The 57,671-nt window shown below is 33.4% G+C and carries 63 protein-coding genes (2 of these 63 running past the window's edge); 45 read left to right on the plus strand and 18 right to left on the minus strand.

Annotated elements, in window-relative coordinates; translation table 11 throughout:
* The 5 genes from AC6CHR_RS19485 to ypmT form a co-directional block, all read left to right on the plus strand.
* Positions 1 to 727, plus strand: partial view of an SGNH/GDSL hydrolase family protein gene (locus AC6CHR_RS19485; protein ID WP_498250682.1) — the 3' portion only. Its footprint begins 80 nt before the window's first position; 727 of the gene's 807 nt are visible here — the last part of the coding sequence; the start codon falls outside the window, past its left edge; it ends in the stop codon at positions 725 to 727.
* A gap of 7 nt (positions 728 to 734) precedes the next feature.
* Positions 735 to 1,313 (plus strand): YpmS family protein, encoded by a 579-nt coding sequence (locus AC6CHR_RS19490; RefSeq protein ID WP_498250683.1) that lies wholly within the window; start codon positions 735 to 737, stop codon positions 1,311 to 1,313.
* Between the two features lie 225 nt (positions 1,314 to 1,538).
* Complete coding sequence (locus AC6CHR_RS19495) at positions 1,539 to 2,696, plus strand: FxLYD domain-containing protein (protein ID WP_498250684.1); 1,158 nt, start codon at positions 1,539 to 1,541, stop codon at positions 2,694 to 2,696.
* Positions 2,697 to 2,699: 3 nt separating this feature from the next.
* Positions 2,700 to 3,818 (plus strand): S1C family serine protease, encoded by a 1,119-nt coding sequence (locus tag AC6CHR_RS19500; RefSeq protein ID WP_498250685.1) that lies wholly within the window; start codon positions 2,700 to 2,702, stop codon positions 3,816 to 3,818.
* A gap of 68 nt (positions 3,819 to 3,886) precedes the next feature.
* A complete protein-coding gene (gene ypmT, locus AC6CHR_RS19505; RefSeq protein WP_498250686.1) occupies positions 3,887 to 4,111 on the plus strand; it encodes a protein YpmT in 225 nt (74 codons plus the stop codon).
* A gap of 82 nt (positions 4,112 to 4,193) precedes the next feature.
* On the opposite strand, the gene AC6CHR_RS19510 is transcribed toward ypmT, so the two are convergent.
* A complete protein-coding gene (locus AC6CHR_RS19510) occupies positions 4,194 to 4,388 on the minus strand; it encodes a hypothetical protein (RefSeq protein WP_498250687.1) in 195 nt (64 codons plus the stop codon).
* A 396-nt stretch (positions 4,389 to 4,784) separates the two neighbouring features.
* Between AC6CHR_RS19510 and AC6CHR_RS19515 the strand changes: the two genes are divergently transcribed.
* Positions 4,785 to 5,591, plus strand: coding sequence for an alpha/beta fold hydrolase (locus tag AC6CHR_RS19515; RefSeq protein WP_498250688.1), 807 nt, complete (start codon positions 4,785 to 4,787; stop codon positions 5,589 to 5,591).
* Between the two features lie 56 nt (positions 5,592 to 5,647).
* Here AC6CHR_RS19515 and AC6CHR_RS19520 read toward each other — a convergent pair whose 3' ends face one another.
* Entirely contained in the window at positions 5,648 to 5,896 is a 249-nt protein-coding gene (locus tag AC6CHR_RS19520; RefSeq protein ID WP_498250689.1) for a DNA alkylation repair protein, read from the minus strand.
* Between the two features lie 134 nt (positions 5,897 to 6,030).
* Entirely contained in the window at positions 6,031 to 6,465 is a 435-nt protein-coding gene (locus tag AC6CHR_RS19525; RefSeq protein ID WP_498250690.1) for a MarR family winged helix-turn-helix transcriptional regulator, read from the minus strand.
* Positions 6,466 to 6,995: 530 nt separating this feature from the next.
* Between AC6CHR_RS19525 and msrB the strand changes: the two genes are divergently transcribed.
* From msrB to yodN, 5 genes are all read left to right on the plus strand, one after another.
* Positions 6,996 to 7,952 (plus strand): peptide-methionine (R)-S-oxide reductase MsrB, encoded by a 957-nt coding sequence (gene msrB, locus AC6CHR_RS19530; protein WP_498250691.1) that lies wholly within the window; start codon positions 6,996 to 6,998, stop codon positions 7,950 to 7,952.
* Between the two features lie 69 nt (positions 7,953 to 8,021).
* Positions 8,022 to 8,399: a VOC family protein gene (locus AC6CHR_RS19535; protein WP_498250692.1), complete on the plus strand. Its 378-nt coding sequence runs from the start codon at positions 8,022 to 8,024 to the stop codon at positions 8,397 to 8,399.
* A gap of 240 nt (positions 8,400 to 8,639) precedes the next feature.
* Positions 8,640 to 9,638: a biotin synthase BioB gene (gene bioB / locus AC6CHR_RS19540; protein WP_498250693.1), complete on the plus strand. Its 999-nt coding sequence runs from the start codon at positions 8,640 to 8,642 to the stop codon at positions 9,636 to 9,638.
* Positions 9,639 to 10,003: 365 nt separating this feature from the next.
* Positions 10,004 to 10,231 (plus strand): YozE family protein, encoded by a 228-nt coding sequence (locus tag AC6CHR_RS19545; protein WP_498250694.1) that lies wholly within the window; start codon positions 10,004 to 10,006, stop codon positions 10,229 to 10,231.
* A 187-nt stretch (positions 10,232 to 10,418) separates the two neighbouring features.
* Complete coding sequence (gene yodN, locus AC6CHR_RS19550) at positions 10,419 to 11,096, plus strand: germination protein YodN (protein ID WP_498250695.1); 678 nt, start codon at positions 10,419 to 10,421, stop codon at positions 11,094 to 11,096.
* Between the two features lies 1 nt (position 11,097).
* Here yodN and AC6CHR_RS19555 read toward each other — a convergent pair whose 3' ends face one another.
* Positions 11,098 to 11,289: a hypothetical protein gene (locus AC6CHR_RS19555; RefSeq protein WP_498250696.1), complete on the minus strand. Its 192-nt coding sequence runs from the start codon at positions 11,287 to 11,289 to the stop codon at positions 11,098 to 11,100.
* Positions 11,290 to 11,583: 294 nt separating this feature from the next.
* Between AC6CHR_RS19555 and AC6CHR_RS19560 the strand changes: the two genes are divergently transcribed.
* Positions 11,584 to 11,766: a YozD family protein gene (locus tag AC6CHR_RS19560; protein ID WP_498250697.1), complete on the plus strand. Its 183-nt coding sequence runs from the start codon at positions 11,584 to 11,586 to the stop codon at positions 11,764 to 11,766.
* A gap of 229 nt (positions 11,767 to 11,995) precedes the next feature.
* Here AC6CHR_RS19560 and AC6CHR_RS19565 read toward each other — a convergent pair whose 3' ends face one another.
* On the minus strand, positions 11,996 to 13,108 hold the full coding sequence (locus tag AC6CHR_RS19565; RefSeq protein ID WP_498250698.1) for a DUF2515 family protein: 1,113 nt from the start codon (positions 13,106 to 13,108) through the stop codon (positions 11,996 to 11,998).
* A gap of 148 nt (positions 13,109 to 13,256) precedes the next feature.
* Here AC6CHR_RS19565 and AC6CHR_RS19570 point away from each other — a divergent pair, with 148 nt between their 5' ends.
* The 12 genes from AC6CHR_RS19570 to AC6CHR_RS19625 all read left to right on the plus strand — a co-directional run bounded on the left by AC6CHR_RS19570 (position 13,257) and on the right by AC6CHR_RS19625 (position 24,800).
* Complete coding sequence (locus AC6CHR_RS19570; RefSeq protein WP_498250699.1) at positions 13,257 to 13,436, plus strand: hypothetical protein; 180 nt, start codon at positions 13,257 to 13,259, stop codon at positions 13,434 to 13,436.
* On the plus strand, positions 13,436 to 14,236 hold the full coding sequence (locus AC6CHR_RS19575; RefSeq protein WP_498250700.1) for a serine/threonine protein kinase: 801 nt from the start codon (positions 13,436 to 13,438) through the stop codon (positions 14,234 to 14,236). The genes AC6CHR_RS19570 and AC6CHR_RS19575 overlap by 1 nt, the downstream gene beginning before the upstream one ends.
* The gene (locus AC6CHR_RS19580) at positions 14,233 to 15,012 is read left to right on the plus strand and encodes a sporulation protein (RefSeq protein WP_498250701.1); all 780 of its coding nucleotides are present in this window, start codon (positions 14,233 to 14,235) and stop codon (positions 15,010 to 15,012) included. Before AC6CHR_RS19575 ends, AC6CHR_RS19580 begins: the two co-directional genes overlap by 4 nt.
* A gap of 121 nt (positions 15,013 to 15,133) precedes the next feature.
* A complete protein-coding gene (locus AC6CHR_RS19585; protein ID WP_498250702.1) occupies positions 15,134 to 15,748 on the plus strand; it encodes a PH domain-containing protein in 615 nt (204 codons plus the stop codon).
* Between the two features lie 658 nt (positions 15,749 to 16,406).
* Positions 16,407 to 18,131: a thiol reductant ABC exporter subunit CydD gene (cydD, locus tag AC6CHR_RS19590; RefSeq protein WP_498250703.1), complete on the plus strand. Its 1,725-nt coding sequence runs from the start codon at positions 16,407 to 16,409 to the stop codon at positions 18,129 to 18,131.
* Between the two features lie 4 nt (positions 18,132 to 18,135).
* Positions 18,136 to 19,854: a thiol reductant ABC exporter subunit CydC gene (gene cydC, locus AC6CHR_RS19595; protein WP_498250704.1), complete on the plus strand. Its 1,719-nt coding sequence runs from the start codon at positions 18,136 to 18,138 to the stop codon at positions 19,852 to 19,854.
* Between the two features lie 297 nt (positions 19,855 to 20,151).
* Positions 20,152 to 21,009: a sulfite exporter TauE/SafE family protein gene (locus AC6CHR_RS19600; RefSeq protein ID WP_498250705.1), complete on the plus strand. Its 858-nt coding sequence runs from the start codon at positions 20,152 to 20,154 to the stop codon at positions 21,007 to 21,009.
* Positions 21,010 to 21,152: 143 nt separating this feature from the next.
* The gene (locus AC6CHR_RS19605) at positions 21,153 to 21,779 is read left to right on the plus strand and encodes a phosphatase PAP2 family protein (protein WP_498250707.1); all 627 of its coding nucleotides are present in this window, start codon (positions 21,153 to 21,155) and stop codon (positions 21,777 to 21,779) included.
* Between the two features lie 73 nt (positions 21,780 to 21,852).
* Positions 21,853 to 22,164 carry a YodL domain-containing protein gene (locus tag AC6CHR_RS19610; protein ID WP_498250708.1) on the plus strand — a complete coding sequence of 104 codons (312 nt, stop codon included), beginning with the start codon at positions 21,853 to 21,855 and terminating at the stop codon, positions 22,162 to 22,164.
* Positions 22,165 to 22,411: 247 nt separating this feature from the next.
* Entirely contained in the window at positions 22,412 to 23,119 is a 708-nt protein-coding gene (gene deoD / locus AC6CHR_RS19615) for a purine-nucleoside phosphorylase (RefSeq protein WP_498250709.1), read from the plus strand.
* 323 nt (positions 23,120 to 23,442) lie between these two features.
* A complete protein-coding gene (locus AC6CHR_RS19620) occupies positions 23,443 to 24,285 on the plus strand; it encodes a M15 family metallopeptidase (RefSeq protein ID WP_498250710.1) in 843 nt (280 codons plus the stop codon).
* Between the two features lie 11 nt (positions 24,286 to 24,296).
* On the plus strand, positions 24,297 to 24,800 hold the full coding sequence (locus AC6CHR_RS19625) for a mismatch-specific DNA-glycosylase (RefSeq protein ID WP_498250711.1): 504 nt from the start codon (positions 24,297 to 24,299) through the stop codon (positions 24,798 to 24,800).
* 36 nt (positions 24,801 to 24,836) lie between these two features.
* On the opposite strand, the gene AC6CHR_RS19630 is transcribed toward AC6CHR_RS19625, so the two are convergent.
* From AC6CHR_RS19630 to AC6CHR_RS19640, 3 genes are all read right to left on the minus strand, one after another.
* Positions 24,837 to 25,082: a hypothetical protein gene (locus AC6CHR_RS19630; RefSeq protein WP_498250712.1), complete on the minus strand. Its 246-nt coding sequence runs from the start codon at positions 25,080 to 25,082 to the stop codon at positions 24,837 to 24,839.
* 82 nt (positions 25,083 to 25,164) lie between these two features.
* Complete coding sequence (locus AC6CHR_RS19635; protein WP_498250714.1) at positions 25,165 to 25,887, minus strand: class I SAM-dependent methyltransferase; 723 nt, start codon at positions 25,885 to 25,887, stop codon at positions 25,165 to 25,167.
* A gap of 57 nt (positions 25,888 to 25,944) precedes the next feature.
* Entirely contained in the window at positions 25,945 to 26,217 is a 273-nt protein-coding gene (locus tag AC6CHR_RS19640) for a hypothetical protein (protein ID WP_498250715.1), read from the minus strand.
* A gap of 362 nt (positions 26,218 to 26,579) precedes the next feature.
* Between AC6CHR_RS19640 and AC6CHR_RS19645 the strand changes: the two genes are divergently transcribed.
* The 4 genes from AC6CHR_RS19645 (at position 26,580) to AC6CHR_RS19660 (ending at position 29,797) form a co-directional block, all read left to right on the plus strand.
* Positions 26,580 to 27,977 carry a S41 family peptidase gene (locus tag AC6CHR_RS19645; RefSeq protein ID WP_498250716.1) on the plus strand — a complete coding sequence of 466 codons (1,398 nt, stop codon included), beginning with the start codon at positions 26,580 to 26,582 and terminating at the stop codon, positions 27,975 to 27,977.
* 253 nt (positions 27,978 to 28,230) lie between these two features.
* Positions 28,231 to 28,560: a winged helix-turn-helix transcriptional regulator gene (locus AC6CHR_RS19650; protein WP_498250718.1), complete on the plus strand. Its 330-nt coding sequence runs from the start codon at positions 28,231 to 28,233 to the stop codon at positions 28,558 to 28,560.
* Positions 28,557 to 29,297, plus strand: a complete 741-nt coding sequence (locus tag AC6CHR_RS19655; RefSeq protein WP_498250719.1) for an SDR family oxidoreductase — start codon at positions 28,557 to 28,559, stop codon at positions 29,295 to 29,297. Before AC6CHR_RS19650 ends, AC6CHR_RS19655 begins: the two co-directional genes overlap by 4 nt.
* Positions 29,298 to 29,536: 239 nt before the next feature.
* Positions 29,537 to 29,797 carry a hypothetical protein gene (locus AC6CHR_RS19660; protein ID WP_498250720.1) on the plus strand — a complete coding sequence of 87 codons (261 nt, stop codon included), beginning with the start codon at positions 29,537 to 29,539 and terminating at the stop codon, positions 29,795 to 29,797.
* A gap of 311 nt (positions 29,798 to 30,108) precedes the next feature.
* On the opposite strand, the gene AC6CHR_RS19665 is transcribed toward AC6CHR_RS19660, so the two are convergent.
* Complete coding sequence (locus tag AC6CHR_RS19665) at positions 30,109 to 30,573, minus strand: Hsp20/alpha crystallin family protein (protein ID WP_498250721.1); 465 nt, start codon at positions 30,571 to 30,573, stop codon at positions 30,109 to 30,111.
* Positions 30,574 to 30,777: 204 nt separating this feature from the next.
* Here AC6CHR_RS19665 and rarD point away from each other — a divergent pair, with 204 nt between their 5' ends.
* The 4 genes from rarD to bshB2 all read left to right on the plus strand — a co-directional run bounded on the left by rarD (position 30,778) and on the right by bshB2 (position 33,106).
* Positions 30,778 to 31,719, plus strand: a complete 942-nt coding sequence (gene rarD / locus AC6CHR_RS19670; RefSeq protein ID WP_498250722.1) for an EamA family transporter RarD — start codon at positions 30,778 to 30,780, stop codon at positions 31,717 to 31,719.
* 25 nt (positions 31,720 to 31,744) lie between these two features.
* Positions 31,745 to 32,026: a protein YoyC gene (gene yoyC, locus AC6CHR_RS19675; RefSeq protein WP_498250723.1), complete on the plus strand. Its 282-nt coding sequence runs from the start codon at positions 31,745 to 31,747 to the stop codon at positions 32,024 to 32,026.
* A gap of 2 nt (positions 32,027 to 32,028) precedes the next feature.
* On the plus strand, positions 32,029 to 32,379 hold the full coding sequence (locus AC6CHR_RS19680) for a YojF family protein (RefSeq protein WP_498250724.1): 351 nt from the start codon (positions 32,029 to 32,031) through the stop codon (positions 32,377 to 32,379).
* Positions 32,380 to 32,440: 61 nt separating this feature from the next.
* Positions 32,441 to 33,106 (plus strand): bacillithiol biosynthesis deacetylase BshB2, encoded by a 666-nt coding sequence (gene bshB2 / locus AC6CHR_RS19685; RefSeq protein ID WP_498250725.1) that lies wholly within the window; start codon positions 32,441 to 32,443, stop codon positions 33,104 to 33,106.
* 107 nt (positions 33,107 to 33,213) lie between these two features.
* Here bshB2 and AC6CHR_RS19690 read toward each other — a convergent pair whose 3' ends face one another.
* The gene (locus AC6CHR_RS19690) at positions 33,214 to 34,578 is read right to left on the minus strand and encodes an MATE family efflux transporter (RefSeq protein WP_498250726.1); all 1,365 of its coding nucleotides are present in this window, start codon (positions 34,576 to 34,578) and stop codon (positions 33,214 to 33,216) included.
* An 813-nt stretch (positions 34,579 to 35,391) separates the two neighbouring features.
* Here AC6CHR_RS19690 and AC6CHR_RS19695 point away from each other — a divergent pair.
* From AC6CHR_RS19695 to AC6CHR_RS19720, 6 genes are all read left to right on the plus strand, one after another.
* Complete coding sequence (locus AC6CHR_RS19695) at positions 35,392 to 36,444, plus strand: C40 family peptidase (protein ID WP_498250727.1); 1,053 nt, start codon at positions 35,392 to 35,394, stop codon at positions 36,442 to 36,444.
* Between the two features lie 352 nt (positions 36,445 to 36,796).
* The gene (locus AC6CHR_RS19700) at positions 36,797 to 37,684 is read left to right on the plus strand and encodes an ATP-binding protein (protein ID WP_498250728.1); all 888 of its coding nucleotides are present in this window, start codon (positions 36,797 to 36,799) and stop codon (positions 37,682 to 37,684) included.
* 10 nt (positions 37,685 to 37,694) lie between these two features.
* Complete coding sequence (locus AC6CHR_RS19705; RefSeq protein ID WP_498250729.1) at positions 37,695 to 39,614, plus strand: vWA domain-containing protein; 1,920 nt, start codon at positions 37,695 to 37,697, stop codon at positions 39,612 to 39,614.
* Between the two features lie 444 nt (positions 39,615 to 40,058).
* On the plus strand, positions 40,059 to 42,893 hold the full coding sequence (sucA, locus tag AC6CHR_RS19710) for a 2-oxoglutarate dehydrogenase E1 component (RefSeq protein WP_498250730.1): 2,835 nt from the start codon (positions 40,059 to 40,061) through the stop codon (positions 42,891 to 42,893).
* 126 nt (positions 42,894 to 43,019) lie between these two features.
* The gene (gene odhB / locus AC6CHR_RS19715; RefSeq protein WP_498250731.1) at positions 43,020 to 44,273 is read left to right on the plus strand and encodes a 2-oxoglutarate dehydrogenase complex dihydrolipoyllysine-residue succinyltransferase; all 1,254 of its coding nucleotides are present in this window, start codon (positions 43,020 to 43,022) and stop codon (positions 44,271 to 44,273) included.
* A 393-nt stretch (positions 44,274 to 44,666) separates the two neighbouring features.
* The gene (locus tag AC6CHR_RS19720; protein ID WP_498250732.1) at positions 44,667 to 46,013 is read left to right on the plus strand and encodes a sodium-dependent transporter; all 1,347 of its coding nucleotides are present in this window, start codon (positions 44,667 to 44,669) and stop codon (positions 46,011 to 46,013) included.
* Positions 46,014 to 46,271: 258 nt separating this feature from the next.
* Here the strand turns inward: AC6CHR_RS19720 and AC6CHR_RS19725 are convergent, their stop codons facing one another.
* Positions 46,272 to 47,153, minus strand: a complete 882-nt coding sequence (locus AC6CHR_RS19725) for a superoxide dismutase (protein WP_498250755.1) — start codon at positions 47,151 to 47,153, stop codon at positions 46,272 to 46,274.
* 333 nt (positions 47,154 to 47,486) lie between these two features.
* On the opposite strand from AC6CHR_RS19725, the gene AC6CHR_RS19730 reads away from it, so the two are divergent.
* Together AC6CHR_RS19730 and AC6CHR_RS19735 are read left to right on the plus strand one after the other, a co-directional pair.
* Positions 47,487 to 47,897, plus strand: a complete 411-nt coding sequence (locus tag AC6CHR_RS19730) for a hypothetical protein (protein ID WP_498250734.1) — start codon at positions 47,487 to 47,489, stop codon at positions 47,895 to 47,897.
* A 95-nt stretch (positions 47,898 to 47,992) separates the two neighbouring features.
* On the plus strand, positions 47,993 to 48,325 hold the full coding sequence (locus AC6CHR_RS19735) for a hypothetical protein (RefSeq protein WP_498250735.1): 333 nt from the start codon (positions 47,993 to 47,995) through the stop codon (positions 48,323 to 48,325).
* 39 nt (positions 48,326 to 48,364) lie between these two features.
* Here AC6CHR_RS19735 and shc read toward each other — a convergent pair whose 3' ends face one another.
* On the minus strand, positions 48,365 to 50,248 hold the full coding sequence (gene shc, locus AC6CHR_RS19740; protein WP_498250736.1) for a squalene--hopene cyclase: 1,884 nt from the start codon (positions 50,246 to 50,248) through the stop codon (positions 48,365 to 48,367).
* 230 nt (positions 50,249 to 50,478) lie between these two features.
* Between shc and AC6CHR_RS19745 the strand changes: the two genes are divergently transcribed.
* From AC6CHR_RS19745 to AC6CHR_RS19755, 3 genes are all read left to right on the plus strand, one after another.
* A complete protein-coding gene (locus AC6CHR_RS19745; RefSeq protein ID WP_498250737.1) occupies positions 50,479 to 50,685 on the plus strand; it encodes a DUF6501 family protein in 207 nt (68 codons plus the stop codon).
* Between the two features lie 187 nt (positions 50,686 to 50,872).
* Positions 50,873 to 51,382, plus strand: coding sequence for a GNAT family N-acetyltransferase (locus AC6CHR_RS19750; RefSeq protein WP_498250738.1), 510 nt, complete (start codon positions 50,873 to 50,875; stop codon positions 51,380 to 51,382).
* 110 nt (positions 51,383 to 51,492) lie between these two features.
* Complete coding sequence (locus AC6CHR_RS19755) at positions 51,493 to 52,677, plus strand: DHH family phosphoesterase (RefSeq protein ID WP_498250739.1); 1,185 nt, start codon at positions 51,493 to 51,495, stop codon at positions 52,675 to 52,677.
* Between the two features lie 119 nt (positions 52,678 to 52,796).
* Here the strand turns inward: AC6CHR_RS19755 and AC6CHR_RS19760 are convergent, their stop codons facing one another.
* Together AC6CHR_RS19760 and AC6CHR_RS19765 are read right to left on the minus strand one after the other, a co-directional pair.
* Positions 52,797 to 52,943 carry a hypothetical protein gene (locus AC6CHR_RS19760; protein WP_498250740.1) on the minus strand — a complete coding sequence of 49 codons (147 nt, stop codon included), beginning with the start codon at positions 52,941 to 52,943 and terminating at the stop codon, positions 52,797 to 52,799.
* Positions 52,944 to 53,152: 209 nt separating this feature from the next.
* Positions 53,153 to 53,596: a cupredoxin domain-containing protein gene (locus tag AC6CHR_RS19765; protein ID WP_498250741.1), complete on the minus strand. Its 444-nt coding sequence runs from the start codon at positions 53,594 to 53,596 to the stop codon at positions 53,153 to 53,155.
* A gap of 231 nt (positions 53,597 to 53,827) precedes the next feature.
* Between AC6CHR_RS19765 and AC6CHR_RS19770 the strand changes: the two genes are divergently transcribed.
* Positions 53,828 to 53,983 (plus strand): stress-induced protein, KGG, repeat-containing protein, encoded by a 156-nt coding sequence (locus AC6CHR_RS19770; RefSeq protein ID WP_498250743.1) that lies wholly within the window; start codon positions 53,828 to 53,830, stop codon positions 53,981 to 53,983.
* 362 nt (positions 53,984 to 54,345) lie between these two features.
* Positions 54,346 to 55,158, plus strand: a complete 813-nt coding sequence (proC, locus tag AC6CHR_RS19775; RefSeq protein WP_498250744.1) for a pyrroline-5-carboxylate reductase — start codon at positions 54,346 to 54,348, stop codon at positions 55,156 to 55,158.
* A gap of 74 nt (positions 55,159 to 55,232) precedes the next feature.
* Here the strand turns inward: proC and AC6CHR_RS19780 are convergent, their stop codons facing one another.
* The 4 genes from AC6CHR_RS19780 to AC6CHR_RS19795 all read right to left on the minus strand — a co-directional run.
* Positions 55,233 to 55,889: a serine/threonine protein kinase gene (locus AC6CHR_RS19780; RefSeq protein WP_498250745.1), complete on the minus strand. Its 657-nt coding sequence runs from the start codon at positions 55,887 to 55,889 to the stop codon at positions 55,233 to 55,235.
* Positions 55,890 to 56,190: 301 nt separating this feature from the next.
* Positions 56,191 to 56,400, minus strand: coding sequence for a cold-inducible protein YdjO-related protein (locus AC6CHR_RS19785; RefSeq protein WP_498250746.1), 210 nt, complete (start codon positions 56,398 to 56,400; stop codon positions 56,191 to 56,193).
* A 486-nt stretch (positions 56,401 to 56,886) separates the two neighbouring features.
* Positions 56,887 to 57,066, minus strand: a complete 180-nt coding sequence (locus tag AC6CHR_RS19790; RefSeq protein WP_498250747.1) for a small, acid-soluble spore protein, H family — start codon at positions 57,064 to 57,066, stop codon at positions 56,887 to 56,889.
* Positions 57,067 to 57,117: 51 nt separating this feature from the next.
* Positions 57,118 to 57,671, minus strand: the final stretch of a protein-coding gene (locus tag AC6CHR_RS19795) for a DUF418 domain-containing protein (RefSeq protein ID WP_498250748.1). It continues 643 nt past the right edge of the window; the window shows 554 of its 1,197 coding nt (coding positions 644–1,197); its start codon lies off the right edge, out of view; the stop codon is at positions 57,118 to 57,120.

The following is a 57,671-nucleotide window of genomic DNA, read 5'->3' on the forward strand; positions in this document are numbered from 1 at the left end:
ATCTAAAACTGTCTCGTTGACAAAAAAAGCGGAACCATCCGAAGCGTTTGTCCCTTTAACGGTTAGAGTGGTTGGTATTGGGGATTCATTGACTAAAGGAGTTGGAGATGAATCTGAAAATGGGGGATATGTTGGTATTATTGAAGAGAAATTAGAACAACAAGAAAATATTAAAGAAGTAATAGTAGATAATTATGGAGTAAGGGGTCACAAGGCAACGAATTTACAAAAGAGACTCAAGGAAGAAGAAGTCGTCGCTAGTATAAAAGATGCAGATATTATTTTAATGACGATTGGTGGAAATGATATTATGAATGTTGTTCGTAGTAATATCTTTTCATTAGGATTTGAGCCTTTTCGAAAAGAACAAGAAAATTTTGAATCTAGGTTATCAGATATTTTCGAAACTATACGGATCCATAATAAAACGGCATCTATTATCTACATTGGTTTATATAATCCATTTAAATATATGTTACCTGATTTAACTGAATTTGATTCAGTAATCGAGGAATGGAATATGACATCAAACCAAATGATAAATAATGACCCAAATGCTTATTTTGTTCCAGTTGAGAAAATCTTTTCAACTAAATCAGATGAAAAACTTTTATACGAAGATCAGTTTCATCCGAACGAAAGAGGGTATTCATTAATAGCAGACAATGTGTATAAAGTAATGGGCGAAAATGAGGTAGTTGCAGATCTGAACGTTAGGAAAGAGTGAATGGAACTTGAACAAATGGAAAATATCATTTCTTATATTAGCAATTGCAAATCTATTAATTATTATTATCGTAGGAACACTTCTACTTTTACCGAGTCAAAAGTCAACTGGAAATTTGGAAAGAACGAAAAATGAAGAGGTAATGATACCATTTCTAATTAGTACGGAAAAAGACGATTTAACAGAATTAATTAATCATTACTTGGAAGAAGAGACGGTTAATAAGAACCTAGAATATCGTGTTGAGCTAGAGGACTATGTGAATGTTTACGGTTCAATTAAAGCATTCAATAAAGACATTGATATGATTTTGGTATTAGAACCAAAAGTGAATAAAGATGGTAATGTAAATTTATTAGTAAAAGAATTATCTATCGGTCAATTAAAGTTACCTGTATCCTATGTGTTGAAATATATGAATAAGTATTATGAACTGCCAAGCTATGTGAAAATAGACGCTGGTGAAAAAGTCATAGATATCAATCTTAATGAGCTAACACTGAGAAATGGTTTAAGTGCAAGGGCTGAAAAATTCAATTTAAAAAACAATGAAATAACCTTTACCCTATACGTGCCTTTACCCTAACAAAAGAGAGCCTAACATTTGAATTTGTTAGGCTCATTTTTTTCATAATTATTAAATATCTATGTTTAAAATAGCTCAATTTACCCTCTATTGTAGCCCTAGTAGGACGGATGCGAAACATGTATACTTATAGAATAGTATGTCGATTAAGATTAGAGTCGTTCTTAGGTAGTTTCATAGAAGTGGTGTCCGTCCTTTTTACTAGAGAAAAGAGGAGGTTGTTTCATGTTTTGTATAAACTGTGGAGCAAATCAAATAGAAGATTGTGCTAGTTACTGTTCACATTGTGGCAAGCGGCTCAATCAGACTAATGATACAACGACAAATAAAATGAATAGATTCCACTATCTCGTCCCTTTATCAAGTCTCATTGTTATCATGGTTATTCTATTTTCAATAAATCAGCATGAGAAAAAGATAAACGCTCTCGTTCTAGATTTGCAAAATAAAGCGGAGAAAGCAGCTTTATCAGGAGATTATAATCAAGCTTTAACCAATATAGAAACAGCTCTGTCATACCGTAAGAACTATAAAATATTACAAAAAGAAAAAGATATTATCTTATCGATTAATCAGATAAATGAAGATTTAAATAGCGTTAAAAAAATGATAATGAATGAACATTTTGATGGAGCTCAGAAAGAAATAAATTTATTGAAAAGGCAAATAGATATTAACCGTTCCTCATTGGATGTTAATCTCATCCATCATATTGAGCGAGCAGAGGTTAGTGTCAAAGTTGGTGAGATAAAAGAAGAAATGAATAAAATTAAGACTATTGATGAATTAGCTACTAAATTATCAACACTTTATACTCTAGAACTCCAAGAGGAATCCGAATTAAAACAACAAATATATACGAAAATGGTCATGATAAGTTCAAGTGAAGCAGAACGACATCTCGAAAATAAACACTTTAATCAAGCGGTTAGTGCTGTTGACGAGGCACTTCAATATGTTGTAAATAATGAAAAACTATTATCACTTAAAGATAGAATTATAGCTGAAAAAACTGCCTTTGAAAAAGCAGAACTTGCACGAATTGAGGAAGCAAGGATAGCTGCTAAAGTAGAAGAAGAACGGAATCTCACGAAAGCTGTGCAATTGACAGACTTAACCTTAAAAGTAGATAAATATGGCGATGCGTATATTAAGGGGAAAGTGAAAAATAGTGGAACAGAAACAGTCCATTCCATCTCAATTGTGTTTAAGATAATGGATGCTAGTGGGAAAGTAATAGAAGAAAATAAAACAAATGTTTTTCCTAATAAATTATTCCCTAATGAAACCGGGTCATTTGAGCATGTAACTTATGAAGCTAAAGAAAAGGCAAAAGTAGAAGTGAAAAATATATCCTGGGTTTTAGATGAAAAGAAAGGATAATTTATGAATAAAAAGCTAATTATTAGTATCATAATTACCGTTCTAATCTGGGTATGTGGTGGATTTGGTTACTTTTATATAAAAGAAAAAAACGCAGAAAGTTTATATTCAAATTCAAGAATCTTGAAGAAGGAAAATACGTCAGTTGAACAAGATGCACCTGATCTAAAGGAAATCATTAGAGAGTCACAAAAAAAAGTTGTTATGGTAGAACTAGACGATGGCTCAGTAGGGTCGGGCTTTTTGTATAATGAAAAAGGTGATATCATAACAAATGCACATGTTGTAAATGGATCTGAAGTTGTGAAAATTAGAACGACTGATGCAAAAGGTTTTGATGGAAAAGTAATCGGAATTAGTACAGAAACCGATGTTGCAGTTGTGAGAGTCGAAGGACTTAAGGACCATGAACCATTAGCTTTGGCTTCAAGTAAGAAGCTTGAAATGGGTGATGAAATCCTAGCATTAGGCAGTCCCTTAGGCTTTCAAAATACAGTAACAACGGGGATAATCAGTGGTATGGACAGAGAATTAGATGTTGAACCGTATACGTATGAAGATGTCTACCAAATTTCAGCACCGATAGCACCTGGAAACAGCGGAGGTCCATTAATTGACCGAAATACTGGGAAAGTAGTTGGAATAAATGCTGCACGGATAGAACAAGGTAATATGGGCTTTAGCATACCAATAGGCATTGTGCTACCACTAGTAAATAGTTGGTCTGAAACACCGATGAAAAGCCTTCCAGCTATATTAGCTATTGACGAAACAAGTGTAATAGACGAAAATAAAATTTTAGAGACATCTGATTATTTAATAAGTTATTTTATTGATAGCATTAATTTTCGTGATTTTGTCACAGCATATTCTCTTTTAGGGAGTGAATGGCAATCAAAAATCGATTATCATTCATTTCGCAAACAATATTTGAATACCGAATCTATTCACTTAGATGAACTAAAAACAAAAAAGAGTGATAGTTCTGTTGATGTTGAAACTTTTTTAACTGTAGTCGAGCGAAATGGTGCAGAAATGATAACGAAAACCTTAAAGGTAAACTATGAAGTTGCCTTTGAAAATGATCAAGCAAAAATAAAAGCAGAAAATAAAGTAGAATAAAATGATAGTAGCTCAGATAGCAATAACGATTGTTTTTTGATGATATGCTTGTTTTGTACCTTTATTGTATGTTTGTAATGAAGAAGTGGGGGAAACAAATGAAAAATAAATTTGTTCTATTTGGAGTAGTTGCTATATTAGTTTCAATGTTTTTTGGTGGACTAGCTTATCAACAATTAATTGCTGAAAATATGGATGAAGTTTATTTGAATATTGGATATTGTACGTTATTTTTAAGTATAGCTGTATATTTATGGCATGCTAAAGAAGAAAATCAAAAAGATAATAATTGATTTAGGTAAAATGATTTCCGCTTAAAAATACTTCATAAAAATGAGAGGCTAATGCCTCTCATTTTTATGAAGTTTTGGCTATCTATTCTGCTGCTTCTTCTTCTTCTTCAGTTCCATCATCAGTTGTAGTTTCATCATCAGTTGTAGTTTCTTCCTCAGTTTCAGTTTCTTCTGTGTTAGTGTCATCCTGTTCAGTTTCCTCAGCGTTGTTACATGCAGCCATTAAAAATACAGCAAGTAATGATGCACCGACTTTTAATAATAAGCTCTTGTTCATTGTTTTTTCCTCCCATGTAACGAATGATCACGATCGAACCAATTGGCTCAACTTAATAATAATTGAAAATGATCCAAGATATACTGTTTTTACACAAACCGAACAATTTCTTAAACTAGTTAAAATTCACTTAAAATTCTTTACTATTCTTTACAGTAAATTAGTATAGTACTGAATATACTAATAGTATGAATCTCTTTGGATTAGTTGGGAGCTGTTTTTCGGTAGAATAAAATTTTTTAGGACATACAATTTGTATCATTACAACAACTAAAACCCAAACGGACATTTAGTGAACTGACCAAATATTTCTTAAATTGTTTGAGTTCATTGTAAATGTTTGGTACGATTACCGTGAATTGATAAAAGTTTACAATAGAACTCGGAGGGTGAACGATGGAGCGATTTACTCAAAATGTGGGAGAAAATATGATTTCGTACATGGACCAAGGTGTTGGAGAATGTATCGTATTAATTCATGGTTTTTGTGGTAATCACAATTATTGGAAGTACATCGTTCCACATCTAATTAAAAAAAACAGAGTTCTTACAATCGATTTAAGAGGACATGGTGAATCTAGTACCCCTAAAGATTGCTGTGAAATAACGGATATGGCAGATGATGTTGCCCTACTTTTAAAATCTTTACAAATTGAACGTGCAACAGTAGTTGGTCATTCATTAGGTGGTTACATCAGCTTAGCCTTAGCAGAAGATTATCCTGAAACACTCTCGGGACTGGTACTGGTACACTCAACGGCTTATCCAGATTCAAACGAAGCTAAAGAGAATCGAGATAAGGGGATTGATAAAATAACCACAGAAGGTGTTTTACCTTTTGTTAATGAATTAATACCAAAGCTCTTTTCTGAAAAGGATTCCAAAGAATTGACAAATCAAATAGACTTCGCAAAAAAAATTGGTTATAAAACATCTGATTTTGGTGCAATTGGTGCCCTTAGAGCAATGAAAAATAGACGAGATCGAAATGATGTATTAGAAGGTTTAAATGTTCCAATCCTTTTGGTGGCTGGTAAAGAGGATCAAGTTATCCCTGTTGATCGAGTATTTTCAGTTAAAAAAGAGAATATAGATACGATTGTAATAGAAGACTGCGGACATATGTCAATGCTGGAGCAACCTGATCGATTAGTTGAGTGCTTACAAACATATTTGCAAAAAATAGAAGATAATAAACATTAATGATAAATAGTCCCCTTTAGATCATCTGTAGATAGTTTAAAGGGGACTGCTTGAGATTATTCATTTTTTAGTTGTGCACGTTTAATAAATGATAATTCATCCTCAATAAGACCACAAACCCCGCATTGTATTCGATAGTCTGGACCATTATATGCAACGTGAAAAGGGGTAAGCGAAAAGGGGTCTAGCTCCTCGACAATATCACCTGTTTGAGGATTGAGTTTAACAGATTTAATTTGTTGTTCAATAATATTAAATCGTGATCGATTTGTTTTGCAATTTGGACATAAATATGGTGAAGACATACAGATTACACCTCCAAGTATTTGTACCTATCGTGCACAAATCTGTTAAAAATATGTACATGTATATACAAAACTTCTAAAATGGAGATCCTCACTCTTATGTAATTTACCTTATTTTAATTAGTTAAAATTAATTAATCTTCATCATGTTCGTTTAGAATTTTATTAAATAAAGTAATGAAATTTTCGACATCAAGGTCGCTGAATGTATTGAACTTTTTTAATAAAAAGTCTGTCTTTCTTTTTTCTAATAATTTGAGCTTATTTTCCCCATCTTCTGTAATATGGAGATCCACAATTCGGCGATCTTTTACAGATCGTACTCGTTGTATCCAATGCTTTTCAATAAGAGAATCTGTAACAGCCGTAATGTGGGATGCTGATACATTTAACATCTTTGACAAATCTGAGGATTTTTGTGAACCTAGTTCGTAAAGGTTTTTTAGTATAAAGAACTCATTTCTAGACATTTCTTTATCGTATACTTGATTCATTTCCTGTCGAACTTTTTTATAAACAAGGCGCATTAGTGATTCCATTTCATACATTTTATCTTGACGACTTTTCAACCTAATTTCCTCCGAACTTACTAATACTTATTTATTGCTGTTTTTGCAAAGATTGTAATTTTTCGTAATAAGAACATCTACGTATTTAGCCTGTCTTCGTGTGCTCATTTCGATAAAATAAGCCATTTTCTTTTAATATAGCTTTTAATTATTCAGAAAAAATCCAATGACCGATATTACTAAGTTTGATAGAAACAAACTTTTAGAAAAGAGCCTTATTAGTTATATGGGAAATTAAGTAATGTTATTGATCATAGCTCTTAAATGTAATAAAGGTGTACGTTTGTACGACCAATGATGAAAACAGTATAGTGCTATTCTCTTAAGACTAAGGAATGTTAATGTAAGTGTCAAGCTATATACAAGAAATAAGCGATGGTAAAAAATCATACTCCAGTGTGTGAACTCAATAGAAGATGAAAAAGTCATTTTATACTCGTTAACGATTCTTTCATTGAAACAGTTTACTTTCATTGTTTTTGTTTCATGCTATATAATAAGTACATCTAAGAAGAGGGAGGCGTTACATATTGAGTAAGAACAAACTAGAACTTGCAACTTTTGCTGGAGGATGTTTTTGGTGTATGGTGCAGCCATTTGATGAACTACCTGGTATTATAAGTGTGATTTCAGGATATACCGGTGGAGAGCTAGAAAACCCAACATATGAAGAAGTATGTTCAAATTCAACAGGACATGTTGAGGCTGTTCAAATAACGTTTCAACCTGAAATTTTCCCCTATGAAAAACTATTAGAGTTATTTTGGCAACAGATCGATCCAACTGATGAAGGTGGACAATTTCATGACCGTGGAGAATCGTATAAAACAGCGATTTTCTATCACTCAGAACAACAAAAAGATCTAGCAGAAACGTCAAAACAACAATTACAAGATAGTGGAAAATTTTCTGCACCAATTGTGACGAAAATATTGAAAGCAAAACCATTTTATCCAGCAGAAGATTATCATCAAGACTTTTATAAAAAAAGTACAGCTAGATATAAACAATATCGGACTGGCTCTGGTAGAGACAATTTTATTGAGCAGAATTGGAGAGCGAATGATCATAAAGGTTTAAAAGAAAACCTTAGCCCAATACAGTTCGAGGTGACACAAAATAACGGAACAGAACCTCCATTCCGAAATGAATTTTGGAATCATGAAGAAGATGGAATATATGTAGATATTGTTTCAGGTAAACCTCTATTTAGTTCAAAAGATAAGTATGACGCTGGGTGTGGCTGGCCAAGTTTTACAAAACCAATTCAAGATCTTGAAGTAATCGAAAAAGTCGATAGGACTCATGGAATGATGCGTACAGAAGTGAGAAGTAAAACAGCTGATTCCCATCTAGGACATGTCTTTGACGATGGCCCAGGACCATCAGGATTAAGGTATTGCATTAACTCAGCAGCACTTAAATTTATTCCAAAAGAAAATCTTGAAGAAGAAGGATATGAAAAGTATATATCTTTGTTTAATTGATCAGTTTTTTGACATTCATTCGTTTTAGTAAATTACAGAAAATAAAATATAAAGTTTGGGGTAGATGGAATGGCTGTTTTAGGTTTTGAACATGTAGGAATACAAGTAGAAAATATCGAAAAATCAATAAAATTTTATCAAGAAGTCGTTGGGATTGAATTAATAGATCAATATTTACATCCTGATGGGGATAAAAAGCTTGCCTTTTTAGGTCTGAATAATGAAATTATTGTCGAATTTATTGAAGGCTATAACGCAAACCTTCCAGTCGAAGGTAAGGTTCATCACATTGCATTTAAAGTTAAAGATATAGAAAGTGAACAAGAGAGACTTGAAGATGCTGGTGTTGTGTGGATAAACAAAGAAATTACGATCCTGCCGACCGGGAGTAAGTATATGTTCTTTAGAGGTCCTGATCAAGAGTGGATAGAATTCTTTGAAAATTAAAGGACATAACCGAATAAAAGTACTGCTTAATAAGTGAAATTATATATTTGAAGGGACTGACATCTATTCTAGAGTCAGCCCCTTTTTTGTTTACCACTTAAAACGAGTCTATTTAGGTCAAGGGATACATAGATGACATTACCAACTTTAATAAATTGGAATAATTGTTAACTTAAATATTTTTAGGTTGACAATTAATTATTCATTCCTTACTATTAGTAAAAACAAGTAGAATGGGGAATGACGATGAATTGGGCTATACTTGCTGAAGAGGTTTTAAACGGGAAGGAAATCACTCGAGCTGAGGCAACAGCTATATTAAAAAGTCCTGATGAAGATTTACTATTACTGTTAAATGGAGCATATCAAATCAGAAAACATTATTTTGGAAACAAGGTAAAGTTGAACATGATAATAAATACGAAGTCAGGTTTTTGTCCGGAAGACTGCGGTTATTGTTCACAATCGATAGTCTCTAAAGCGCCAATTGAAAAATATAGAATGCTCGATAAAGAGACGATTTTAAAAGGTGCAGAGCAAGCACATCAATTAAAAGTGGGGACTTATTGCATTGTTGCTAGTGGCAGAGGCCCCACAAATAAAGAGGTTGATCATGTAGCTTCTGCAGTAGAAGAAATAAAAGTGAAGTATGGATTGAAAGTTTGTGCATGCTTAGGAATTCTCAAGCCAAAACAAGCAGAAACTTTACAGGCAGCAGGCGTGGACCGGTACAACCATAATTTAAATACCTCAAAAGAAAACCATACAAGGATCACAACCACACATACATATGAGGATAGAATTAATACCATTAATATTGTTAAAAGTAGAGGAATATCACCTTGTTCAGGTGTAATAATTGGTATGGGGGAATCAACTGATGATGTTATAAACATGGCACTAAGTTTAAGAGAATTGGATGCTGACTCAATCCCCATCAACTTTTTACATGCAATTGATGGAACACCGTTGGAAGGTACAAAGGATTTAAATCCACGATATTGCTTGAAGGTATTAGCATTATTCAGGTATATTAATCCATCGAAAGAGATAAGAATATCTGGAGGGCGTGAAGTGAATATGCGGTCAGTACAACCATTGGGTCTATATGCTGCTAATTCAATTTTTGTAGGAGATTATCTAACAACAAAGGGACAAGAAAGTACAGACGATCATAAAATGCTTGAAGATCTCGGCTTTGTGGTAGATGTCCAGGTTCCACAAGATTCTTTAAAATAAAGGTTGTTTTCTTAAAGATTGTAATTGTATGAACGAAGTAAATCTTTATTAATTTAGCCTAACTTCGTACTCATTTCGCATGATTATATTGTTGATTTTTTGAAGCTAGATTTCCTTCAGAAAGTAAAAATCTTAAAGCCGATTTTTACTTTTTTTTTCCGATACTTTTTTTAATTATGAATATTTTCTATATAAAATAGCTTCAGTTTCTACAAAAAAATCCAATGTGATACTTTTAAGATTGAAAGTAACAAACTTTTAGAAAAGAGTCAAATAAAAAATTTTGTTATGAATTATGCAAATGGGTTTCATTCTCCACATTTACAAGCTATAATAAAAAAATCTTGTCGGTGGGGGAATGAGAATTGAAATCCTTTTATCATTATTTGATGAAATACCGTCATCCAAAACCAAAAGATGACATGGCACATTTTGCAAATGAAGCATATCTAGATCATAGTTTCCCGAAAGATTCTGATAATTATCATCAGATAAGTTCGTATCTTGAAATGAACGTGGATTATTTAAAAAGTATGTCCGTATTTGATGAGGCATGGAATCATTATCAACATGAGATTCTAAAACGTATATAAAAATAGACATCAAAGACATAACTAGCTTTTTACAGCTGTTTATGTCTTTTTTCATGAGAAGCTACTCTGAAGTTTTTTAAGTTAGACTTCATCTCTTTAAATTTCTCTTAAAACTGTCAATGGCGAATTTAAAAATGTAACATATACTATCATATCCTTCATATTCACGACAAGGGAGAGATGGTTGATGAAAGGTAAAAATAGTCCAAAGTATAAAATAGGAGATATTGTCGTGATTATTATGTATGGTACAGTTGGTACAATCACTAAACTTCACCAGGTGGAGCAACATTTTGTCTATGAAGTAAATCATAGTGACGTGTTATTTTTTGAGAAAGCTCTTCAATTATTTTCAGATTATGAAGGAGCATTGATTGAAACAGAAAAAATCACAATAAATGTTCAATATCAAATTGGGGATATTGTGTTAGTAAAAGGGTACGGCGATTCTTTGTTTCGAATAGTTGGTGTTAGAACTGAAGTATGGAGATATGATAATGATGGTTGGGAAGAATTAACTTATGAGTTAACAAGTGTTGCGGCAGGTGAATGGCTAGAAGCAACTGAAGAAGAAATGAGCCTAATGATTAGTAATCAAGAGGCGGAGAGTTTTATACAGCAACTTCATATTAATCATACAATAATCGATGAAAATCTCTATTATTCATCTATGATTAGTAATCATATCAGTTCGGAATCAATATCAACAGCTAATGAGCTTCAGGATCAGAATAAAATGGTAGATGAATTACTAGATATTTATAATGATTATAAGACCTTGTATCAGATGTTCAATGAGCCTGAGTATAAAGAAATGATGATCATTATATTAAAAAGTCTCCATAGGTACAGAGATAACAGTTAAATTAAAAAATATAGGTAACCAACATGAAGAAGAAATAGGGTATGCAGAATAAGACTATCGCTGAATATAGGCCACGAAGTAAAAACTGCAATAAACCGTCATAGCCCGTACCATCTAAAAACTGAAGTAAGCGTTTATTTATGGTTTTACCTATATTTATCGAATTCTTCTTACCAGTAACCTCAATGATCATGTTTATCACTCCTTTAGTCAATATGCTTGTCCACTTAAATCTATCTATATGATTGCCCCTCATTTTTATTCCACCATTTACGTGGAAGTCTTTTGTTTTGATTGCAATAACAACAATCTTTCCAATCGATTTTTAATGAATATCACAAGCTATTTTAATTAAGGTCATACTATAAAAGTCAAAATATGTACGAGTAACAACAATTAATAATAAATTTGTATTCACTAAATTTTTTTACTATCGATGACATATGTCCTTTTATAAGGACATAAACAATAAGAGGGGGGCGATATTGTGAAGGAAATTGAAGTAATTATTGACACAGAGGAAATTGCTGAGTTCTTTTACAATGAGCTCACAAAAAGAGGGTATGTACCAGCTGAAAAAGAGCTTGAGGAACTAGCTGATATTACATTTGATTACCTTCTGAACAAATGTATTATTGACGAGGATTTGGATTTCGATAATGAGGAATAAAGCTAATGATTTGAGGTTGCCTATTATGATAGTGAATAGTAAGACTGTCAGGCGGAATTTAAATGGACTATTAGAAGTGATAATTATATAAAGAATATGAAATAAGTAAGCTCACAGATAAAGATAACCCTATTTGGTCTTTCGAAGCATCTAAAGATCATGCCGGTTACTAGTATCTTAGCTATGTTCATAAAAATTTGCCTCATTTATAGTATGAGCTTCGTTATCCTTATGAGATACTAGTTATCTCATTTTTTATTTTCCCAAGAGTTAACAACAGGGTCATGTCACGTTTTATACCTTTCGTTAGGTCAGTGTGTGATCCTGTTAGTTCGATTTCAAACCCATTTATTTGATTTATTTGTGTAAACCAATCTTGTCTTGAAGTAAAATGATGTGTTTCTTGATTCCATACATGAAGTAACGGTGGGCTAAAAACTTTTTCGTTTTCCCGTTTGTTATGAGTGAAAATATGAGGCCAATAATCACTTCTTGAGCCAGAATGACTGACCGTAAGAGCGAAATGGTAGATTGATCCGAAATGTGGCTTTGAAAATAGAATTGAATAAAGTTTTTTACCAATAATTATCCGCTCATTTACAGATGAAAATTCATGAATCTTAATTCCCGTTAATGAATAAGAACGTAAAAATGGATAACGTTTAAATGGGAAAGCCACATATGTTAAACCCATTCCCTCCTGTAAAATATAGGTTAACGTATGGAAGATAGATTCCTTTGTTGTTTTCTTGGACATCAATTGCTTTTCAACATAATGTTGTTCGTTTGTAATAAGCGCTAAAGTTAACATTTTTGAATTAAAATGAACAAGGAAATGTTCCCATATCGGTATCATAAATCTTGAAATCTGAAATGCTGGTAATAAGTGAAAGAAAGATTTATTTACTTTTCTGCTTTCCTCATATAATAAAAGCTGAGGATATGCATCTTGAAAAATTAGTGCATTAGCTCTTTCTAAGAAATGAAATAAGATTTTCCCCTTTTCATTATCAATTAGATCACCAATCAATGCTCCTTTTAAATCCGTCATATTGTATCCCCCATTTCGAGAGACCATATGAGCTAAGAATGCCCAATGAATTTCACGATGATTAATAAAAAAATCAAGATATGCTTTTGTCCGAGTAATATTATTAAGGTTGTGTCGAATTGTTTCTTTCTTGATTTTATTTATTAACATGTGCTCATCTTGTGAAGTAATAACTGGAGTATGCTCCTTTAATAAAGCATTTAACTGGTTATACAGGTTAACCTGTTCACTTTCTTTTATTGATGAATATCCCTTTTTATTTTGAAGAGATTGTTTGAGGAGTCCTAACATACATATCCATCCTTTTGATCATTTGCTTATAAGGTTTTGTCTAACCATCAATTTCTTAATTGGAGTTATACTAATAGTATGATTAAAGTGAAACTTTTGTTCTTCTGGGTCGTATATATAATTATTAAACCGAAAAGAGGGATTACATATGTTCAGAAAACTTCTAAAATCATTAATGTCAAATAAAAAGCAGCATTCACGACGTCATTACAGTTCAAGTGATTTTAAAAGACGAAATTCTGGATACAACCACCCATCTAAATATGGGCACCAACATTATAAGAAAAAACACAGATCAAGTGGTTTCTTTAGTTCCTATAGTAGTTAATGAATAAAATTTTTAAAAAACTAGTTGAATATAGTGAAAGACCATTAAGGACGAATGATGTTATTGGAGGAAAATACCTTATTGAAAGAATGTTAGGTAAGGGAAGTTATGGTCTTACTTATCTAGTGAAGGATAAAAACCAAAACGCTTTTGTTTTGAAGCAACTAAGAAAATATAAGATGTTAGATGAGACAGGTAAGAATGCTTTTATGCGTGAGGCAGAGGCACTAAAAGCATTTAATTACCGAGCATTTCCAACTCTTTTTGACCAATTTGAGGATGGAAATAAACAATTTATTATAATGGAATACAAGCGAGGGAGAACGTATGAAGAATTAATCTTTCATGATAAACGTTCATTTAGTGAACTTGAAGCGCTTGCGCAATTGAATCATCTTTTACAATTAGTAAAAATCATCCATGAGCAGGGATTTGTGCATAGAGATTTAAGAATACCTAATATTTTAAAAGATAAAAAAGAGTATTATATAATTGACTTTGGACTTTGTAGAAAAGTAACAGATAAAACTAATTCAGATGACATAGGGAATAATCCTGAAAAAAAATTCTATCGTGAAATTGCTTATAAAAGTGACTTTTACGCTTTAGGTCACTTTTTATTATTTTTACTTTATTCTTCCTACGAACCAACATCAAAAAAAAAGCAAGGATGGGAAGAAGAGCTTTCAATTTCACCAATAACAAAGAAAATACTACGTAAAATGCTACAATTAGATCAAGCGTATGATGATGTAAATCTCTTAATAGATGATGTGAGAGATTGTATTAGAGAGGAATGAGAACAATGTCATTTTTTAATAAAATCTTAGGTAGTATTGGTATTGGATCAGCTAGTGTTGATACGCTATTATCACATTCCGCTTTTAAAGTAGGAGAAACGATAAATGGAATCGTTGAAGTAAAAGGCGGAAACATTAAACAAAATATAGATGAAATCTACCTTACAATCAATACAAACTATGAAAAAGAAGAAGATGGTTTGATTACGAATAAATCAGTCGTCATATCAACATTAAAGATAAATGAACCGTTTGTTATTATGCCAGAGGAAATAAAAACAGTTCCATTTACTGTTCAAGTCCCATTAGATACACCTATAAGTACAGGTTCATCGAAAGTATGGATTCAAACAAGTGCAGATATTAAAGGTTCAAAGGATCCAACGGACAAAGATATGATTAAAATCTTACCGAATGATTTAGTAGAGAAATCAATTGAAGTATTTACACAACTAGGCTTTAAGCTACACCGAGTTAAGAATGAGGCAGCCTCTTATAAAGTACGGAAAAGACTTCCGTTTATCCAGGAGTATCAATTTATCCCAACTGGGGGATTGTTTTACCAAAAGATTGATGAAGTTGAAGTGGTATTCTTTCCAATAGAAGAAAATAAAATAGAAATGATATTCGAAGTTGATCGTCGTGGAAAGGGTTTATTTGGTTTATTTTCAGAAGCATTAGATATAGATGAAACAGTTGTTCGTCTAACACTTGATGCTACTGATCTTCCAACTATTCGCAAAGAGATAGAAGCAGTTATAGAGAAACACATTTAATCCAGCTCAGTTCGGGTAACCAATAATCAATGCAAAAAAGACCTTTGAAACAAAGTAGATAAATATGTAAAATAGAAATTGTTGAGAAACTAAATTTCAATAAAGAGGATGGGATGAGAGAATGTTCAAAAAGATTGCTGCAGATGCATTAGGATTATCAGATATCGGTATGATTATTGGGCCAACTGATTATGATAAAACGGATGCTGATGATTATGTTATGCATGAAGATAATGAAAAAATCTATTTTCTAATCAAAACAAAAGCTGATGAATATTGCTTTACAAATCTTGCAATTATCCATGTAGATGGAATGAGTGCTACATCTTCTAAAAGAACATTAAAACGTTACCCATATTCTCAACATAAAGTATCCGGAGTTGTGCTTGAAACAGCAGGTAAAATTGATATGGATGTAGAAATTAAATTTCAGATTGGCAATGTAACGATTGATGTTGATGTTCGTAAGGATCAAATTGAACAATTAAAGGACCTATATAAGGCACTACTACGTATATCAGAAATCAGTTATGAAAACGAGATCATTCACAGTATTGCAGCTCAAAGCTTGGATAAGGCAGTTGCTGTTCTGCAAAATTCTAGAACGGATGATAACAATCTTGCTGAAACATACAAAACGTTAACAGAAAATGGTTTCAACTGGTTGCTTTCAGCTCGTGAACAATACCATGAAAAAGACTTTGGTTCTGTATATGAAAAATATATTAATAACTAACAAGAATGATCATTGTAAAGTATGATCTAAATTCATGAGGAACAAGAAACGAATTGCAAACCTGATAGATTCAATTGTAAAAACTGGAAGTTTTATCCTTCTAGTTTTTTTTCAGTTGTTTTATAAAATACGTTGATAATATATATAAAAGATGAATATTAAAATTCAATAACTGAACATCTGAAGATTTGATTAGCACATATAGATCGATTAGTATGGGGATATAGGCAGACCAATATCGTATCAGCTTCTTTTTTATGTATAGGAGACTATTCTTGTACTCTAGATAAATGCTAAGATATCAACTACACCAGTCCGGCCTTGCAAAAGTTTTGATAGATATGGAAAAAATAAAGCCTATTTTTCTAGCAAAAAGTAAAATCCTTCTTGTAGGTGCTAGTCAATGCTCTTGCACTTTTTGGCATGTGTTTTGATTGTTTAATAGCCAATAGAATTTTTCGAGATTTGTATTAGAAATATCCCTTGGATGCTAGATGAATTTTTGATGGTAGTAGTGAATTGTCATACAATGTTCAATCTCAATAATAGTAGTTTAGTTAAGATTCCTATACAATAACTATATAACTATGTGAAATACTTCACTAATTTAGATTGTGACTAATTCATAATATACAAAGTTAGGAGTCTTGATTCAAATATGGATGAATTAAAAAACATGTCAAAGAACCATCGGGTAATAAGGCTTCTGTTAATTATTACATCTATTCTAATGGGAGTCACTGTCATTGCTCAGGCCTATCTTTTTGTAACAAGTGTGGACCGAGTTTTTCTACAAGGACAATCAGTTAGTGAAATCATCCCATTTTTAGTTGGGTTGCTCTTAGTATTAATTTTGAGGGCTATTCTTTCATTTGTAAGCGGTAAGGCTGGAATAAAGATGGCTTCAAGGGTAAAAAGTGATTTAAGGAATCGGCTATTATCAAAATTTTCCAGAAATGCTGTTTTAGATTCTATGGAAGGACAGTCAGGGCAAAAAGTAAGTGTGATGATGGATGCTGTTGATGAGATTGATAGCTATTTCAGTAAATATATTCCGCAGGTCATCCAAACTTCGATTATACCGGTTATGATTTTGGTTGTTGTATTTACAGAACATGTTTATTCGGGACTAATTATGGTGATTACTGCTCCCTTTATTCCAATTTTTATGGCTGTTGTTGGGATTAAAACGAAAAAAAAATCAGAAGAACAAATGGATAAACTTTCAGCATTTTCAGCAAGTTTTCTAGATATTTTACAGGGCTTAACAACGTTAAAACTATTCGGTCAGTCCGCCCAACAAAAAGGATTAATACAAAAGAGTAGTATAGGGTTTAGAGATGTCACGATGGAAGTGTTGAAAATCGCCTTTTTATCCTCTTTGATGTTGGAATTCATTTCCATGTTAAGTATTGGATTAATTGCCCTAGAAATCGGACTAAGAATGGTCGTTTTTAAAGGAATGAGCTTTTTCACAGGTTTCTTAATTCTAGTACTTGCACCAGAATTTTATTTGTCATTAAAAGAATTAGGAAGTGCCTTTCATGTCGGTAGGGGGAGTATGGGGGCTGCTAAAAAAGTATCAGATGCTTTAAATGAGAAAGAGGCGACTGCTCAGTGGGGTGAAAAGAGCTTGCAGAGTAACACACATCCACCGGCAATTGAACTAATTAACTTAGATTTCCAATATGGAGAAGGCGGATTTTCCTTACGGAATATTAACACAGAAATTTCACCATATAGTCAAATAGCGATTGTCGGAAGAAGTGGGTCTGGTAAAACAACCTTATTACATGTGATTGCAGGTTTGGTGGGTCAATTTGAAGGGGAGATCTTAATAAATGGTCAGACACGATCAAGCTATAGTGAAAAGGGGTGGTTGCAACAGTTAAGTTATATTTCACAAAACCCTTATCTTTTTTCTGGCTCACTTGCTGATAATATATCGATTGGTGGAGGGCGAAATACTAGTCAAAGGGAAATCGAATTGGCTGCAGAAAGGGCAGGAATTGCTGAGGTAATCAAGGAGATGGACCATGGTTATGAAACACGTGTAGGTGAAGCAGGAAGAGGTCTTTCTGGTGGAGAGAAGCAAAGAATAGCACTAGCTAGGGCTTTTTTAAAGAAGCCATCGATTATTTTATTTGATGAGCCGACAACAGGATTAGACCTTCAAACAGAGAAAATTTTACAGTCTTCCATTCAAGAATTAGCTAAGAATTCTACAATCATTACAGTTGCACATCGTCTACATACAATAAAAAATGCTGACAAAATCCTATTTTTAGATGATGGAAAGCTTGTAGCAGCTGGAACACATGAAGAGTTAATAGAGTCAGCCTCAGTATATCGCAATATGGTCAAGGCACAGAGAGGAGGATGAAAAGATGGCTGATTTAAAAGTTGTGATCAAGCTAATTATGCTTGAAAAGAAAGATGTTTTTTATTCAATTATATTTGGTTTTTTAGCAGGCATCTCAGCAGTTGGTCTATTTGCAGCGAGCGGGTATTTAATTTCAAAATCAGCACTAGTTCCTCCTTTATATGCACTAACTGTCATGATTGCCCTTTTGAAATTATTTGGCTTTGCAAGGGCATTGAGCCGATATGCTGAAAGATACTATTCACATAAGGCCACTTTCACCATTTTAAGTAATCTTCGAGTTTCGTTTTTTACGAAATTAGAGCCGTTGGCACCACAAATCTTTCAAAAATATCGAAGTGGTGATCTTCTTGCACGTATTGTCGGGGATGTCGAGAGTTTACAACACTTCTTTTTACGTGTGTATTATCCACCAATAGTTCTTGTCATTGTCTTTTTAATGACGATCCTATTTACATCCTTTTACTCAATTTATATAGCTGTTGTTATGTTTATAGGGTTGATTGCAACCGGCTTTATTGTGCCTTTATACTTTGCAGTTAAGCAAAAGAAAATAGACCAAACGATCAGAGCAGGTCGTGGTGCATTATCTACAGACATAACCGAGCTACTGTTTGGTTATCGTGATTTAAAAATCTATCAACAACTTGAAACGAAGGAACAACAACTTACAGAATCTGCAAATGCATATGTGAAGGAACAGGAAAGAGAAGGAACACAAGCTATCTTTAATCATTCAATTAATACAATGGTTTCACTAATCATTTCTTGGTGTGTATTACTACTTGGAGCAATTTTAATAAGCCAAGGTAAAATGGATGGTTTATTTTTAGCAATGTTAGTAATGATTTCTCTGACAGTATTTGAAAATACGACAGCTATGGCGATTCTGCCAGGGTATTTAGAAGACAATAGGCAAGCTGCTACACGACTTTATTCTGTTGTGAACGACAATCAAGCAAAATTTCATATGCCTTCTAAAGTAAAAATTGATCAGCAACATGCTATTTCTTTGAGGGTGGAAAATGTTTCCTTTACATTTTCAGATCAAAAAAAGGTAGCACTGCACAATATAAATCTAACCTTACCTGCTGGATCTAAAACAGCAATTGTAGGTCCTAGTGGTTCTGGTAAATCGACATTAGTACAGTTGTTATTAAAAATTCACCAACTAAATCAAGGAGAAATCTTTATAAATGATGATTCGCTTAAATCATTAGCTCAAGAAGATATATGGAAACGAACAAACATTATCCTCCAGGAAAATCACTTTTTCTATGGGACAATTCGTGAAAACCTACAAATTGCAAAAGATAATTTGACTGATAAAGAGATGGAGTACAGCCTTGCAAGAGTGAATCTTAATCAGTTTTCTTTAATGGACCAAGTACTAGAAAAGGGTGAAAACCTATCTGGTGGTGAGAGGCAAAGATTAGCAATTGCTAGAACGTTATTAAGAGATGGGCGCTTGTGGTTATTAGATGAACCAACTTCATCTGTAGACTCATTGACAGAGAAAGCTATTTTTGATGAGTTACTCCTTCAAGCAAAAGACGATACACTCGTACTAATATCTCATCGATTAACAGGACTAGAAAATATGGATCAAATCATTGTCATGGAAACAGGAACAATTGTCGAAGCAGGTACTTTTGTAGAGCTTATCAATAAGAAAGGGTACTTCTATGAAATGAAACAGATTGAAAAAAGCATATTAATGTAATAAATAATTATTTACTGGTTGAGTGTTGGTTTCGAATCACTTTTCCTGTCCGATTTGTTATTTTCAAAAAGGCTTAATCAAAAGAAGCAGACCCTATTATGGTTTTGCTTCTTTTTTCAGGCTAACCCTTTAGAAGGTGATGTGCATTAACTTGAACAATACTTCTAATTAGATTTATTCAATTTAATACAATGAATAAATGAAGAAAGCGGTCGTTCACTTTTTATGTTTGGACCAATAATGATATAATTTTAGTAGTGTAAATTGCGAAGGTGTTGATTTTATATTTTTATATTAGTGGGTTTGTTAATAGGGATACTTTCCGGATTTTTTGGTGTAGGTGGTGGATTTATTTTAACACCTACGTTGCTACTATCAGGCTATGATCCAGTTATGGCAATAATCATTAGCTTATTATATACAACTGGTACATCAATCAGTGGAGTAATCGCACATTTTAGACTTAAAAATATCATTTGGAAAGATGCGATGATCATTGCTGGAAGTGGTATAGTTGCCACTCAAATAGCACATCCTTTTATTCTTTATATACAGGAAAAAAATGTTGATGAATTTTTTATCCCATTATTTTATATACTGCTTTTGTTTTATTTCGCCTTTAAAATGTTGAAGGATAATAAAAAAATAGCTCAAATGAAGCCGATAAAATCTAGTAAGACTATTTATAAGCCTTTTATTTTAATTTTAACTGGTTTCGCGGCCGGGTTTCTTTCAACAACTTTGGGTGTAGGTGGAGGGTTTATCATAGTCCCACTTCTTGTGTCAATTGCAGGATTTCAAACTAAAAAAGCCGTAGGAACATCCTTAATGGGCGTATTGTTTATTGTTATAGTAGGTTTTCTTAGTTACACAACTACAACTTCTATTGATTATCAATTTGGAGGTATACTGGTTATAGGAGGGCTGTTAGGTGCACAAATTGGTGTCTTTATGTCCACTATCTTTGATCATCTTCAAGTGAGGAAGTTGTTAGGGTTATTGTACGTATTTACTGGCATTAGTATGATCTTAAAGCTTCTTGCACTTAATCTCTTTGGGTTGATTGTTTTAACATGTTTTCTAATTTTCTTATATGCACATATGATACGGAAATACTATATTCACAAAAAATCCGTACAAGCAAAATTGTGGTGAATGGAATGGGATCCGAGGATCTTAAGTACAACTCAATAAGTAAAGCATAATAAGGTAGAGGGTGAATAGAGATACTATTGATTTAAGGCACTTATGAAAGTCCGGTATTTAAGTCACTTTAAAGAAGTTATGGAGGAATGAAATTGGTAAGGTGGTTAGTCTTTGGATTACTTTTATTTTTAGCTTGTGCAATACTCTATCCATTGGAATTAATCTCTCAAATTGACGTAAGTGTAACGCTTTTTTTTGAAACGATTCGTTCTTCTGGTCTGACGAAGTTGGCTATTTTTCTTTCGGATATGGGATCGATAAAATACTACCTACCATTATGTATCATCGCCTCTGTTTTACTTTTAATTAAACATAAATTTTTTGATATCATTTTTTTATTTATCATCCTATTTAGTGTGAGGTTGCTGAATAATCAACTCAAAGATATCTTCATAAGGGAAAGACCAAACTTTAATGCTATTTACGAAGCAACTTATTATAGCTTTCCTAGTGGGCATTCTATGAATTCCATGGCTATATATAGCTTTCTTTATTATGTTCTGAGCAGTCAGATTCTAAAAACGGATAACCAACGATATGTTTTTATGATTATAACAATAATTTCAATCATTCTTATCGGAATAAGTAGGGTTTATTTAGGTGTTCATTATTTAACAGATGTAATAGCGGGATTTGGCGCTGGTATTGTCTGGTTCATAATAATAAAATGGCTATTCGCCAAAATTAGGTTGTATTTCGACAAAAATAGAACGAATTAGATAAAGGTATTTTCCACAGTTTTCGCTAATTAAGTAGTAATGAAGAAAACACTACATAATTGGAGGGATATTTGTGGTTTATTCTCTATTAGTTAAGAAGCGGTTACAAGTATATGATATTACACTCTTTCAAACACCTAATTTCGGAGAAAAAAAAGGGTATCAGGATGTTTATCGATGCTTTCTTGAAGGGAATAGTCATAAAGACATTATCGAAAAAGTATTTCAGACATTTAATGTAGCAGATCGGTTGCCAACTGATTATGATGCTAGATATTTAAGTACTGGAGATATTATTTTAATTGATGAGGGTAAGAAGGGTCAAACATATTATAAACTTTACTCTCAAGGTTGGAGAAGTATAAATCGAATCAATGTTAGGTAATGGACTGACAATCTTCACTTGTCAGTCTTTTTGTTATCTATAATAATCGATTTTGTAAATAGTAAGTGGAGGTATCTCCACAAATCAAAAAATAGCTTGAAATATGAAAATCCTTAATTCTCCTAACTCTTAATTAGATCATATCGATTTCTTATATATAGTCAATTTATAAGATACTTTAAATTAATTGTAAGCTTATGTTATAGTTAGTTTGCTCTTTTAAGAAAGAATTGGAGGGAATTGAAAAATGAGTGTACATATTGGTGCAAAAGAAGATGAAATAGCGGAAACGGTATTACTACCAGGTGATCCATTGCGAGCTAAATATATTGCAGAAACATTTCTAGAAGATGTCTCCTGCTATAACGAAGTAAGAGGTATGCTTGGCTTTACAGGGACGTATCAAGGTGAACGGATTTCTGTACAAGGAACTGGTATGGGGGTTCCGTCAATTTCAATCTACGTAAATGAGTTAATAAAAAGTTATGGTGTTCAACAACTTATTAGGGTTGGAACATGTGGAGCAATTCAAAAGGATGTTAAAGTTAGAGATGTTATCTTAGCAATGAGCGCATCCACAGATTCTCAAATGAACCGTTTAACTTTTGGGGGAGTTGATTATGCACCAACTGCAAATTTTGAACTTCTTAAAAAGGCTTATGACACGGGAATTGAAAAAGGACTAAATTTAAAAGTAGGGAATGTTTTTACAGCAGATATGTTTTACAATGATAATTCTGAACTTGAAAAATGGGCTCAATATGGTATTCTTGCCATTGAAATGGAATCGGCAGCACTTTATACGATTGCTTCCAAATTCGATCGTAAGGCATTATCCGTTTTAACTGTAAGTGATCATATATTAACTGGTGAAGAAACAACCTCAGAGGAAAGACAAACAACGTTTAATGATATGATTGTTGTTGCACTTGATGCAGCAATTAAGAAGGACTGACGTGTGCTATTAGCATACGTTTTTTTATTTTGAATACCCCAAACAGATTATCCTCAAAAACCTCTTCTTGTTTAATGGTTCATACCATATCAATCAAACTCAATTCCTAGATTGTTTGTTATCTTAAAGGATATATGCAGTCAAAACATTTAATAAGGCATATCTTGCAGTTTTTGTCGATATGATTTTTACAAAATATAGAAAAATAGAGTTTTATCTTATAGGAGAAAAGGTAAAGATAGTGGTAGGTGCTTTTAATCATTTATTTTCTATGTCGTTTAGTGATAAAATTGAAGGATGAATGAATTAGATAGGGTGGTAATATGTATTATTATGTAAAATTAAGTATTATCGTGTTTTTAACTGTTTCATTAACAGCTTGCACGACCTTTTCGCTTCCTAAAGGAATACCTTTTAGTGGAGATCAAGAAGGAAATGGCATAAAACAATCAGGGAATAAAAGTGAGATAGAAACAAATTTAATCATTCCAAATGATTCAGAAGATCAGATTGACAGTGACTTTTTATTAGAAGCACAATATTTTAATATTGTTAAACCAATAAACGGCAAACAAGAAATCGAAAATCCAACAAACATACTAGCGATGGTAAATAAGGAGTATACATTGCCCGAGAATTATGAGCCTGCTGATTTAGTTATTCCAAATGTAGCGTTTTCTTTTGGAGAACAGGATATTCCACAGCGATACCTTAGAAAAAATGCTGCACAAGCTTTAGAGGAGTTATTTAGTCTTGCCGAAAAAGATGATATTGAATTGCTTGCTGTTTCTGGTTTCAGATCATACAGCAGACAACAAGGTATATTTAATGTCGAAGTGGATCAAAAAGGTGAAGAACAAGCAAAACAATCTGTTGCACTGCCAGGACAGAGCGAACATCAAACCGGTTTAGCGATGGATGTAACAAGTAGAAGTGTAAATCTTGAAATAACAGAAGAATTTGGTCAATCAATAGAAGGTAAATGGGTTGAAGAAAATGCACATCGAGCAGGTTTCATTATTCGTTATCCTAATGGGAAGGATAATCTGACCGGTTATCAATATGAACCCTGGCATTTACGTTATATTGGAAAAGAACATGCTGAAATTATATACAATAAAAAGATAACGCTAGAGGAATTTTTTGAAAATGTTAAAAAAATATAGGGTGTTTTACCATGGATATAATAAAAGGAAATTTAACGATTCTATTTATTGGCTTTAACCCAAGTCTGGTGTCAGGTGAAGTAGGACATCATTATGCACATAAAAACAATCGGTTTTGGAAAATTCTATATGAAGCTGGTATTACTGAGCGTAAATATGGACCTGATGAGGATGTTACTTTATTGGACAGAGGCATTGGGTTCACAAATATTGTTTCAAGACCCACTAAAGCTGCGGATGAAATTACTGCTGAAGAATTTAAACAAGGTAGGGAAATACTGAAGCAAAAGATCTCAACATATAAACCTAAGGTTGCATTTTTTGTTGGTAAAGGTGTCTACCTGCACTATAGTCAAAGAAAGTCCGCGTTATGGGGTATTCAAGAGAAAAATGTCATCGAAGGAGTTATTGATTTTGTTGCCCCATCATCAAGTGGTCTAGTAAGGATGAAGGTGTGTGACATTGTTTCCATATACAAAGAAGTAAATGAATTGATCTTGGAAGGGAAGGCATAAAAGCCTTCCCAGTTTGCATTAAAGATACAGATTAAATTACCAGAAAAATAGTCCAGCTAATGCAATTCCAGCAATGAATCCTAATCCTATTCCATACGGATAACCATAGCCATATCCATAGTATCCGAAACTATATCCACCTTTTTGTGTCATTGGTTCAATATATACTTTATTTCTTGTAACTCTATTAATTCTCCCAACATGCATCCGACCTCTTGTATCATTAATTCTTACAACCTTTCCTTGATAACGACAGCACAAATCGTAATAATTCTGTGACATTCTATTCCCTCCCTTACATTCATTCACAACATCTTATGTGAATAATTGCATGGGAGATTGTACGAAAAACCTAGCATTCATATTATTTTATGGTTTTTTCATTTTGTTGAGAAAAAAACACACTAAACGAAAGCTTGTTAGCATATTTAATCGTTAGTCTCTCATGTTCAGATAGAAGGGAAAAAGCATGTTCCGGAATTGATTCTAAAGGAGTAAATTCTGTAGTAGGATCATCGTTGCCCTCAAGATAAAGTTCAATAGGTGTTAAAACTTTATATACATTTAAGCCACTTATAGAAAATTGTTCTTTCCATTCACTAGTTGAAAAGATATGTTCACACCCATAAAAAGTTGTGATTTCCTTCTCTTCCGTTTCAGAAAGTGTTGTCGTTTTCGTCATTTCTATGGCGATTAAGATTCCATTCGGTTTTAATATTCGTGATATTTCAGCTAATGTATGATCTAAAGATGTAAAATTTAAAACAGATTCACATAAAACAAGATCAAACGTATCGTTAGCAAAAGTAGTATTTGAAAGGTCTTCGTGAATATATGGAATTTCACTATTATTTGTTTTGTTTCTATTTTTAGCATGTATAAGCATCTTAGAGTCAATATCTAATCCGCTTATATCATAGCCTAATTGATATAAAAAACTAGATGTTTGTCCGGTACCACATCCAGCGTCAAGAATTTTAGCATCAAATGGAATCTGAGCATGTTCAAAGATTTTTTTAGTTAATAATATACCACCAGGGTGTGCACCCCCGACTCCTAGTATTGATAACAAGTCGATATAATTCATTTTCACCCTCCATTCATTTCCCATAGATAAGTTATGCGGGAACAAAAGTGAAGGTGATTAAACACATGTAAAGAGTTGATATTTCTGATAAATTTGCTTTAATTTCAATTTAATTAGTTGATGTATTTCAGCCTTATAGACGGTTTGAAGAGATGTTTTCACATGTAATGATGTAAGGAAATGATCAACGCATTCATTTACATAGTGTGAAATTTGATTCTTATAAAAAAACGTTTTACTTTTTATTTTTTCGTCCACTTCTTTAATCAACGAGAAAGAAAAGTGAATCATTTTCAACTCGTTTAATTCAATGTAGTTCACTAGTTGCATAAGGTACCTCCTGAATTTACATTTGTGTAATAAACTTTACATTAAATTAAAAGAAAAGTATCGTACATTTTGTCGAACGAGAAAAAACGTTGTTTTTGTACGAAAAATTCTCTCTTTTACTAATTTCTCCAACTGGTTAATAGCAGATGGACTAGCGTTGTTGATCTTTTATGAGTTAAACTAAATAAGATGAGACATAATATTTTTGACGATCTTTAGTTTAAATGGTTATTTTATATATATTTCCCATTTGTAAGGGTAAGCAATCCGATTATATTCTATGTCAATTAGGTGATTATTGTTGACGTATTAATTTAGCTTATACATAATAGTAAGATAAATAAAGGTGGTGCAGTTTTACAGTGAAGAATAGTAAATTAATTTTAACAATAATTATTACAGTAATAATTACAGCAAGTATAACTTACGGTATTATACAAACGACTGGTGTAAGTACTGCAATACCCACTAGTAATGAGGATCCCTTTCAAAAATTAAGATCCACTTATGACATTTTAGAAAAAGGCTATTACAAGGATGTAGAAACAGACAAGTTAGTTGAAGGGGCAATAAAAGGAATGGTGGAATCCCTTGAAGACCCATATTCAGTATATATGGATGTTGAGGAAGCAAAGAGTTTTAATGACAGTATCTCCTCTTCCTTTGAAGGAATTGGTGCTGAAGTTCAGGAAAGTAATGGTAGTATAATGATTGTTTCACCTATTAAAGGATCACCAGCAGAAGAGGTTGGTTTAAAACCAAAAGATGTCATCTTAAAAGTCGATGATAAATCTGTTGAAGGTCTTTCTGTCAATGAGGCAGTATTGAAAATTAGAGGTGAAAAGGGAACAAAAGTCAATCTCGTTGTTAATCGTGCAGGGGCAGGGGAATTAACATTCACGATTACTCGTGACACAATCCCATTGGAAACTGTTTATTATGAAGTGATTGACAACAATATCGGTAAAATTCAAATTACCAAATTCTCTGAATCAACGAATAATGAGTTAACCAAAGCATTAACAGAACTACAAGATAAAAAAGTGAAAGGCCTTATTATCGACCTTAGACAAAACCCAGGTGGATTAATGGACCAAGCATTAGCAATGACAGACCTTTTCTTACCGAAGGGAAAAACTATTCTTCAAGTAGAAAATAATAATGGCGATAAGGAAGTATATAAGTCTGAAAATGAAGCAGCAACTGATTTACCGATAACCGTACTAATAGACGGTGGAACAGCAAGTGCAGGAGAAATAATGGCAGCTGCCTTAAACCAATCGGCAGGAATACCACTAGTTGGTGAAAAAACATTCGGTAAAGGAACTGTGCAAACAGCGCAACAGTTTAAAGATAATTCTTCTGTGAAATTCACGACAGCAAAATGGCTGACACCTGATGGAACTTGGATACATGAAAAGGGGATCGAACCACAAATAAAAGCAGCGTTACCTGACTATGCTAAATTACCTTTTATTAATCCAGAAAATGTTCTTAAAATAGGTGATGCATCAACAGAAGTAAATACCGCTCAACAAATGTTAAAGGTATTAGGACATGATGAAATGGAAGGTAACGACTATTTTGATGCTGAGATGGAGAAAGCTGTAAAGGATTTTCAAAAACAACATGATTTAAAAGTAGATGGTAAAATTACCGCTGATACTACGATTAAGTTAATGGAGCAAATTTCTACTAAATTACAAGAGAATGATACACAGTTAGATAAAGCAATATCTATATTAAAAGAGAAAATGTAAATTGAAGGCAGTAACTCAAATTATTTGCATAAACGATGCAAATAATTTGAGTGCTGCTTTTTTAGTTAAGAATCAATATAATAAAAGAAGTTCAAAGGTAACTAAATTACGGATAAGATTCCTTCTTAGTTGAAATTACCTTAGGTTTCTCTTATACTAAAAGTAATAGACTTACTTTTAGTAAGCTATTTGTTTAATGTCCGTTAAAGCAAATCAAACATCATGAAAGAATTTATTTCAAGGGGAGATAATTATGAAGATCAATCTTTGTCCAAAAATGGAAACTGCTTTTCGTCTATTAGGAAAACGTTGGAACGGAATTATTATTCACGTTTTATTAGATGGTCCTAAGCGATTTAAAGATCTGACAGAGATTATCCCTAATATTAGTCAGAAAATGCTTTCTGAAAGACTGAAAGAGCTAGAAAATGAGGGACTATTAGATCGGAAAGTCATTGATGATACTCCTATAAAAGTTTTTTATCAATTAACAGATAAGGGTAAAAAATTAGATGGTGTAATGAAAGAAGTCGGTGCATGGGCTAACATATATTGTATTCCAGAAAGTGAGATATCAGAATGACTAAAACCGTAATCGTTACTGGAGGATCGAATGGAATAGGCAGAGAAATTGTTGTTCAATTTGCTCAAAAGGGTTATAACGTTGTTATAGCAGATATTGATGAAAAGTCAGGAGGAGAACTTGTAAAAAAATGTCATTTGAATTCATTACAAGTAATCTTTGTAAAGACAGATGTTTCTCAGATTAATGATATTAAGGTGCTTATGAAGGAAACGGTAGATCGTTACCATTCTATCGATATTCTTATAAATAATGCAGGAGTTTCAAAGTGGCAATCCCCTTATGATATAACAACAGAAGAATGGGATTCCATCATATCAACAAATCTAAAGAGCGTAATGTTTGCCTCACGAGAAGCAGCAAAAGTTATGAGAAATAACCTGACTGGAGGCAAAATTATTAATCTTGCCTCAACTAGAGCATTTATGTCCGAAAAGAATTCAGAGGCCTACGCTGCATCAAAAGGTGGAATCGTGGCACTTACACATGCTCTAGCTGTATCATTAGGTGATGATAATATCCAAGTTAATGCAATTTCGCCAGGTTGGATTGAGACAGGCGATTATCAATCATTGAGAGAAATTGATCATAAACAACACATCTCAAAAAGAGTAGGTAAACCAACGGATATTGCGAAAGCTTGTCTATATTTAACGATGGAAGATAATGATTTTATAACAGGTATTAACCTGACAATAGATGGTGGTATAACTAAAAAAATGATGTATGAAGAGTAAAGTATATCTTAGTTTTAATTTAAATAAAGCTAGGAGAGAATGTTATTCTATGTGGAAACGTTAAATACAACAAGATGAAATCATTAAATATGGCTGTTTTCACAAAGGTTTTTCTTTGTAATAAGTAGTTCTTTATCCTGAATATAAACTAATTACCTAAATACAAGTTATTAGCCCACTCCATTTACTACTTTCATGAATACTTTTTAGGGTAGGTAAATATTAGAGGAGGTAGTAAATTGGGACCTTATATGATGCGTAATCAATTATCGCGACCACATCCGAATGAACGTTTCTTTTTTGGTGGTCCGTTTGTTGGAGGGTTACTAGGTGGGTTAGTAGGCACTGCCATTTTCAGACCTAGGCCTAGACCACCGTATTACCCTTATGGTGGAGGTTATCCCTATGGGTACGGTTATGGCGGCGGTGGATACGGTGGATACCCGTACGGCGCAGGCGGCTATGGTTATCCGTACAGTGGCGGCTATCGATATTATTAATGAAAAGGAACAATGGTAGTAATATATAACTTAAACAAATATAGAATGTTAGAACAAAAGCGCAGGAGCCCGTACAGCGATTTATGAATTGGATCACTCCGCAATGAGATAAAGGAAACACGAAGAGCGCAAGCGATTCGATGTTGACATATCTTATGTAGGATGGTGAAGTTCACTAGACGCTGGGCTCTGAAGCTGGATGTAACAAAAGTGCAAGAGAATACCCACAGTACAAAAATATTATAGTTTCCTAAAAGATGAAAAAAATGCCGAACATTTTCGGCATTTTTTTCATCTGTAAAATTTGTTAGCTAATAAGTAATATCAACTTCAGATATGCTATGTTCTTTTAATTTTATCAATTGGATTTCAAGAAAGCCATCAACATATCTTGCTTTTGTCCCCTTTCTTTTTACTGGTGAGGGTAGTGTATATTTAGCTGTTTTGTCCGTTTTTTTTGAATCGTTATTGATGATTAATTGATTATTTGTATGTTGGATTTTTATTGATCCCACATTTTTCTCTGAGATTGGCAGTTTTACATAGACAAACTCATTTGTTTCAAAAAGTTCAGGTGGAGTTTGTTTAGGAGAGTTTTCGGTTTGAACTTGTTTCGAAAGTTCTCCTTGAAAGGGAAAACTCTGAGTGAAATCTCCACCAAATACATTCTTCATTACGGACTGTATATAATTTTCAACTTCCTTTGGATTCATTTTATTTAGTTGAGTAGTAAAATCGGTTTGGTTAAATGGAAATTGTTTATTCCAAGGAAACATTTTTTCACATCCTTCAGTGCAGAGTTAGTTTTTGATATTATATGCGCTTAATGAAAAACGGTTAGCAATGCTTATATCTTGTAGAAAGTGAACCTTCACGTTTATAATTGTCATTACATAAGCATTGTGACAAGATGACTTAGCAAAAAATGTGCAACAAAACAAACAAATGAAATAGTGGTATGGACGAATCGAGGGAATAGAATGACAACATCAGATGATAATACTTATAAACAGGGACTTATGTATACAGCAGGTTCTTATTTTCTTTGGGGTATTTTACCTTTATATTGGAAAATGATCGATAATGTTTCAGCAGAAGAAATTTTAGCTCACAGGATATTTTGGTCATTTTTATTTATGCTTGTTTTATTAACCATTAATAAAGATTGGAAAAATGTTATTGATTCAAGTATGCGGATGGTGAAAAAACCACTCTTAATTGTATCTTTAATTATTTCTTCCTTGTTAATAAGTACGAATTGGTTTGTATATATTTGGTCGGTTAATAATGATCATATGATAGAGGCAAGCTTAGGATATTACATAAATCCATTGATTAGTGTTCTATTAGGTATGATCTTCTTTAAAGAAAAGTTGAATTTATGGCAGAAGGTATCGATGTGTGTAGCTGCAATAGGTGTTATCATAATGACACTGTATTATGGAAATGTTCCATGGGTAGCTATCACTTTAGCATTGAGCTTTGGTCTATATGGATTAACCAAAAAAATGACAAAATTCAGTTCAGCTATTGGATTAACATTTGAAACACTTGTTGTAACACCAATCGCCGCTTACTATTTATTGATGATTGCAAGTAATGGTGAATCAGAGTTTTTTGTCTTTGATCTTACAACTAATGCATTATTAATAGGTGCAGGTATTGCAACAGCTATACCTTTATTGTTATTTGCTAGCGGTGCACAACGTATACCGTTATTTATGATAGGTGTTCTTCAATATATTGCTCCAACAATTACTTTATTAATAGGGATTCTATTATATAAAGAGCCATTTACTAGTATAGAAATGGTTACTTTTATGTTTATATGGGCAGCATTAATTTTATTTACATTGTCCAATTCTAAATATTTTCGAAGTGTAGAAATTAAGTTATTGAAAAAAAGTTCGGTTGAGTTGTAAAAATGAAGAAATTGAGGGGAAAACTTTGGATGCGACGGAATTATTAGATGCTTATCGACAACTCTGGACCAAACGTGCATTACCTGTTGAAAATGGAGAGTTGAAAACATTAAAGTCTGCAATTGAAAAAGATCTTAGGGATGAGATGACCCACCCCAGACTTCGGAAAAACAAATACGAGAAATTCCACTTGGCTATTAAAAGAATTGTTTTTTCTTCACTAAATGATAGTGAAAAGGTGGGACTAATTGCTTTCCATAACAATGTGCTTGAAAAATTAGAAGCTAAGAATCTTGAGGAGGAATAAAGATGAACTCAATAACAAAACAGGAAGTACAAGCGTATTTAGATCAGTTCTTAAACAAAACAGTCTATATCCATTTAGAAACAACAACAGGTGCATATAATGCCCATAAAAACGAGGGGAATATGACGGTTGTTGCGTTTATTCGAAATCCAAAGGTGATATATAATCAAGCTAAAATAACAGGGAATGGCCCATTTCGAGTGGGTTTAAAAATGGATGAAGGTTGGATTTATGCGGAAGGGTTGACTGATTGGGTTTATAACGATGAAAATCAATTGTTAATGGCTGGTCATAACTCAGAAGGACAGTTAGCTATTGCTCTGCAAATAAGTGAAAAGCCTTTTCACTATTAAAAGTCGTTCGAATGCTTTGATAAGAACTTTATCCAAATAAATGGTACAGAGGAGAATGAAGATGAGAGAACATGTTCTAGTTATATTACCGCATCCGGATGATGAATCTTTCGGTGTTGCAGGACTAATAGCTCAAAAGAGAAAAGCAGGAATTCCTGTAACGTATGCATGTGGTACGTTAGGTGAAATGGGAAGAAATATGGGAAGTCCCCTTTTCGCAAATCGAGAATCACTTCCACTTATTCGTAAAAAGGAATTAGAGGATGCCTGTAAGGCGATGGATATCCAAGATTTAAGAATGCTTGGACTGCGAGATAAAACGCTTGAATTTGAAAATGATGAAGAATTAGCAGATGTGATGGAAAAGCTGATTGATGAATTGGAACCGACACTTATTGTAACGTTTTATCCTGGTCATGGTGTACATCCAGATCATGATGCGTGCGGTGCAGCGGTTATTAGGGCATTGCAACGTCGTCCAATTGAAAAACGACCATTGACTTATTGTATGGGAATTACAAAAAATCGTGTTGAAATCATTGGCGAACCTGATGTTTTGATTAATATTACTGATGTAGCTGACATAAAATTAAAAGCATTAAAGGCCCACCGTTCCCAAACGGAAGGAATGCTTAAACAAATGGAAGAAAAGTTATTAAATAAGGTACCCGAAGCGCTGAATTGGTTTGAGAAAGAAGTATATTATACGTATAAATGGAATGATTAACATCAATTTAAAAAATAAGGCCCATTTTAAATAATCAAGTTCTAGAACATTATAATAGGAGATACGATCCCCTTTTCTCCACCAAAAAAGCTAATTCACTGAGTGAATTAGCTTTTTTGGTATATCATTCTTTCATTTCTGAGCTGAATAACACGTAATCTTATTGATAAGCATATTGCTCCAGCTGCGAGTCCTGAAATCAAACCGATCCAATAACCAAAAGCATCTAACGTTGTATAACTGGCAAGTAGATAACCAACAGGTAATCCGATAATCCAATAGGAAACTAAAGCCATAATAAATGTAACATTAACATCTTTGTATCCTCGTAATGCTCCTTGAATTGGAGCTGCTATTGCATCTGACAACTGAAAGAAAATCGCATAGATTAAAAAGTCTTGGGTTAGCTGAAGAACAGATGCATTAGATGTATAAATTGATGCGATTTCAGGACGGAAAAAATAGATCAATCCGGCAGAAAGCACAGAGAGGAAAAGTGCCATGCCAATTCCTAAATAACTGTATAACTTGGCATCTTTAAAACGTTTCGCACCAATTTCATGGCCGACAACAATTGTTAGAGCCATTGATATACTAAGTGGAAGCATATAAAGAAACGAAGCAAAGTTAATAGCTGCCTGGTGTGAAGCAATTGTAATCGTATTATATTGACTCATTAACAAGGTAACTGCTGCAAATATACTTGTTTCAAAAAAGATTGCTAGTCCGATAGGTACACCGATTTTTAATATTTCAGACCAAGATTTGATAGATATAGAATAGAAAGTTTTAAATACTTTGTAGTCTTTAAAAGGTATTTGTTTCATAACGATGAAAACGGCTATACCTGTAATACACCAATATGTTATGGCAGAAGCAATACCTGCCCCTATCCCACCAAGCCTAGGAAATCCAAACTTTCCAAAGATAAATAAATAATTAAGTGCAAAATTAATCGGCAATGACGAAAGTGTAATAAACATCGTGACTCTAGTAAAGCCTAGTGCATCAATAAAACATCTGATAACAGCATAAAAAAACAATGGAAGAATTCCAAAAGACAATGCTATTAAATATTGTTTAGCAATATGTTTGACTTCTTGTTCCAAACCCATGTTGTTTAGCAAAGGATCTAATGCAAAATAACCTAGAATGATAACGATAACTGAAATAACGACACTTAAATATAAGCCCTGGACAACCATTTTCGGTACTTCTTGCTTGTTTTTTGAACCTATTAATTGAGCCACTATTGGTGTAATTGATAGAAGAATTCCACTTAATCCCGTATATACAGGGACCCAGATGCTAGAACCAATTGCAACCCCAGCTAGGTCATTTGGATGAACTTTTCCAGACATAGTCGTATCAAAAAAGTTCATAGAGTACAAACCAAGCTGAGTTACTAGGATTGGAAATAAGATGCTTGAAAATAGAATGATTTTATCTCTTTTTGTTGCAGTTCTTTTCAATTGAAATACCTCGTTTCTTCATGTTGGACTAAGAGATTATAACATGATAGAAACAAAATGATATCTATTTTGATTTTTTATCGTCGTTGCGAGATTCTCCTTTAAACATTTGATAATAAAAGAAGCCTAAAGATAAAACCCCAAATATACTAAATGTATATTGAAGCACTTTTTGTGTAATCATTTAACAAAACCTCCATTAATAGTATGGAGAAAAAATTGGAAAGAATACATGAGAAAATGTAAATTGTTTTACATTTTTGCTTAATCGGTACAAAACTTAAGCTATCACGGAAAAAACGAATCATACGTTTATAGAAAAAATCATCATACATTTCATCAAGTCAGATATTGAACAAATTGAAATGATGAAGAGATTGCTAGATGATAGGGGATATTTCCACTTAGTAATCTCCATGGAATAAAACTAGCTTTCGAAAATCGTTCTTTCGTAAAAAATTATTTAAAGTTACTAACCATATACTGAAGTGGGAGTGCTATCAAAAAGTCGAAAATCAATCATCTAGTTAAACAGAACTAGAATCCATTAATGAAAATTTCCTACTAACAACAATTAGGTCTATTCGAGGACAGAATTTTAATAGATTCTGTTTTTTTTTCATTTCTCACTATCTATCTTGAAGAAATGATTGTCATTTCATGTAAGGTTATGTATGATTATAATGATAAAGTTATGTATCTATTTACCTATTTTTGGCTGTTTTGGACCTTTTTCCTCATATTTTTGTAGTTTTTATTCTAATAATCTATTAAACTAATTTTTGTATAGAAACCTAGGAGGTACTGTTTATAATGAAACAAAAATTGATTGGATTGACAGCAACTGCTGTAGTAGGATCATCCTTGTTTACATCCTTTGCGGCTGCAGAGGAAGTGAAAGTGAAAAGTGGGGATACTCTTTGGGGATTATCTCGGGATTACAATACCTCTGTTCAAACATTAAAAAGTATCAATAGCTTATCATCGGATTTATTAAGGATTGGACAAGTATTAGAAATACCAGGCGAAACGAGTAACAATACGTCTGTAAAGGCTCCAACAGTTAGTAAACCAACTAACACAACGACATCAAAAACAATAACATATAAAGTGAAATCTGGAGATTCATTATCGGTTATTGCTAGGTCTTATAGCACAACAGTAAATGAATTAAAAAAACTTAATGGCTTAAAAAGTGATCTGATTCTAATAGGTCAAACTCTAAAAGTGAAAAGTGAAGTAGTTAAGAGCCCGGTAAACGATGGATCATCAGTAAGTGCCCCTGCGAAGACAGGGTCAATTAGTAATGTTACGTATACTGTAAAGCCAGGTGATTCACTTTGGAAAATTGCCAATCAATATAAGTTAACAGTAGCAGAAATAAAAGTTGCAAATAACTTAAAGTCAGATTTAATAAAGATAGGTCAGGTTCTAAAGCTGTCGGGCAAAGAAATAATAAAGCCTGATACTAACAATACAGTCACTCCTTCTACCCCTAGTTCATCAGCTAAAATTGATAAAATGATTAGTGAAGCAAAATCTTTAATGGGAGTACCATATCGCTGGGCTGGGAATACGCCTTCAGGTTTTGATTGTAGTGGGTATATTTATTATGTGCTAAATAAAGTTACATCTGTTTCACGCTTAAGTACTGCGGGATATTGGGATATGATGAAGTCTATTAGTTCGCCTTCTGTAGGTGATTTTGTCTATTTTACAACCTATAAAGCAGGTCCCTCACATATGGGAATTTATTTAGGAAATAATGAATTTATTCATGCGAGCAGTTCGGGTGTGACAATCTCGAATTTAAATAATTCGTATTGGAAAGAGCGGTACTTAGGTGCTAAGCGATTCACAAATTAATTGAGTTTAACCTCAAAAAGACCTACCTTAGGTTCTTTTTGAGGTTTTTTATTTGGAGTCTAATTTCGCGTAAATTGTTGTTTTCCGTACAAAGTACTAGTGAACACGTTGTTAGTATATTATCGTACTCTTTACGCTAAATTACTCTGGAAATCGCTCAGTTTAAGAATTTATATTGAAGTTAAAAGTATTTATTAAGTTCATCGGTTACCCTCTAATTCCTTCCGTTTTCTTTGAATACTACTCTTATTTCTAGTATACTCATGCTTGGTTAGAATTTTTTAGTGTAATATATCAAAGCTTTATAATGATTCATAAGTAATGCAGATAGCAGATGAAAGTAGGATTATATATGGATAATTTACAATCTTTTAATTTACCAGATGAAATAAGAGCCTTAATAAGTGATCGTTATTCGAGATCGGTAAATCAAGATGATACTTTGTTGATTGGGAAGGGTGGATTTACTCCATCAAATGAATCGATTTTAATAGATGCAATGATTGCTTTATCAATAGGTAAAAATATACTGCTGAAAGGACCAACAGGTTCTGGCAAAACAAAGCTTGCAGAAACATTATCTTACTTGTTTCACCAGCCAATGCATAGTATTAATTGTTCGATTGATATGGATGCAGAAGCTTTATTAGGTTTTAAAACAATTGAAAACAATAATGGGTCTACCACAATAGAATTTATTAATGGACCAGTTGTAAAAGCGATGAAGAGTGGTCATTTACTTTATATTGATGAAATCAATATGGCAAAACCCGAGACATTACCAATATTAAATGGAGTGTTAGATTATCGTAGAAGGATTACAAATCCTTTTACAGGTGAAGTTATTAACTCTGATGAATCATTCGGAGTCATTGCAGCTATAAATGAAGGGTATGTTGGAACTGTTCCATTAAATGAAGCATTAAAGAACCGCTTTGTGGTTATTGATGTTCCTTACATTCAAGGTCCAGAATTAAAAAAAGTCTTACAACAACAGTCTAAGCTTAAAGAGGAGTCCTTATTAGATTCATTTACAAAATTGTCAGCTGATTTACTCGTACTTGTATATAACGGACAAGTATCAGAGGAAGCAGCATCGATACGTGCGTTAATAGATACCTGTGATTTAGCTAGATATTTACCACCACTTCGTGCAATCGAACGAAGCATAGTTGATAAGCTCGAGGATGAGAGAGAGAAAGCTGCTATTCGAAATCTAGCAGAAACTTTATTCGAGTGAGGTTCTTACGATGAGATTTATTAAATTTAATGATCAACAGGTTGATTCCTTCCTATTCATGGAACTTTCAGATCTTGCAAAAGCACTTACAAAACGTAAAGATATAGAAGTTGACTATAGTGTTCAGTCCTATCTAGATCCTATAGATAGAAAAATTTATGTAAGTCATTTTTGGGACCATCGTGAAAAGAGTGAATCTGTTCTGGCGTTAAAGAGTGACATTTTTTTAAGGAGTATTGGCAATTTTTATTACACCGATTATACAGAAATTGGTTTGTTTATCGAAAAGGCTAAGAAGCAAAAGCTATTAAGTTTTTCAAAACAATTATGTATATTGCTTGAGGATATTCGTATTGAAGAGTTATGTAAAAAAGAGCGACCTGGTACAACAAAAGCTTTTGAAATAAGAAGAAGCTTATATAGAAAATATTTTGAAAGTCAGCTTACTATTCATTTAGAACGGAATATTATGACAGATGCTCTTTTTAATTTACTTTATTTACGCCTAACAGCACAATCTCCATTAGAACGACATCCTGATTTACCGATTGCTTTAGATCGTGTATTACCATTTATAGAATCTAAAATAGTCCAAGTATATGAAGCTAAACAAACTAAGGAAGTTTTAGAGATCGTTTTAGCTATTTGTGATGTTTTAATCGAAATATTGGAAAAGGATATGCTAAATACGTATTTTTATCTACCAGATTTACCATATGATTCTATTCAAAATAAAAATATTTTTGATGAAATAAAACGGAAATCAAAGTTAAAAAACAAAGATGTACTACAGGATGCCAAAAAAGGTGATGAAGATGTACATGAGGATAAACTACCGACTTGGCATAGTGAGACAAGTAAACCTACAAAAAGTTTTTTACAGTTTGATTTAGAACAAGGAACCAACACGACAATTAATGGCGATGGGATAGTCCGTGAAGGTGATGATGGTGATCAAGCTCTAGCAATGATACAAGGGACTTCGAAAAAGGCAAAGAAGAACGATTATTCAAAGCTAGAGGCACTTGAAAATAAAAGTGATGAGCGAGAAGTCGCAGGGAATTTTGAATATGGGAAAGAAAATAAATATGCTTTTCCTATATTCATTTCAGCTAGACCACCTATAGCAAGTGAAATCGAAAACTATAATCGCGACCGTAATCATGTTTTGTTATTTCAGAATAAACTAAAACTGATGATCCAGAAAACATTAGAGCATAAAAGAACACTTCCAAGGACTGATCTTCATATTGGAAGACTTAATAATAAGCTTTTAAGGTTATTAACAGATGATAATCCGAAACTTTTTTATAAAAAGCAAGAGAAGTCCCCACAAATTGATGCAGTATTTACTTTATTAGTAGATTGCTCTGCATCAATGTTCGATAAGATTGAACAAACGAAAATGGGGATTATCCTATTTCATGAAACACTTAAGTCCGTTTCGGTTTCTCATCAAATTGTTGGATTTTGGGAAGATACGAATGAAGCTTCTAAAACAAAACAACCAAATCACTTTCATACGGTCATTTCTTATGAAGATTCCATCAAACAGAAATCAGGACCTGAGATTATGCAACTTTCACCTGAGGAAGACAATCGTGATGGCTATGCAATTAGACATATGACAAAACAGATAATGAAACGAAATGAAAAACAAAAATTTCTCCTAGTATTTTCTGACGGTGAACCGGCAGCAATGGGTTATGAAAGAAATGGTATTATCGATACACATGAAGCAGTGCTAGAAGCCAGAAAGCTTGGTATAGAAGTTATGAACGTTTTTCTATCCAAGGGTGAAATTGATGAGGCAACAAAAAAAACAATTCAAAATATATATGGTAAGTATAGTGTTTTTGTTGATAAAATCGAAGAGCTACCTGATAAGCTATTCCCTTTGTTGAAACGACTATTATTAAAGACGATATAATCTATTAATTGCCTCTAGATCTATACAAGATACTAGAGGCATTATTTGGTAAATGGGTTGTTTGAAAGTAATAGAACTCGTTAACGCAGATCTATCTGTAAAATCACAAATATATATACTTTAATATAATAAATATTGTGCTTTTTTTAGACAATTTGGTGTATGATGGAATTAAGTAATAGCAAGTTTTTAGTTTGACAATTCTGATAATTCAAAACAGTTTCATCTTAGGTCAGAGGTTGGGTAAAAAGATTATATTTTTTGACTTTTTTTATTGAAACTTGCTTGGAATGTAGACTTAGCAATGTTAAAATAGTCTTGGAAGCGTTTTAATATCATGCTACTATACTTGCAACAACAAATAATATTGTAGGATAATATTTATCCTTCCTAAGCATCAGAAGAATTTCTGATCATTTAAAGAATAGTTGGGGGTAATGTTAGATGTCAGAAGGCACACTTAAGCGGAAATTCCCTTGGGAAGAATTCCATGGTCCAAACCTCGGCTATGTCATGGAGCAATTTGATCGTTATAAAGTAGATCCAAACTCTATTGACATAGAATTAAAAGAAATTTTTGATGATTGGGGTTCTCCTTCTATACAGACTAATCAAATGACAACATCAGCAGAGCATGAATCTATTAATGCTGATAAAATGACTAAAGTTGCAGAAGCAGTCAATTTAGCGACGAATATTCGCCGTTATGGACATCTAAATGCATCAATCTATCCGTTAGAAGAAAATACTGAAAAAAATGAATTTCTATTACTAGAAGAATACGATTTAACAGAGGAAGACCTTAAAGAAATACCTGTAAACCTTTTATGTAAAGATGCACCAGAACATGTAACAAATGGGTTAGAAGCCTACCAATACTTAAAAGAAGTATATAAAAGTTCGATTGCATTTGAATTTGCTCATGTACATAACTATGAAGAAAAAACATGGTTAGTAAAAATGGTAGAATCAGGCACAATCTTTCATGAACTATCAAACGCTAAGCGTACAGCTATACTAAAGAGATTGTCAGAGGTTGAAGGTTTTGAACAATATCTCCATCGTACATTTGTAGGACAAAAACGCTTTTCGATCGAAGGATTGGACATGCTAGTTCCAATTTTAGACGAATTGATTTCTAGCGGTGTTCAAGTAGGAACCAATACGATAAATATTGGAATGGCTCATCGTGGTCGTTTAAATGTGTTAGCCCATGTACTTGGAAAACCATATGAAATTATTTTCTCTGAATTTCGTCATGCACCAAATAAAGAATTAGTTCCATCCGAAGGTTCAATAGGTATTAATTATGGTTGGAGCGGTGATGTTAAATATCATTTAGGTGCGAATAAACAAATAAAGGATGATAATACAGTTCGGGCAAAAATAACGTTAGGTAACAATCCGAGCCATTTAGAATTCATTGATCCGATTATTGAAGGTTATACTCGTGCTGCACAAGAAGTACGGACTGAAAAAGGATACCCTAAGCAAGATGTTAATGCATCTATGTCAATTTTAATTCATGGGGACGCTGCATTTCCTGGAGAAGGAATAGTCGCTGAAACTCTTAACATGAATAAGTTGACAGGTTACCAAACAGGTGGAACGATACATATCATCGCAAATAATATGATCGGTTTTACAACGGAAAGTCGTGATTCGCGTTCTACTAAGTATGCAAGTGACTTAGCAAAAGGCTATGAAATACCGATTGTCCACGTTAATGCTGATGATCCTGAGGCTTGCTTAGCAGCTGTTTATATTGCCATGGAATACAGAAATAAATTCAAAAGCGATTTCCTTATTGATTTAATAGGTTATAGACGTTTTGGTCACAACGAAATGGATGAACCAGCAATGACTCAGCCAAAGCTTTATGAAAAGGTTAGAAAACATCCAACAGTTCGTGAAATCTATGGAGATAGACTAAAAGATGAAGGTGTTTTAAAGTCAGCAGATATTGAGAAAATAAATGAAGATATCCAATCAACATTTGAAAAAGCCTTTCAAAAAGTTCCAGATAAAAAAGTAGCACAGGTTCACGAAATTAAATTGCCTAAATTTGTTAACAGTGGCTTACCAGACTTAAAAACATCTGTAAATAAATCACAGTTACTGAAATTAAATGATGAACTTGTGAAATGGCCGGAAGATTTTAATGTGTTTTCTAAGCTTCAAAGAATATTAGAAAAACGAGCAAAGTCGCTATCTGAAGATAGCAAAGTAGAATGGGCATTAGGTGAAGCTTTAGCATTTGCATCCATTTTAGAAGATGGCACACCTATCCGATTATCAGGACAAGATTCACAACGTGGTACTTTTGCACAGAGACATATCGTTTTACATGATGTTGAAACGGGAGATTTTTACTCGCCGCTTCATCGTTTACCAAATGCCAAAGCTTCATTTGCTGTTCACAACAGTCCACTTTCAGAAGGATCTGTCATCGGTTTTGAATATGGATACAATGTGTATGCACCTGAAACATTGGTATTATGGGAAGCACAATATGGAGACTTTGCAAACGCTGCCCAAGTATTTTTTGACCAATTTATTGCTGCAGGTAGAGCTAAATGGGGACAAAAATCTGGGTTAGTCATGCTATTACCACATGGTTTTGAAGGGCAAGGTCCAGAGCATTCAAGTGGACGTTTAGAACGCTTTTTACAGTTAGCTGCAGAAGATAGCTGGCAGGTTGCAAATCTGACTAGTGCTGCTCAATATTTTCATATTTTACGCCGTCAGGCTGATTTATTAAAACGTGAAGAAGTAAGACCATTAGTTATTATGACACCTAAGAGCTTATTACGAAATCCACAAACGATCTCATCACTTCAAGAGCTAAGTGAAGGAGAATTTAGACCAATAATAGAACAACCAGGGCTAGGGAAATCTCCTGAAAAAGTTAAAAGATTGGTGTTATGTAGTGGGAAAGTATCAATTGATTTGACAGATAAATTAAATTCTCTTGAAGGTGAGCAAGACAGTGTTCATATCTTGCGGGTGGAAGAGCTATATCCATTCCCTAAAAAGATTATTTTATCCATTCTCGATCGTTTAGTAAATCTTGAGGAAATTGCTTGGGTTCAAGAAGAGCCACAGAACATGGGTGCTTGGTTGTTTATTGATCCTAGATTGCGTGATATTGCACCAGAAGGCGTCCCTGTAAAATATATAGGGAGACGAAGAAGACAAAGTCCTGCAGAAGGTGATCCAAATATCCACAAAAAAGACCAAGACCGAATTGTAACAGAAGCATTAACATGGAATAAGTAACTGACCATTTGCTATATAACAAAGTGAAAAATAAGGACTTGCTTTCAATCATTATTCGCTGTTAATGACTTACAATACATTAACAGCGAGAGCTACTAGTAAGCAAGTGCTCTAGGGGGAACCAAAATGGCTGAGATTATAGTACCAGAACTGGCAGAATCTATTACTGAAGGAACAATTGCTCAATGGCTTAAGAATCCAGGCGATGCAGTTGAAAAAGGTGAGTATCTATTAGAAGTTGAAACAGATAAAGTGAATGTAGAATTAACTGCTGAATTTTCAGGAGTCTTAAAGGAATTACACAAAGAATCTGGAGATACGGTTCAAGTTGGAGAAATAATAGGGGTTATAGATGAAAGTGGTAAAGCTTCATCTGAGTCTACAAAAACAGAACAGGAAACAGCATCTGTAAAAGAGAATAAAGAAGAAACACCTGAAAAAATGGTTGTTGCTGAAAAAGATGAAGATAACAAACAACGGACAATTGCCTCACCAGCAGCTAGAAAGCTAGCTCGTGAACGAGGGATCGATTTAAAACAAGTTCAGGTGAATGATCCACTTGGCCGTGTTCGTAAACATGATGTTGAAGCACATTCAGAAAAGCCTGTTTCAACGGAGCAAGCACCTTCAACTCCAAAGGCGCCTGTGAAACAAGTTGTTGCTCAAGAACAACCGGGTAAACCTGTAGAGCGTGAAAAACTATCAAGACGTAGACAAACTATTGCTAATCGCTTAGTTGAAGTACAACAAACAGCTGCAATGTTAACGACATTTAATGAAATTGATATGACTGCTGTTATGGATCTTCGTAAGCGTCGTAAAGATAAATTTTTCGAACAGCATGATGTCCGTTTAGGATTTATGTCATTCTTTACAAAAGCTGTTGTAGCAGCATTAAAACAATTCCCATTATTAAATGCTGAAATCCAAGGCAATGAAGTCTTAAAGAAAAAGTTTTATGATATTGGAATTGCTGTATCAGCACCAGAAGGTCTAGTTGTACCAGTAGTACGTGATGCAGATCGTTTAAACTTTGCTGGTATCGAAGAAGAGATATTAAATCTTGCTTTAAAGGCTCGTGATAATAAACTAGCTTTAGGTGATTTACAAGGTGGTACATTTACGATAACAAATGGTGGAGTATTCGGTTCATTGTTATCAACACCAATTTTAAATGGCCCGCAAGTTGGTATCCTTGGAATGCATAAAATCCAACTGCGTCCAGTTGCTATTGATGCAGAACGAATGGAAAATCGACCTATGATGTATATCGCTCTTTCGTACGATCATCGTATTGTTGACGGAAAAGAAGCTGTTAGCTTTTTAGCTACAGTTAAAGAACTTCTTGAAGATCCAGAATCTTTATTATTAGAGGGCTAATAGAAAAAAACAGGCTTTTATCCAAGGCATCCTACTTATTCAAAGTCTGACTACTGGAGCAGAATGTTGAAGTGGTTATCCAAAGTATAAGGATTTTATAATTTCCTAGACAGGAAAAAAGGAATGGTGGTTCCCATCATTCCTTTTTTTTGAACTTTTTTACTAGCCTGATAGTTTGTGGTGGGAATAACCAAATTCGATTATTGATAAATGAATTTTATTTGTTTTTATCATGGAGATATATTCTTAAAAAATTAGCAATTTAAATTATAGTGGTAAAATGTTAAAATGATAACCTATATATTTGTTTGTGAGGTATTGGTTATTAGATTGATTTATACAAAATCATGACTAATCTAACTAGCATACAGGAAAAAACATCGAGGTGATTTTGTGGGGAACAATGTAGAGCAATGGTCTTCAAAGGTAGCTTTTATTCTAGCTGCTGCAGGCTCCGCAATAGGTCTAGGAGCTATATGGAAATTCCCATATGTTGCGGGTACTAGTGGGGGTGGTGTTTTTTTATTAATCTTTATATTATTCACTTTATTGGTAGGTTTGCCACTATTAGTAGGTGAATTTATAATTGGAAGAAGCACTCAAAAGGATGCAATTCAATCTTATAAACAAATTGTCCCAAATTCTTCATGGCATGTGATTGGTCGATTAGGGATTGTTACTTGTTTTATCTTACTATCATTTTATAGTGTGGTAGGTGGATGGGTCTTAATTTATCTATTTAAGGGGTTAACTGGAGGGTTAAGTGGACTCACAGATAAAGAATACGGTGACTTATTTGGACAAAGTATCTCTAATCCAGGATTAACTGTTTTTGCCCAGCTATTATTTTTATTGATAACGATATTTGTTGTTTCTAAGGGAGTTTCAAATGGTATTGAGAAGGCGAGTCGCTTGATGATGCCTGCCCTTTTTATTATATTTTTAATCTTAATAGTTCGATCCATCACATTAGATGGAGCTATGGAAGGTATTATATTTTTCCTTAAACCAGACTTTACAAAATTAACATCTGAGACGATCTTATATGCGATGGGTCAATCGTTTTTTGCTTTAAGTGTTGGGGTATCTGTAATGGTTACGTACAGTTCTTACCTATCGAAAAAGGAGAATCTTCCACAAGCTGCTATTTCTATTGTCGGCTTAAATTTATTAGTAGCTCTATTAGCAGGATTAGCTATTTTTCCAGCAGTATTCTCATTTGGTTTAGCACCTGATGCAGGACCAGTATTGTTATTTAATGTACTGCCAATTGTATTTAACCAAATGCCGTTTGGTGTTTTCTTTTTAATAGCCTTTTTACTATTGTTTTTATTTGCAACATTAACATCAGCTTTCTCTATGCTTGAAATTATCGTGGCTCCACTGGCAAAAGGTGTTGAATCGAAACGGAAGAAGTTTTCCTGGCTGATAGGAATTTGCATTTTTATTGTTGGTATTCCTTCAGCATTATCTTATGGTATTTTAAGTCATGTGACGATTTTTGATGAATCAATCTTTGACGCAGCTGACTTTTTAGTTAGTAATATTTTGATGCCTCTGGGTGCACTACTAATTTCAATTTTTGTACCACTTAAACTATCTAAGGGAACTCTTTTTAATGAGTTATCTCAAGGATCTTCGATTAGTAAAAAACTTTTTGTTATTTGGTATGTATTATTAAAATATCTAGCGCCAATTATCATCATTTTAGTATTTTTAGATAGTTTAGGTATTATATAAAACGACGTTACAACTGAATCCTAAAAAAAGGGAGATGACTTAATTTTGTCATCTCCCTTTTTTATACTACTCTCGAATTTTAATGCGCTCATTACGTATAGGATTGGTGTATAGCTGCAAACTCTAGGCGACTAATGACCTTCACATGCCTTATTCAATAAGAGTTAACATCGAATTGTTTTCGCTTTCGCTTTTCGAACTTCCTGTTTATCTTATACGTCGCTAAACTAGCGCCGGCACTTTTCTAGGAAGACCCTGTTAAAAAGGTTGCCATTTTAATTGTTGTGCTTCATGAAAACGTCTTTCTACCTCTCGCCAATTTACAATATTCCACCAATTATCTACGTATTTTTTCCGATCATTTTTATACTGAAGGTAATACGCATGTTCCCAGACATCTAAAACAAGTATTGGGACCACATCCCATTGACTTAGATTTTGATGTTTCTCAGCTTGAAGAATTTCTAATCGTCTGGAGCGAGGAGACCAAACTAAAATAGCCCACCCAACTGCCTCTACATTTTTTGCTGCTTCTGTAAAATGCTGCTTAAATTTTTCATAGCTACCAAAAGATTGAATAATCTCCCTCATTAATATTCCTGAAGGCTGACCTCCACCATTAGGACTCATGATATTCCAAAAAATTGTATGAAGGTAATGTCCTGCACCTTGGAATGCAGCTTCTCTTTCCCAGTGTTTAATTAGGCTATAATTATTACTCAAACGGGCTTGTTGCATCTGTTTTTCTGCTTTGTTTAAACCTTCTACATAGCCCTTATGATGTTGATCATGATGAAGTCTCATAATTTCCTTATCAATATAAGGTTCTAATGCATCATAATCGTAAGGCAGTGGTGGAAGTGTATGTTCACCAATTGGAACCGTACCGGCTTGAATACGTAGACTTTCATTTGTTTCACTTTCATTTTGAATATCGAGGTAAGCATCAAATTGTAAGTATAATTTGTTTGCGCGATCATAAATCTCCATAAAGGGTAGAGTATTTTCCGCCATTAAATCTTCTTTAAATACGGTTACTTGTTGTTTCCATTCTTCTAATTCATTTCTATCCACGTATTCACGTAATTCGTTAAATGAACGATCATAACTCTCTAACATTTCCTCACACCAGTGTCTCATTTTACTATTGTAATCTTCCGACAAGCCAATCCCTCCTTAAATACAGTCGTTGACAATATATGCTTGTGATTCAAAAGGTTGATTTTTTAGGGAATCAACAAATAAGATTTTTTTAAGAAAAGGTGAGAATTGTTAAACTTTTGTCTAGTAGCGTCAATATAGATAAAGTTTTATAAGCTTATACAATTAATATCTAAAAACTAGGAAGCTATTAAACAGCCCTGATATTTTCATTCTTAAATAAAATTCCATTCTTTTATCAGTGATTTCGTCCATTCATATTCATAGAATTTGAATATAGTACTAGTAAGACAATGAAAGGAGGAATAAATTATGAGTAACTTATGGTTCCCAGGAAGAAGTAATAGTGACGATAGCAACAAAAGTGGTGATTCTAGAGCGAAAGCGAAAGCGAAAGCAAAAGCAAATTCTGGTGATTCAAAAGCAAAATCGGGTGATTCGAAAAGTAAGAGTCGTTCAGATGTAGATTTTGAAAATGATAATTGGTTAAAAAATGATACAGACGTTGACAACGAAAACGATATTAAAACAGTTGATAAAAATACAAATAATGCAAATGTATATAATTCGGGTAATGCAAAAGTTAACGTAGATGTAAATGTAGATTCAAACTCTGATTCTACTTCACGCGTTCGATCAAGAGCAACAGCTGATTCTGAACAGGATCAGGATAACGATCAGGATAACGAACAAAATAACGATCAAGATAATAATAATGACTAAGAATAGTTATTAAATAAAGTAATTTTAATATGATGGTGGGGAATGGATATACCGTTCCCACCTCTTTTATTCAAAGAAGGTGGATAGCTATTTATATGCAAAAAGGAAACAATGGTGATAGTTCTATACACTCATTTAATAGAGTAGCGAATAAAGATCCAGATAATAATCATTCAACTATTGGCGGAAGTGGAAATTCAGATGTTGATATTTATATAAATATAGAAGTAGACACAAGACCAATCGGATACGCTATGTTATGTTCTTTACTAGCAACAAAACAAATATCGAATGAAGATTTTGAACATGCCGTTTCAAAATGGGAACATCTTTCATACAAGAAGGAAAAAGGAAGCACTCTTCCTTCTGAAAGAGATAAACACTCTAATGTACCTGGTTTACGGCTCTTTGGACCAACTAGAAGTTAATGGAATGTCATTAACTTCCTTACATACATAAAATCAGATTTACCGATTGTTAAGAAAGTGTGCTAGTGTTAACAGAGGGAAAAGTTGATTATAACTATGATAATTTATATAAAATTGTCCTGGTAAGCCAATTCCAGTTGGATACGTTAATGAATTTTTTTGCTTAGATTCCTGGAGTAACCATGTAAGTCCTTTTTTTACGGAATCTCTCTTCTTACCTCCTGATTGAATAATCGCATCCAATGCCCATGATGTTTGTGCAGGTGTACTAAACTGTAGTGGGATATACTGTTTTTCGACACTACTTTCGCATGATTCCCCCCAGCCACCATCAGAAAGCTGGATAGCTTCTAACCATTTTATTGCCCTTTTTATTGTAGGGGAGTTTACTGGCACCCCAACGGAAATGAGACCTGTTATTGCTGCCCATGTACCATATATATAGCAAACACCCCAACGACCGTACCATGAACCATTACCCTCTTGATTGTTTACCAACCAACGTACACCTGCTTTAATGCTAGGATGATCTAATGTAAGGTTCGCATAATTACCAAAAAACTCAAGTGTTCGACCGGTTAAATCAGCTGTTGAAGGATCAATTGCAGCATCTCCTGAATTGTCCAAAGGAAGGTATGTTAGAAGCTCAAAATCAGTATTTTTCTCAAAAGCTGCCCAGCCTCCATCTGCATTTTGCATCGAAAGTAAGTATATCACTCCTTTATACCAAGCATGACTTAGCTTTCTATTTGTCATTGATTCTCTTGTTATTGCTCTTAACGCTGCAGAAGTGTCATCATTATCTGGGTTAATTGTATTATTATGAGAAAAGCCCCAGCAACCAGGATGGATTGATGGGTTGTGGATCTTCCAATCCCCTTTTTTTGAATGTTGTTTCGATAGAATATATTTGGTAGCCTTTTTTATCGTGGGTGTTTGAACCGCAACGTTAGCTTCTTGTAATACATAGGAAATTAACGCGGTATCCCAAACGGTCGAGGTTGAGTTCTCTAAATGAATCCCATCACATTCTTCTGTGACCAGTTTTTTTAAACCATTTATTGCTGTTTTTATGATGGGGGAATCCTTCTTATAACCTAATGCTAATAGACCATAGATCATAAAGAATGTAGCACTTGCATAGCTATAAAGCGTTCCATCTTGTTCAATTCTTTTAAGGATATATCTTTCTGCACGCTCATAGCCTAATCGATGAAGATATTTCGGAAGGTGATAGAGTTTATACATTTCATGGACAAACCCCTTGTTAAAACGAACGTGATCAAATACATCCCATTCATTCATATCAGCAGTAGATGTGGAACGATTAGTAAGATGATCAAGGTTCGGAGTGTTTTTCGAATGAAGTGTAAATTTTTTATTTGCAGCAATCATCATTGGAATAAAGTGAATTCTTGCATAGGAACTAAACTGAAAAAAATTAATTGGAAAAGCTGTAGGTAGAAGAAGAAATGTCATAGGTATATAGAAGAATGTAGGCCACTGATATAAGCCATGAACAGCTAGCATCCATTTCGTCATAAAGTGAGTTTTGGAAATACCGCCATTATTATTTATGAAAATTTCTGCCTTTTTTAAAAAAGGATGGTCTTGATAATAATCACCAGAAAAGAGCAATGCTGTATATGCTTGGACAGTTGAAGATAGATTACCACCCAATTCATCAGGATATGCCTTCCAAGTTCCCTCTTCAGATTGTAAGTGTATAATCCTATCCGTTAATTTCTTTATTAAAACCTCTTCGTTTTTAATTTGTAACGATCTTAATGTAATAATCATAAATGCATCAGTCATCAGACCACCTTCGAAACAAAATTTCCAGGATCCATTATTTAATTGTAAATTGGTTAACTTCTCTATTCTAGTTTCAATTTCTCGGATTATCATCTCTTTTGAAACCATAGGATTATTCACCTCATACTATGAGTATGCATGCTGTTTTCGTGATATGTTAAAGGAAAAAAAACGAATTAACTATCACTATTATTCATTAGGGCGGGCGAGATAAGAGGTTGTAACATGATTGCACTCCTTTTAAGAAATAGTTTTTCTCGATTTTCAGAATGAACATGCAATTTGCATTTTCTTAATTATCATATAAAATAAGAAGAAAGAAGAGAGGAATGATTCATTTGATACATAAAACATGGCAGTCGACATCACCAATTATGAAAGTAACCTGTGTACATACAAATGCAAAAAAATATATGGTGAACAATGCACTAACTACTGGTAAACAGTATGATGTACAAAATGAAACTGAAGAATTTTTCTTTGTAATAGATAATACCGGTAAAGTTGGCGGTTATTATAAAGAATATTTTGAGGTGCAATCTTAATAAGAGGCTGTTTTCATTGATGAACAAAGAGCCTATTAAAATGTAGAGGTGGCCAAGGGGTCATCTTTCTTCGTATGTTAAGAATTAGACTACTCAGTCTTAGCATAAACAAAAAAAGTTAAGGGAATAATTCGTAACTTTAAAATAAAGAATGCTAGTTATCGTTATCAAGAAAGAGGAGAGGGATATGGGTGAGATGAGTATAAACATTAGGGATGCCGGGTTTGCAGATCTCGAGAAAATTATCGAGATTTATAATACTTCTATACCTGGAAAGCTCGCAACAGCTGATTTATCTGAAATAACGGTTGAAAGTAGGATATCATGGTTTCATGATCACAATTCGCATCATCGTCCATTATGGGTAATTGAAGAAAATAAATTGATTGTGGGTTGGCTAAGCTTCCAATCATTTTATGGGAGACCAGCTTATAATGGCACCGCAGAAGTCAGTATTTATCTAGATCCCCTTGTACATGGGAAAGGCTATGCTCGTATATTACTTGAAAAGGCAATATCACAGAGTGCTACATTAGAGATCAAAACATTATTAGCATTTGTGTTTGGACATAATAAACCGAGTATTAAATTATTTGAAAAGTATTTTTTTGAAAAGTGGGCACACCTGCCAAAAATTGCTAATATGGACGGTGTTGAAAGGGATCTACTTATTCTTGGTAGGCGAATGAACGAATAAATTGATGGAACACTAGATATAATTCCTTTGCGGTTGAATAGTATCTATAAGGTATAACAAATACTTAATAAAGTGAAATTCAAAATAAGTTGAAATTAGAAGGTGAATCCATGCAAGATCAATTATTTACGCATAATGATTTAGACGGTGTGAGCTGTGGAATTCTAGCCAAATACGCTTTTAAAGACAACATAGATGTACAGTACCATTCAGTCAACAGTCTTGACTATCAAGTTGAAAAATTCATTAATGAACATGGAAATCAGACAAGTCACCAACTTTACATAACTGATTTATCCGTAAACAAAGAGAATGAAATAGGATTAAATGAATATTCTGCAAAAGGTGGAAAAATAAAATTAATTGATCATCATAAGACAGCCCTTCATTTTAACCAATATGAATGGGGAGACGTAAAGGTCGAAGAGTCCGAAGGAAGGCTAGCTTCTGCAACATCCCTTTTTTACAGTTATTTGGTTAATCAAAATTTAATACATTCAACCACAGCATTGGATGAATATGTTGAGCTAGTAAGACAATACGATACGTGGGAATGGGAAAAGAAAGAAAATATAAAGGCAAAAAGACTAAATGATCTTTTATATATGCAATCTATTAATGAATTTGAGGAAAATATGCTGGAACGACTTAAACAAGATGAACATTTTTCATTTGATGAATTTGAAGAAAAATTACTTGATATAGAAGAGAAAAAAACCGAACGTTATATTCGTCGAAAAAGAAGAGAATTAGTTCAATCCTATATAGGTGACATTTGTGTTGGTATTGTCCATGCTGAATCTTATCACTCTGAGTTAGGTAATGCACTTGGTAAGGAGTATCCTCATTTAGATTGTATCTCAATTTTGAATATGGGTAGTAAAAAAATTAGCTTCCGTACGATTCATGATGATATAGATGTCTCTAATTTTGCCTCAAAGTACGGTGGTGGTGGACATGCTAAAGCAGCTGGTTGCCAATTAACCAAGGAAGCGTATAAGGTGTTTATCGAAAAACCATTTAGTATCAAGCCACTAAAAGAAGATGCAAGGCATAATCATTATAATAACAAGCAGAGGTGCGCTCTTTATGAAAATAAGGCTGATGAACAATATCTCCTTTACAAAGATGCGAAAGAGCAATGGGTGATTGAAAAGAATCATGTCTTGCTGAAAGAGGCATATCAATCGTATGACATGGCAGAAAGATTCTTAAAAAGGTCATATTCAGTGGGTCTTGCCAAGGATGACCAATTAATTAACTATTTGAAACAATCTTATAAGCAGAAAAAGTAAAAAAAGAGAATGACTCAGTCATTCTCTTTTCCGTTAGCAATTGCAAAGGGAGTCTCTTTGTTTATTCGCATCCTTTTTTTCAATACGTTTAATTGTACTATTAATTACTGCTTACTCATCTACTTAATGGTTTCTATTAGAGTTATTTCTGATCGATGAACTAATATTACATCACTGTTTCCAGAGTCAGCACTTTTTAGTTCGTAATATCCACTAGAGTATGAATAAATGACCTCATATAATTCCTCATTATAAATAACCTGCAATAGTAAACCACCTTTGTTAATAAATTTTATAGAGTCCAATACCCTGATTTTTAATGACTTAAACCATTTTTTACTCCGATAAGAAATTTTTTTATAATCAAAGCTGTTTTTACAACAAAAGGTCTGCTTTATATATATCGTTATTTGCTATAAAAATCCATTGGGCGATTTTTATAAGTCATGAGAAAAAACCTTATTAGGAAAGTACTTTAATCAACTACAATATTAGCAGTCATAGGAACACCGTGACCTTCATGTGTATGAATATCACATATTAACTGGTATGTGCCTTCTTCTTCAAAATATAAAGGTACGATTGTTTCCTCACCCTTTTTGACAGTTCCTTTTATGTTTGTTCCTTTAATGTAAAATGGGTGTTCTTCTCCATTTACTCCAAAAATACTTAAAGAAACATCTGTATCTTTCGGAATTACAATTGTACCAGGGTCCCATCGATATGCTTCAATTTTCTTTCCATCAGCAGTTGTGGTTTTGAATTCCCCAGTTACCATATTAACGATCAGTTTTTGACTTTGTTTCTGATCAGGTTTAAAGGTAGGAACTGTTTCATTAGTGTAATAAAACGCACCACCGACAAAGATAGCTGCAAAAACAATTAGCACCCATTTTTTTTTAATAATTAATAATTTCATCAGAGACCCTCCTCTTAAAACATGTCTACCCTATCTATATGACAAAATGATCGAGAACTTGTCTAAAAGATTTTCTTTTCATAGAAGAATCTAGCTAACTATCGAGGTATTTAGTCATATTCTCCTGGCTTTAGACAGAAGTGTTTGAAGTATGTAATAGGTGGTATATGAACAAGTGTACAATATCAAAACCTAAAGAAGGATTTCAAAATAAATAACGAGAACAGCAGAATGAGTAGGGAAAAAGCTGGTCGTCAAGGTGGTAACACGAATGCTCAAGACCATGATTCGGAGTTTTTTGAAGATATCGGACGAAAAGGTGGAGAAAAAACGTCGTGTGATCATGATAAAGAATGTTATCAAGAAATTGGAACGAGGTGGCAATAACACTCGCTCTAATAGATAGATTGTTTATTTTCAAAAGGAAACTATTTTATTATGTCAATGAAAATAGAACATTTATCAAAAAGTGGTTACAAGCTAACACAAATTAAGGGAAAAACAAGGTTAACAATCAATAGAATTGACCTTCTCCAAAAAAACAACAATCTTTGCGAAACCATTCTTTTATTTAAATTAATTTTGTGATATAATAATATAGCGATGAGCTGAATTGTGTAAGCCGACGGACATGCCAACTGGCAAAATGCACGATGTGGCGTGCAGTCTTTCGCCTCAATACGCAAAAAAGACGTCTTTATGACGTCTTTTTTTTATGTAATAAGATAAAAATAATAAGAGGTGGTTTTATGAGAAAGCCTTCCATATTATTTATTGGAGCGGGCCGTATGGCTGAGGCGATTATTTCTGGTTTACATAATAAAAGTAGTGATCAAATAAATAATGTGTTCATAACCAATCATTCTAATCCTGAAAGATTGCAAAAACTATCTGAATTGTATGGTGCTATTCAAATCCAGGATTGGATAGGGGCAATTAGGGAAGTAGAGATGATTGTTCTCGCTATGCCTCCAGAAGCGCATGAATCAGTTCTAGGTCAATTAAAGGGCGTTGTAACAAACCAATTTATCATAACAATCGCAGCAGGTATTGATCCAACATTTTTAGAGGAGAGACTTCCTTCTGACACTGCTGTAGGGTGGATTATGCCTAATACAGCTGCTCAAGTAGGACACTCCATTTCTCTATATACCTTTGGGAAAACAGTCACAGAAAAAAACAAACAACAAATGGATCTTATCGTAAATTCGATTGGAAGTTCACAACTTTGTTCAGAAGCGGATATTCATAACCTTACAGCAGTTACAGGAAGTGCACCAGCATTTATTTATCAATTTGTTGAATCACTTATTGGCATAACAGAAAAGCTCGGAGTCTCAAACGAAATTTCACACAAATTAGTAACCGAAATGGTAATTGGTTCATCTGAAATGTTGAAAATAGGAAAATCACCATTAGAACTAAGGGATCAAGTTACAACTCCTGGTGGTGCAACTGCAGCAGGACTTGATGTTCTGAGGGCGAGTGGGTTGGATTCAATGATTCAAAACGCTATTATCGCAACTAATAAAAAAGCAAGGGGATCAAATTTTACTGAGTAATTTTTTAGGACCTTGTAAATATGAAAAGGAAAAATCCTCGTTAATAAGTTCCTTAACGAGGATTTTTCTAGAGCTCACTTTCGATTATATGATTCTTGTTTTTTTCTATAGCCACTAAGAAGTAAATAAGACTGATAGCCTTTTCTAATCCTCTCCAGAAACCAATAAGGAAGAGAGAGGTGTATCTTCTTAAATAAAGGAAAATAAAAATAATAATATACTTTTTTAAAATGGTTCCATTTTGGGCAAGAGTAAGGCTTTAAAAAATCAGATACATCGACAATATATCCTCTACCACCATTCATTATGATATTCTTGCCATGTATATCTGTAGGATTTAATCCTTGGGATTTAGCATATGAAATGGCATTGTCTACATCGGCTATCACAGTTTGTGGGACATAAATGCCATCTTTAAACGCTTGATAAAGGGTGATACCAACTAACTTTTTTAGTACAAGGTATCTATCACCATAGTCTTCGAGATTTGAAAAAGAGGCGTGTTCTCTTAGTTGTCTGTATACACTTATTTCTTCTTCGATTCCTTTTCGATTTTCAGCATAAACTTTTACAACTTTACCAACAAGTGAAGGGTGTGTAAAAACTGCTGCGAAATTACCTCTTCCAATCAGACTCCAGTCCTCGGGGATGTTTTCCACAAGGACAGGATCATAAGGATTAATACTAATGATTGATATGTTATTAACTAAATTGTTATTTATCCAATACATGTTACACCTCTATGTCAATAACCGTAAAATGTCTCTCAAAAGTTATTGGTTTATAAAATAAGCTACTGTTATAAATAAGATTATTTTTATAGTTCTACTTGGTAAAGCGGTATGAAACAAATCAAAAATAACTTAGCGAACTAGTCATAATGAATAATAGCTCGTAGGTAAGCTCTATCTAAAAAACGAAAAACCACCAAATAATCATATGGTGGTTTTTGTCTGTGAACTCATATCAAGTGAGTCTCATCTAATCAATAGTGAAAAAACACTAATTGAAAAATTAAATTTCATTATAATATTATTCTTTTTTTAGACTTACTGCTGAAAAATTCTCTAACACTGGTAAAGTACGTTCTTCTTCAACCATAGTGTGTCCACAAAGAGGACAGTTAGGCTTTTCGTCAGATTTAAAGTTGTCTCGCATCCAACCATTACAATCATCAGATCCACAAGCCCATATCTTTAATGTTACCTCGGGTGGTTTTTCGACTTGCTGTTGAAATCTCATTTAGACACATCCTTTAGTAAGGAGATTTTGTACTACATACATTATACACTTTTTTCCTTACAATATGTATAATAGTTAAGAATTTCCTCTCAATATGTTAGATAGTAGTTCTATTTTAGAGATTAGGTTTTTAAGATATGACAAAAACGAAGAGTAATGATTCAAATGAAAGGATGGTATCAGTTAAAGAAATGAATCTTTTTTTATGGCTGTTTTCCAAAGATTGTTGATTACCGTACAAAGGACATATTTTAAGTATATCTTCTTGCACTTTTCGCTAAATTACTCTGATATTCTATGGAGATTGCATTAATTTAGATCATAAAAATCCAAATTTTTATAAGTACTAGAGCAACAATCTTTTAGAAAAGAGCCTTTATTCACTGAAGAAGTCTATTGAATAGTAACCTCTTCACACAGAAGTAATGAGATTATAAGTCTGACTCCCTTTAGCGGAATACAAAGTAGTCAGACTTCTATTAATTCTTATTCTTCAATTAGTTCTGATATAGCAACTTGAGTTCTTTCCTCAAGTGGTCCTCTTAAATGACACGTAACCTTCTCTTGGTCTTCATGCAACTCATCAATCCAAATGGAACTGCCATTATACAAAACTCTTACATCTGCTGATGATGATAGTATTTGTTTCACACGATTTATATCCACATAAAAACCTCCTCTGATCATTTCCTCTATTTTTTCCGAATATCATATATTTTATCCTTCCCTTTTATAGGGCGACTTATTTCTTTTCTGTTTTTTAAAGGGAAGATATTTTCCGTAGGTTAAAGAACGCCATAACCACTCCATTGGGCCATTGAGAAACTTGGTTAGCCACAAATAACTAATGATAAATTGTGCGTAAAATAGTAGAAGGCTAATGATAGTACCACTAAAGAGTCCAATTTTTCCATACATATTAAAAAAACGAACAAGACAAATAGAGATTATTGTTTGGAACAAATAATTTGTCAAAGCCATCCTTCCTATGTAGCTAAACGGGTGTAATAAGCTAGCAATTTTCTTATATTCGGTAAGTAAAAAAAGTGAAGACATATAAAAAATACTCAGTGTGATTCCACTTAAACTTGTAAGGAACACTACAAGGTTCTTCCCATTAGATCCACCATCAAAATATGAAGTTATAATCAGTCCATTAATTAGAATTAGTGGCATTGATATCACAAAACTAATTTTCCACAACTTCCGTATAAACATGTGGTTTGTATTGTTATGGGTATATAATTTCTTCCTACCAGCATACAAGCCAA

The sequence above is a fragment of the Metabacillus sp. GQ13 genome (genome assembly GCF_059758525.1).

Coding starts and splice junctions, on each gene's coding strand:
- AC6CHR_RS19620 (WP_498250710.1), top strand. CDS start 23,443: ATGTATTATTATGTAAAATTAAGTATTATCGTGTTTTTAACTGTTTCA.
- sucA (WP_498250730.1), top strand. CDS start 40,059: ATGTCAGAAGGCACACTTAAGCGGAAATTCCCTTGGGAAGAATTCCAT.
- AC6CHR_RS19750 (WP_498250738.1), top strand. CDS start 50,873: ATGGGTGAGATGAGTATAAACATTAGGGATGCCGGGTTTGCAGATCTC.
- AC6CHR_RS19625 (WP_498250711.1), top strand. CDS start 24,297: ATGGATATAATAAAAGGAAATTTAACGATTCTATTTATTGGCTTTAAC.
- AC6CHR_RS19680 (WP_498250724.1), top strand. CDS start 32,029: ATGAACTCAATAACAAAACAGGAAGTACAAGCGTATTTAGATCAGTTC.
- AC6CHR_RS19510 (WP_498250687.1), bottom strand. CDS start 4,388: ATGAACAAGAGCTTATTATTAAAAGTCGGTGCATCATTACTTGCTGTA.
- AC6CHR_RS19650 (WP_498250718.1), top strand. CDS start 28,231: ATGAAGATCAATCTTTGTCCAAAAATGGAAACTGCTTTTCGTCTATTA.
- bioB (WP_498250693.1), top strand. CDS start 8,640: ATGACGATGAATTGGGCTATACTTGCTGAAGAGGTTTTAAACGGGAAG.
- AC6CHR_RS19755 (WP_498250739.1), top strand. CDS start 51,493: ATGCAAGATCAATTATTTACGCATAATGATTTAGACGGTGTGAGCTGT.
- AC6CHR_RS19635 (WP_498250714.1), bottom strand. CDS start 25,887: ATGAATTATATCGACTTGTTATCAATACTAGGAGTCGGGGGTGCACAC.
- AC6CHR_RS19515 (WP_498250688.1), top strand. CDS start 4,785: ATGGAGCGATTTACTCAAAATGTGGGAGAAAATATGATTTCGTACATG.
- shc (WP_498250736.1), bottom strand. CDS start 50,248: ATGGTTTCAAAAGAGATGATAATCCGAGAAATTGAAACTAGAATAGAG.
- cydD (WP_498250703.1), top strand. CDS start 16,407: ATGGATGAATTAAAAAACATGTCAAAGAACCATCGGGTAATAAGGCTT.
- AC6CHR_RS19500 (WP_498250685.1), top strand. CDS start 2,700: ATGAATAAAAAGCTAATTATTAGTATCATAATTACCGTTCTAATCTGG.
- AC6CHR_RS19655 (WP_498250719.1), top strand. CDS start 28,557: ATGACTAAAACCGTAATCGTTACTGGAGGATCGAATGGAATAGGCAGA.
- AC6CHR_RS19730 (WP_498250734.1), top strand. CDS start 47,487: ATGAGTAACTTATGGTTCCCAGGAAGAAGTAATAGTGACGATAGCAAC.
- AC6CHR_RS19695 (WP_498250727.1), top strand. CDS start 35,392: ATGAAACAAAAATTGATTGGATTGACAGCAACTGCTGTAGTAGGATCA.
- AC6CHR_RS19535 (WP_498250692.1), top strand. CDS start 8,022: ATGGCTGTTTTAGGTTTTGAACATGTAGGAATACAAGTAGAAAATATC.
- AC6CHR_RS19555 (WP_498250696.1), bottom strand. CDS start 11,289: ATGATCATTGAGGTTACTGGTAAGAAGAATTCGATAAATATAGGTAAA.
- AC6CHR_RS19705 (WP_498250729.1), top strand. CDS start 37,695: ATGAGATTTATTAAATTTAATGATCAACAGGTTGATTCCTTCCTATTC.
- bshB2 (WP_498250725.1), top strand. CDS start 32,441: ATGAGAGAACATGTTCTAGTTATATTACCGCATCCGGATGATGAATCT.
- rarD (WP_498250722.1), top strand. CDS start 30,778: ATGACAACATCAGATGATAATACTTATAAACAGGGACTTATGTATACA.
- AC6CHR_RS19520 (WP_498250689.1), bottom strand. CDS start 5,896: ATGTCTTCACCATATTTATGTCCAAATTGCAAAACAAATCGATCACGA.
- deoD (WP_498250709.1), top strand. CDS start 22,412: ATGAGTGTACATATTGGTGCAAAAGAAGATGAAATAGCGGAAACGGTA.
- AC6CHR_RS19765 (WP_498250741.1), bottom strand. CDS start 53,596: ATGAAATTATTAATTATTAAAAAAAAATGGGTGCTAATTGTTTTTGCA.
- AC6CHR_RS19640 (WP_498250715.1), bottom strand. CDS start 26,217: ATGCAACTAGTGAACTACATTGAATTAAACGAGTTGAAAATGATTCAC.
- AC6CHR_RS19495 (WP_498250684.1), top strand. CDS start 1,539: ATGTTTTGTATAAACTGTGGAGCAAATCAAATAGAAGATTGTGCTAGT.
- ypmT (WP_498250686.1), top strand. CDS start 3,887: ATGTTTGTAATGAAGAAGTGGGGGAAACAAATGAAAAATAAATTTGTT.
- AC6CHR_RS19630 (WP_498250712.1), bottom strand. CDS start 25,082: ATGTCACAGAATTATTACGATTTGTGCTGTCGTTATCAAGGAAAGGTT.
- AC6CHR_RS19785 (WP_498250746.1), bottom strand. CDS start 56,400: ATGAGATTTCAACAGCAAGTCGAAAAACCACCCGAGGTAACATTAAAG.
- AC6CHR_RS19580 (WP_498250701.1), top strand. CDS start 14,233: ATGAGAACAATGTCATTTTTTAATAAAATCTTAGGTAGTATTGGTATT.
- AC6CHR_RS19725 (WP_498250755.1), bottom strand. CDS start 47,153: ATGAGACACTGGTGTGAGGAAATGTTAGAGAGTTATGATCGTTCATTT.
- AC6CHR_RS19565 (WP_498250698.1), bottom strand. CDS start 13,108: ATGTTAGGACTCCTCAAACAATCTCTTCAAAATAAAAAGGGATATTCA.
- yodN (WP_498250695.1), top strand. CDS start 10,419: ATGAAAGGTAAAAATAGTCCAAAGTATAAAATAGGAGATATTGTCGTG.
- AC6CHR_RS19770 (WP_498250743.1), top strand. CDS start 53,828: ATGAGTAGGGAAAAAGCTGGTCGTCAAGGTGGTAACACGAATGCTCAA.
- AC6CHR_RS19665 (WP_498250721.1), bottom strand. CDS start 30,573: ATGTTTCCTTGGAATAAACAATTTCCATTTAACCAAACCGATTTTACT.
- AC6CHR_RS19735 (WP_498250735.1), top strand. CDS start 47,993: ATGCAAAAAGGAAACAATGGTGATAGTTCTATACACTCATTTAATAGA.
- AC6CHR_RS19570 (WP_498250699.1), top strand. CDS start 13,257: ATGTTCAGAAAACTTCTAAAATCATTAATGTCAAATAAAAAGCAGCAT.
- cydC (WP_498250704.1), top strand. CDS start 18,136: ATGGCTGATTTAAAAGTTGTGATCAAGCTAATTATGCTTGAAAAGAAA.
- AC6CHR_RS19575 (WP_498250700.1), top strand. CDS start 13,436: ATGAATAAAATTTTTAAAAAACTAGTTGAATATAGTGAAAGACCATTA.
- proC (WP_498250744.1), top strand. CDS start 54,346: ATGAGAAAGCCTTCCATATTATTTATTGGAGCGGGCCGTATGGCTGAG.
- odhB (WP_498250731.1), top strand. CDS start 43,020: ATGGCTGAGATTATAGTACCAGAACTGGCAGAATCTATTACTGAAGGA.
- AC6CHR_RS19585 (WP_498250702.1), top strand. CDS start 15,134: ATGTTCAAAAAGATTGCTGCAGATGCATTAGGATTATCAGATATCGGT.
- AC6CHR_RS19700 (WP_498250728.1), top strand. CDS start 36,797: ATGGATAATTTACAATCTTTTAATTTACCAGATGAAATAAGAGCCTTA.
- AC6CHR_RS19780 (WP_498250745.1), bottom strand. CDS start 55,889: ATGTATTGGATAAATAACAATTTAGTTAATAACATATCAATCATTAGT.